44 protein-coding genes are annotated in these 47,321 nt (G+C 64.4%); 20 read left to right on the plus strand and 24 right to left on the minus strand.

Features of this window, described 5'->3' with window-relative positions:
* The 4 genes from PMI42_RS34975 to rfaD all read right to left on the minus strand — a co-directional run.
* On the minus strand, positions 1–1,366 hold a 1,366-nt coding region (locus PMI42_RS34975; RefSeq protein ID WP_008144117.1), incomplete at its 3' end, for an SDR family NAD(P)-dependent oxidoreductase.
* Between the two features lie 99 nt (positions 1,367–1,465).
* On the minus strand, positions 1,466–2,719 hold the full coding sequence (locus tag PMI42_RS34980) for an O-antigen ligase family protein (protein WP_050994436.1): 1,254 nt from the start codon (positions 2,717–2,719) through the stop codon (positions 1,466–1,468).
* A gap of 53 nt (positions 2,720–2,772) precedes the next feature.
* Entirely contained in the window at positions 2,773–4,257 is a 1,485-nt protein-coding gene (gene rfaE1, locus PMI42_RS34985) for a D-glycero-beta-D-manno-heptose-7-phosphate kinase (protein WP_008144120.1), read from the minus strand.
* Positions 4,258–4,269: 12 nt separating this feature from the next.
* Positions 4,270–5,250 (minus strand): ADP-glyceromanno-heptose 6-epimerase, encoded by a 981-nt coding sequence (gene rfaD, locus PMI42_RS34990; RefSeq protein WP_008144122.1) that lies wholly within the window; start codon positions 5,248–5,250, stop codon positions 4,270–4,272.
* Between the two features lie 170 nt (positions 5,251–5,420).
* Between rfaD and waaF the strand changes: the two genes are divergently transcribed.
* Positions 5,421–6,491 carry a lipopolysaccharide heptosyltransferase II gene (waaF, locus tag PMI42_RS34995; RefSeq protein WP_008144125.1) on the plus strand — a complete coding sequence of 357 codons (1,071 nt, stop codon included), beginning with the start codon at positions 5,421–5,423 and terminating at the stop codon, positions 6,489–6,491.
* 10 nt (positions 6,492–6,501) lie between these two features.
* On the opposite strand, the gene PMI42_RS38320 is transcribed toward waaF, so the two are convergent.
* The 3 genes from PMI42_RS38320 to PMI42_RS35005 all read right to left on the minus strand — a co-directional run bounded on the left by PMI42_RS38320 (position 6,502) and on the right by PMI42_RS35005 (position 8,214).
* Positions 6,502–6,696, minus strand: coding sequence for a type II toxin-antitoxin system HicA family toxin (locus PMI42_RS38320; RefSeq protein WP_008144127.1), 195 nt, complete (start codon positions 6,694–6,696; stop codon positions 6,502–6,504).
* Positions 6,693–6,974 carry a DUF1902 domain-containing protein gene (locus tag PMI42_RS35000; protein ID WP_008144129.1) on the minus strand — a complete coding sequence of 94 codons (282 nt, stop codon included), beginning with the start codon at positions 6,972–6,974 and terminating at the stop codon, positions 6,693–6,695. The genes PMI42_RS38320 and PMI42_RS35000 overlap by 4 nt, the downstream gene beginning before the upstream one ends.
* Before the next feature lie 202 nt (positions 6,975–7,176).
* On the minus strand, positions 7,177–8,214 hold the full coding sequence (locus PMI42_RS35005; RefSeq protein ID WP_008144132.1) for a glycosyltransferase family 4 protein: 1,038 nt from the start codon (positions 8,212–8,214) through the stop codon (positions 7,177–7,179).
* Between the two features lie 126 nt (positions 8,215–8,340).
* On the opposite strand from PMI42_RS35005, the gene galE reads away from it, so the two are divergent.
* The 3 genes from galE to PMI42_RS35020 all read left to right on the plus strand — a co-directional run bounded on the left by galE (position 8,341) and on the right by PMI42_RS35020 (position 12,017).
* Positions 8,341–9,354 (plus strand): UDP-glucose 4-epimerase GalE, encoded by a 1,014-nt coding sequence (galE, locus tag PMI42_RS35010; protein WP_008144134.1) that lies wholly within the window; start codon positions 8,341–8,343, stop codon positions 9,352–9,354.
* A 119-nt stretch (positions 9,355–9,473) separates the two neighbouring features.
* The gene (locus PMI42_RS35015; RefSeq protein ID WP_008144136.1) at positions 9,474–11,276 is read left to right on the plus strand and encodes an ABC transporter ATP-binding protein; all 1,803 of its coding nucleotides are present in this window, start codon (positions 9,474–9,476) and stop codon (positions 11,274–11,276) included.
* 39 nt (positions 11,277–11,315) lie between these two features.
* A complete protein-coding gene (locus PMI42_RS35020) occupies positions 11,316–12,017 on the plus strand; it encodes a fumarylacetoacetate hydrolase family protein (RefSeq protein ID WP_008144139.1) in 702 nt (233 codons plus the stop codon).
* Between the two features lie 66 nt (positions 12,018–12,083).
* Here PMI42_RS35020 and PMI42_RS35025 read toward each other — a convergent pair whose 3' ends face one another.
* Together PMI42_RS35025 and PMI42_RS35030 are read right to left on the minus strand one after the other, a co-directional pair.
* Positions 12,084–12,542: a YybH family protein gene (locus tag PMI42_RS35025; RefSeq protein ID WP_008144141.1), complete on the minus strand. Its 459-nt coding sequence runs from the start codon at positions 12,540–12,542 to the stop codon at positions 12,084–12,086.
* Positions 12,543–12,862: 320 nt separating this feature from the next.
* Positions 12,863–13,792, minus strand: a complete 930-nt coding sequence (locus PMI42_RS35030; RefSeq protein ID WP_008144143.1) for an aspartyl/asparaginyl beta-hydroxylase domain-containing protein — start codon at positions 13,790–13,792, stop codon at positions 12,863–12,865.
* A gap of 292 nt (positions 13,793–14,084) precedes the next feature.
* Here PMI42_RS35030 and PMI42_RS35035 point away from each other — a divergent pair, with 292 nt between their 5' ends.
* Positions 14,085–14,645 (plus strand): hypothetical protein, encoded by a 561-nt coding sequence (locus tag PMI42_RS35035; protein ID WP_008144146.1) that lies wholly within the window; start codon positions 14,085–14,087, stop codon positions 14,643–14,645.
* A gap of 16 nt (positions 14,646–14,661) precedes the next feature.
* Here the strand turns inward: PMI42_RS35035 and PMI42_RS40240 are convergent, their stop codons facing one another.
* Positions 14,662–14,817, minus strand: a complete 156-nt coding sequence (locus PMI42_RS40240) for a hypothetical protein (RefSeq protein WP_008144148.1) — start codon at positions 14,815–14,817, stop codon at positions 14,662–14,664.
* 144 nt (positions 14,818–14,961) lie between these two features.
* A complete protein-coding gene (locus PMI42_RS35040) occupies positions 14,962–15,885 on the minus strand; it encodes a LysR family transcriptional regulator (protein WP_008144150.1) in 924 nt (307 codons plus the stop codon).
* A gap of 223 nt (positions 15,886–16,108) precedes the next feature.
* Here PMI42_RS35040 and PMI42_RS35045 point away from each other — a divergent pair, with 223 nt between their 5' ends.
* Genes PMI42_RS35045 through PMI42_RS35055 form a run of 3 tightly spaced genes read left to right on the plus strand, consistent with a single transcriptional unit; the run spans position 16,109 to position 18,349 of the window.
* Positions 16,109–16,819: an SDR family NAD(P)-dependent oxidoreductase gene (locus PMI42_RS35045; RefSeq protein ID WP_008144153.1), complete on the plus strand. Its 711-nt coding sequence runs from the start codon at positions 16,109–16,111 to the stop codon at positions 16,817–16,819.
* Positions 16,820–16,835: 16 nt separating this feature from the next.
* Positions 16,836–17,072, plus strand: a complete 237-nt coding sequence (locus tag PMI42_RS35050) for a tautomerase family protein (protein ID WP_008144155.1) — start codon at positions 16,836–16,838, stop codon at positions 17,070–17,072.
* A gap of 32 nt (positions 17,073–17,104) precedes the next feature.
* A complete protein-coding gene (locus tag PMI42_RS35055) occupies positions 17,105–18,349 on the plus strand; it encodes an MFS transporter (protein ID WP_008144157.1) in 1,245 nt (414 codons plus the stop codon).
* Between the two features lie 18 nt (positions 18,350–18,367).
* Here the strand turns inward: PMI42_RS35055 and PMI42_RS35060 are convergent, their stop codons facing one another.
* Complete coding sequence (locus tag PMI42_RS35060) at positions 18,368–19,828, minus strand: flavin-containing monooxygenase (RefSeq protein WP_035967541.1); 1,461 nt, start codon at positions 19,826–19,828, stop codon at positions 18,368–18,370.
* 133 nt (positions 19,829–19,961) lie between these two features.
* Between PMI42_RS35060 and PMI42_RS35065 the strand changes: the two genes are divergently transcribed.
* Entirely contained in the window at positions 19,962–21,059 is a 1,098-nt protein-coding gene (locus tag PMI42_RS35065; protein ID WP_157195874.1) for a hypothetical protein, read from the plus strand.
* A 147-nt stretch (positions 21,060–21,206) separates the two neighbouring features.
* Here PMI42_RS35065 and ahcY read toward each other — a convergent pair whose 3' ends face one another.
* The 3 genes from ahcY to PMI42_RS35080 all read right to left on the minus strand — a co-directional run bounded on the left by ahcY (position 21,207) and on the right by PMI42_RS35080 (position 25,367).
* Positions 21,207–22,628 (minus strand): adenosylhomocysteinase, encoded by a 1,422-nt coding sequence (ahcY, locus tag PMI42_RS35070; RefSeq protein ID WP_008144164.1) that lies wholly within the window; start codon positions 22,626–22,628, stop codon positions 21,207–21,209.
* 123 nt (positions 22,629–22,751) lie between these two features.
* On the minus strand, positions 22,752–23,948 hold the full coding sequence (gene metK, locus PMI42_RS35075; RefSeq protein ID WP_008144166.1) for a methionine adenosyltransferase: 1,197 nt from the start codon (positions 23,946–23,948) through the stop codon (positions 22,752–22,754).
* Between the two features lie 63 nt (positions 23,949–24,011).
* Positions 24,012–25,367, minus strand: coding sequence for a hypothetical protein (locus tag PMI42_RS35080; RefSeq protein WP_008144169.1), 1,356 nt, complete (start codon positions 25,365–25,367; stop codon positions 24,012–24,014).
* Positions 25,368–25,541: 174 nt separating this feature from the next.
* On the opposite strand from PMI42_RS35080, the gene PMI42_RS35085 reads away from it, so the two are divergent.
* The 3 genes from PMI42_RS35085 (at position 25,542) to PMI42_RS35095 (ending at position 29,124) form a co-directional block, all read left to right on the plus strand.
* Positions 25,542–27,248 carry a caspase family protein gene (locus PMI42_RS35085; RefSeq protein WP_008144171.1) on the plus strand — a complete coding sequence of 569 codons (1,707 nt, stop codon included), beginning with the start codon at positions 25,542–25,544 and terminating at the stop codon, positions 27,246–27,248.
* Between the two features lie 224 nt (positions 27,249–27,472).
* On the plus strand, positions 27,473–28,402 hold the full coding sequence (locus tag PMI42_RS35090) for a DUF2167 domain-containing protein (protein ID WP_008144173.1): 930 nt from the start codon (positions 27,473–27,475) through the stop codon (positions 28,400–28,402).
* Positions 28,399–29,124 carry a site-2 protease family protein gene (locus PMI42_RS35095; protein ID WP_008144174.1) on the plus strand — a complete coding sequence of 242 codons (726 nt, stop codon included), beginning with the start codon at positions 28,399–28,401 and terminating at the stop codon, positions 29,122–29,124. Before PMI42_RS35090 ends, PMI42_RS35095 begins: the two co-directional genes overlap by 4 nt.
* A gap of 189 nt (positions 29,125–29,313) precedes the next feature.
* On the opposite strand, the gene PMI42_RS35100 is transcribed toward PMI42_RS35095, so the two are convergent.
* From PMI42_RS35100 to PMI42_RS35125, 6 genes are all read right to left on the minus strand, one after another.
* Positions 29,314–30,432 (minus strand): cobalamin-independent methionine synthase II family protein, encoded by a 1,119-nt coding sequence (locus tag PMI42_RS35100; protein ID WP_008144176.1) that lies wholly within the window; start codon positions 30,430–30,432, stop codon positions 29,314–29,316.
* Positions 30,433–30,452: 20 nt separating this feature from the next.
* Positions 30,453–31,169: an ABC transporter ATP-binding protein gene (locus tag PMI42_RS35105; protein ID WP_008144178.1), complete on the minus strand. Its 717-nt coding sequence runs from the start codon at positions 31,167–31,169 to the stop codon at positions 30,453–30,455.
* Positions 31,162–31,917 carry an ABC transporter ATP-binding protein gene (locus tag PMI42_RS35110; RefSeq protein ID WP_008144180.1) on the minus strand — a complete coding sequence of 252 codons (756 nt, stop codon included), beginning with the start codon at positions 31,915–31,917 and terminating at the stop codon, positions 31,162–31,164. Before PMI42_RS35110 ends, PMI42_RS35105 begins: the two co-directional genes overlap by 8 nt.
* Positions 31,914–32,942: a branched-chain amino acid ABC transporter permease gene (locus tag PMI42_RS35115; protein ID WP_008144182.1), complete on the minus strand. Its 1,029-nt coding sequence runs from the start codon at positions 32,940–32,942 to the stop codon at positions 31,914–31,916. Before PMI42_RS35115 ends, PMI42_RS35110 begins: the two co-directional genes overlap by 4 nt.
* A gap of 8 nt (positions 32,943–32,950) precedes the next feature.
* A complete protein-coding gene (locus PMI42_RS35120) occupies positions 32,951–33,820 on the minus strand; it encodes a branched-chain amino acid ABC transporter permease (RefSeq protein WP_008144184.1) in 870 nt (289 codons plus the stop codon).
* A 186-nt stretch (positions 33,821–34,006) separates the two neighbouring features.
* Positions 34,007–35,185, minus strand: a complete 1,179-nt coding sequence (locus PMI42_RS35125; protein ID WP_008144186.1) for an ABC transporter substrate-binding protein — start codon at positions 35,183–35,185, stop codon at positions 34,007–34,009.
* A gap of 520 nt (positions 35,186–35,705) precedes the next feature.
* Here PMI42_RS35125 and PMI42_RS35130 point away from each other — a divergent pair.
* Positions 35,706–35,990, plus strand: coding sequence for a hypothetical protein (locus PMI42_RS35130; RefSeq protein WP_008144188.1), 285 nt, complete (start codon positions 35,706–35,708; stop codon positions 35,988–35,990).
* Between the two features lie 40 nt (positions 35,991–36,030).
* Here the strand turns inward: PMI42_RS35130 and purU are convergent, their stop codons facing one another.
* Positions 36,031–36,894, minus strand: coding sequence for a formyltetrahydrofolate deformylase (gene purU, locus PMI42_RS35135; protein ID WP_008144190.1), 864 nt, complete (start codon positions 36,892–36,894; stop codon positions 36,031–36,033).
* A 141-nt stretch (positions 36,895–37,035) separates the two neighbouring features.
* Between purU and PMI42_RS35140 the strand changes: the two genes are divergently transcribed.
* Both PMI42_RS35140 and PMI42_RS35145 read left to right on the plus strand, forming a co-directional pair.
* Complete coding sequence (locus PMI42_RS35140) at positions 37,036–37,875, plus strand: uroporphyrinogen-III synthase (RefSeq protein ID WP_008144192.1); 840 nt, start codon at positions 37,036–37,038, stop codon at positions 37,873–37,875.
* A 502-nt stretch (positions 37,876–38,377) separates the two neighbouring features.
* Positions 38,378–39,640, plus strand: a complete 1,263-nt coding sequence (locus PMI42_RS35145) for an MFS transporter (protein WP_035967515.1) — start codon at positions 38,378–38,380, stop codon at positions 39,638–39,640.
* On the opposite strand, the gene PMI42_RS35150 is transcribed toward PMI42_RS35145, so the two are convergent.
* The gene (locus PMI42_RS35150) at positions 39,637–40,311 is read right to left on the minus strand and encodes a Crp/Fnr family transcriptional regulator (RefSeq protein ID WP_008144196.1); all 675 of its coding nucleotides are present in this window, start codon (positions 40,309–40,311) and stop codon (positions 39,637–39,639) included. The genes PMI42_RS35145 and PMI42_RS35150 overlap by 4 nt on opposite strands.
* A 339-nt stretch (positions 40,312–40,650) precedes the next feature.
* On the opposite strand from PMI42_RS35150, the gene PMI42_RS35155 reads away from it, so the two are divergent.
* On the plus strand, positions 40,651–41,472 hold the full coding sequence (locus tag PMI42_RS35155) for an ABC transporter ATP-binding protein (protein ID WP_008144198.1): 822 nt from the start codon (positions 40,651–40,653) through the stop codon (positions 41,470–41,472).
* Positions 41,469–43,400 (plus strand): long-chain fatty acid--CoA ligase, encoded by a 1,932-nt coding sequence (locus PMI42_RS35160; protein ID WP_008144201.1) that lies wholly within the window; start codon positions 41,469–41,471, stop codon positions 43,398–43,400. The genes PMI42_RS35155 and PMI42_RS35160 overlap by 4 nt, the downstream gene beginning before the upstream one ends.
* A 65-nt stretch (positions 43,401–43,465) precedes the next feature.
* On the opposite strand, the gene PMI42_RS35165 is transcribed toward PMI42_RS35160, so the two are convergent.
* Entirely contained in the window at positions 43,466–43,831 is a 366-nt protein-coding gene (locus PMI42_RS35165) for an endonuclease domain-containing protein (RefSeq protein ID WP_008144202.1), read from the minus strand.
* Between the two features lie 80 nt (positions 43,832–43,911).
* Between PMI42_RS35165 and PMI42_RS35170 the strand changes: the two genes are divergently transcribed.
* Genes PMI42_RS35170 through PMI42_RS35180 form a run of 3 tightly spaced genes read left to right on the plus strand, consistent with a single transcriptional unit; the run spans position 43,912 to position 47,212 of the window.
* Positions 43,912–44,805: a branched-chain amino acid ABC transporter permease gene (locus tag PMI42_RS35170; protein WP_008144205.1), complete on the plus strand. Its 894-nt coding sequence runs from the start codon at positions 43,912–43,914 to the stop codon at positions 44,803–44,805.
* Between the two features lie 3 nt (positions 44,806–44,808).
* A complete protein-coding gene (locus PMI42_RS35175; RefSeq protein WP_008144206.1) occupies positions 44,809–45,882 on the plus strand; it encodes a branched-chain amino acid ABC transporter permease in 1,074 nt (357 codons plus the stop codon).
* Between the two features lie 46 nt (positions 45,883–45,928).
* Positions 45,929–47,212: an ABC transporter substrate-binding protein gene (locus PMI42_RS35180; RefSeq protein ID WP_008144208.1), complete on the plus strand. Its 1,284-nt coding sequence runs from the start codon at positions 45,929–45,931 to the stop codon at positions 47,210–47,212.
* Positions 47,213–47,321: the final 109 nt, after the last annotated feature.

A 47,321-nucleotide genomic window follows, 5' to 3' on the forward strand; every position in this document is an offset into this window, starting at 1 on the left:
GCTTGCCGCCACCGCTGGCGGCCGCCAGATCGTGGTCGAGCGCCTGGCAATACATCTCGGCAAAGCGCTTGGTGAGGCCCAGCATCGACACCGGCTCGATCGCCTTGTCGGTCGAGATCATCACCATGGCTCCCGCGCCGGCGGCGAGCGCGGCATCGGCGACGTTGATCGAGCCGAAGATGTTGGTCTTGACGCCCTCGCTCCAGTCGCGCTCGAGGATCGGGACGTGCTTGAGCGCCGCGGCGTGGAACACGATGTCAGGCTTGAACTCGGCCATCAGGCGCATGATGCGCTCGCGGTCGCGGATGTCGGCGATGCGCCCCTCGATCTCGGCCGCCGAGCCGTGTGCGGCCAGCGTCTCCGTGACCGCGTAGAGCGCCGGCTCGGAATTTTCAACGATCAGCAGGCGCGCTGCGCCGAAGGCGACGACGCGCTCGCAGATCTCCGAACCGATCGAACCGCCGCCGCCGGTGACGATGACGGCCTTGCCCCTGATCAGCGCCTCGAGCCGCGCATAGTCGATCTTCTCGCTCGGCCGCAGCAGGAGGTCCTCGACCGCGACGGCGGTAAGGCGCGGCGTGTCGCCGCTCTCCAGCGACGGCATGCGGTTGACGATGACGCCGAGCTTGCGCGCCCGCATCAGGATCGATTCCGGATGCGCGTCAGGCTCGAACGCCGACGGCGTCATCACGACGCGCGCGATCGCCTTGTTGCGCTTGGCGAAGTCGGCGACGACGTCCTCGATATCGTCGATGCCGCCGAGCACCGGCACGTTGCGGATCGACTGGCCGCGATCGGAATTCGACGGCGACAGCACGCCAACTGGCCAGATCCGCTTGATCGCCCCGCTCTCGATGCCGCGCAGCAGCACCTCGGCATCCGCGGCGCGGCCGATCAGCAGCGTCGGCGCGGCATCCTCGCCCCGCGCATGGCGCCGCACCCGCGTGTAGCGGAAATAGCGATAGGTCATGCGCAGCGCGCTGAGGAAGGCGATCTCGAGGAACCAGTAGAGGACGATTGTCACCTTGCCGAGGAAGAAGGCGCCGCGGACATTGGGGGCGACGAAGACGTAGTCGAGCACCAGCAGCGCCACCGTCAGCACCGTGGCGACGCGGATGATGTTCAGCGCGTCGGGCAGCGAGATGAAGCGCCATTTCGTCGTGGTCAGGTTGAAGACGAAGAACACCACCACGCTGAAGGCGAGGAAATAGGGCAGGATCTGGAACAGCAGCGGCAGGCGGTCGTAGAAGAACTCGCCGCCCTCGAAACGCAGATAGAACGCTGCGAACAGCGCCGCCGCGGTCGCCAGCAGGTCGTGGAGCGCGATCAGAAAATTGCGCAAGGTGAGATGCGAAAGACGCGTCATCCGCCGACCGATGAATATCCCGTTGGGTGCAACCTGACCGCGCTGATAACCCATATCAACAAGACTTGCCAGTACAAGGCTTGCCAGCCGCGCGGCCGTTCAGGAACCGGCTTTCCCCGCCTTCGCCTCGGCCTGTTGAGCCCGAAGCACCATGCCGCCGGCAACCCCGACGCCGATGACGTACATCCAGCCCTCGTGGTAGTCGAACAGATGGGAGTTGAACAACGAGGTGAAGACGTTCTGGACCACGACCAGCAGCCCGATCCAGTTGGCGAGCCCGTCGCCGCGGAACAGCAGCAGATGCAGGATCCAGACGGCGTAGAGCACGCCGACGCCGATCAGGCCCCATTGCACGGCGACGTTCAGCGTCTGGTTATGCGGGTTGCCGATCACTTCAGCTGACGCCTGGTAATGGCCGCTCGGGGTGGCGACCTGCTCGAACAGCCCGCGGGTCGAGCCCGTGCCGTGGCCCTTGATCGGCGCCTCCGCGAAGAAGCCGAGCGATTTCCGCCAGAATTCGAGCCGCAGGCCCAGCGAGGTCGGCTCGCCCTTCTCCACATAGCGGGTGTAGTCGCTGGCAAAGGTATCGGCGGTCCTGCGCAATTGCGGCGAGGCCTGCCAAGCGAAGACGGCGCCGACCAGCAGCGCGGCGGAGATGATCGCGATGCTGCGCCAGCGCAGGTGCAGGAGCGCGAACACGCCGAACATGATCGGAACGGTGACGAGCGCGGTGCGCGACACCACCACGAAGGCCATGTTGGCGAAGAAGCCCAGCGCCAGCGCGATCAACAGCGCCGCGAACCCGTAGCGCTTCTGGCGCAGCAGCAGCACGACGGGATAGGCCAGCGCGACCGCGCACAGGGTGAATTCCTGGCTCTGGTTGATGTAGTTCTTGACGAAGATGCCGCGTTCGAGATGGTCGGGCTTCAGCGTCAGGTCGGGATAGAAGACGACCAGCCACGACATCACCGACAACAGCGCGCAGGACACCAGGAAGGCGATGAAGATCCAGTGTCCGCGCGGCGAACGCTCGAAATGATAGAGCAGCACGGGCAGCACGAGCAGCTTGATGGTCGGATTGACCGCATAGAGGCGCGCGCCCCAGGCCGCATCCGACCACAGCGTGCCGACCAGCGCGAGCAGGACCAGCGCGATCGGCGCCGCGGCGATCGGGCGCTTCAGCGATTGCAGGAAGGCGCGAACGTCGAGGAACGGCACCATGCAGACCAGGAACGCGGCATTGAAGATCGCCGCCAGCGAGGTCGACCAGGGCAGCGAGGCCACGGTGAGGATCGCGAACAGGTCGACCGCCTCGCCCCATGCGGCGGGGCTGCGAAAGCGCCGCCACAGCATCTGCCCGGTCGTCTCCCGGGCCAGCGCCGTCGTTTGGCCCGTCACTTGGTCCGTCACTTGGCCCCACCCCGCGCGCGATGGACCAGCGCGGTCGTGCTGAAACCCTGGAGGATGTCGACCAGCACGACCACCCCGCCCGCAGCCTCGACGACCTCGTGGCCGACAACCTGCTCGCGGGTGTAGTCGCCGCCCTTCACCAGCGCGCTGGGCTTGATGCGGGTGATCAAATCGATCGGCGTGTCCTCTTCGAAGATGACGACGAGATCGACGGCCTCTAGCGCCGCCAGCACTTCCGCGCGCGCGCGTTCGTCCTGCACCGGGCGCTCCTCGCCCTTCAGCCGCCGCACCGAGGCATCGCTGTTGAGGCCGACGATGAGGCGATCGCAGGCGCCGCGCGCCGCGGTCAGCACCTTGACGTGGCCGGGATGCAGGATGTCGAAGCAGCCATTGGTGAAGCCGACCCGCAGATCCTGCCTGCGCCATTCGGCGAGCTGCGCGTCGAGCGCGTCAGGCTCGAGCACGATCTTCTCCTCGGCCGCAAGATAGGCGTGCGGCAGGATCTTTCGCCTGAGCTCGGCGGCGCTCACGCTGGCCGTCCCCCGCTTGCTGACCGCGACGGCGGCCGCCGCATTGGCCACGCGCAGCGCCGTATCCCAGCCCGCGCCTGTCGCGAGCGAGACCGCGAGTGCCGCAGCGACGGTATCGCCGGCGCCGGAGACGTCGCGCACCTTCACGGGGACCGCCGGGACATGAACTGCATCGCCATGGCGCGGCACCAGCGTCATGCCGTGCTCGCCCTGCGTGACCAGGATCGCCTCGCAATCGGCCAGCCGCATCACGTCCTCCGAGGCATCGACGATGCTCTGCGACGTGTCGGCGCGGCTTCGGGTGGCTTCGGCAAATTCCTTGCGGTTGGGCGTGAGCAGCGTCGCACCGCGATAGATCGCCCAGTTCAGGCTCTTGGGATCGACGATGACGGGCTTGCCGAGCTTTCGCGCAGCATCGATCGTGTGCCGGATCACGCGCGCCGTCAGCACGCCCTTGGCATAGTCTGACAGCAGCACGATGTCGGCGCGCGCGATCTGCGGCAGGATGGCGTCGATCAGCGCGGTCTCGACGGCGTCGGAGGCAGGCGCCGCCTGCTCCCAGTCTGCGCGCAGCATGTGCGTGGAAAAATGCTCGGAGACGAAGCGGACCTTGCGCGTGGTCGGCCGCGACGGGTCGCACACCAGCACGCTTTCGATTGCACCATATTCGGCCAGCGCCGCGGCGAGCCGCTTGCCCGCATCGTCCTCGCCGACCAGGCCGACGAAGACGCAGCGCGCGCCGAGGGAAGCGACATTGCGCGCGACGTTGCCGGCGCCGCCAATATGGATCTCGCTGCGCTGGGCCGCGATGACGGGCGTCGGCGCTTCCGGCGAGATCCGCGACACCTCGCCATAGACGAACTCGTCCAGCATGATGTCGCCGATGCAGAGCACCGTACGATGTGAGATCGTTTGCGCGAGGGCGTCGAAATCGAGAATGGGCGTCGTCATGATCAAAGGGCCTCAGCGGAAGCGGTCGGGCCGGTCGAGATAATCCCCGACATAGGCCTTCACCGAATCCTCGAGCGTCGTGAAGCCGCCGTTATAGCCGGCACGGAGGAGACGATCGACCTCGCTCTGGGTGAAGTACTGGTAGCTGCCCCGGATGCTCTCGGGCATGTCGACATATTCGATGTTGGGCCTGGCGCCGAGCGCGGCATAGGCCGCCAGCATCAGGTCCTTGAAGCTGCGCGCCTTGCCGGTGCCGACATTGAACAGGCCGGATACCGACGGCGTCGCCAGCAGCCACATGATGACGCGCACGACGTCGTCGACATAGATGAAATCGCGGCGCTGGTCGCCATCGGCGATGCCGTCGCGGTGCGACTTGAACAATTGCACGACACGGCCCGCCCTGACGTCGTCGAAGCGGCGCGCCAGCACGCTCATCATCGTGCCCTTGTGATACTCGTTGGGGCCGAACACGTTGAAGAACTTCAACCCGGCCCATTGCGGCGGAAGCGGATCGCCGTTCGCGGCGCGCTCGGCGACCGCGAGATCGAACAGGTGCTTGCTCCAGCCGTAGAGGTTCATCGGCCGCAGTTTTTTCAGCGCAGGCAGCGAGGCGTCGTCGCCAAAGCCTGCCTCGCCGTCGCCATAGGTCGCCGCCGAGGAGGCGTAGACCAGCGGCACCGCGTTCGCCGTGCACCAGTCCAAGAGGCGCATCGAGAAGCGGAAATTGGTCTCGATCACGAGATCGCCGTCGGTCGCGGTGGTCTCGGAAATCGCCCCGAGATGGATCACGGCATCGAGCCTGCGGCCCTTCAGCCAGTCGGGCAGTTCGGACGGCGGCACGATATCCACAAGCTGGCGCTTGGCGAGGTTCCGCCATTTGCCGTCGCTCCCCAGCAGGTCGCACACCACCACGTCGCTGCGGCCGGAATCATTGAGCGCAGCCACGACATTCGACCCGATAAAACCGGCTCCGCCGGTCACCAGCAACATTCCACCTACCCTGCCCGATCTCTGCGGCCCGATACCTGCCGTAGCGCATCATCTGCCAAAGTGTAAGCATTTTGGGCAGGCGCTTTGGACTCGGCCTCAGCCGGCTTTACCTGCCGGCCCGGAGCGGCTAACCGAACCGCCACATCAGCACGCTTCGGTCCCATTAACGAATGAACATGGATTCGCAATTTAGCGGAGAGACAGATCGGAGCGACACCCGCCCGATCCTGATCATTCCCTATATGTGGATCGGCGATTTCGTCCGGAATCACACCGTGGTCCGGGTCCTCAAAGAGCGCTGGCCGAATCGGCCGGTCGATCTCCTCACCACATCCCTGTGCGCCCCGCTGGTCGACTACATGCCGGGCGTCCGCGCCGGGATCGTCTGGGATCTGCCGCGCGGCCGGCTGGCCGTGGGCCGCCAGTTCGCCCTGGCAAAGCTCCTGCGCGAGCGGAACTACGGCACCGCTCTGGTGCTGCCGCGGACCTGGAAGGCCGCCATCGCGCCCGCGCTGGCCGGCATCCCCGAGAGGGTCGGCTTCGTCGGCGAGTTCCGGTTCGGCCTGCTCAACCGCTGGCGCTGGGGCGAGAAGAAGCTGCCCCGCTTCATCGACAAGAACGCAGCACTGGCCCAGCCTGACGGCGCCCCCCTGCCCCTGGAATGGCCGGTGCCGCAATTGCGGGTCCCGGCCGAGGACATCGTCCGCTGGCGCCAGGCCAACGGCCTCAGCGCCGGCGCCGTGGTGGCGCTGGCCCCCGGCTCGGTCGGGGTGTCGAAGCGCTGGACCTATTATCCCGAGGCCGCCCGCCTGCTGGTCGAGCGCGGGCTGGAGGTCTGGGTGGTCGGCGGCCCCGGGGAAAAGGGATTGGCCCAGGAGATCGTCGCCGCCGGCGGCTCCGGAGTGCGCGACCTCACCGGCACGGACCTGCGCAACGGCGTGTTGGCCATGGCCGCAGCCGGCGTCGCCATCTCCAACGATTCCGGCCTGATGCACATCGCGGCCGCGCTCGGCACGCCCACCATGGGCATTTTCGGCCCGACCAGCCCCTACCTCTGGGCCCCCCTCAACGGCCTCGCCGCGACCGTGGTCCAGGACAAGAGCGTGCTGTCGTGTCAGCCGTGCCAGAGCACGATCTGCAGGATGAACGACCACCGGTGCATGCGGGATATTGCAGCGAGCGAGGTGGTGGGGATTGCGGAGAGGGTGTTGGGGGAAGCGGGGGCGAGGGCCGGGAGCTAGCCGTCGCCCGTCAGAAATGCTTTGGTAGTCCAGCCTGTTTCAGAACCGCATTCGCGGTGTGCCGCGATTTGATGTTGTTATCGACAGTGAAGCGGATACCCGAAATCGGGCTCTGCCAGATCTCGTGATCGCCACGACCTTGCCGGACAAAAAAGCATCCCGCCTTCTCCAGAATTCGTTTCAATTCCGGAGTGAAGCTGTTCATGCAGCTTCTTCTGCTGAGCCGATCCTGATTCGCTTGGAGAAGCTCGCGATCACCTCGACAGGGACGTCGTACCCTTCGGCAGCAGCGTCGTCTTCCAACAGATCGCGAATGAGGCCGGGCAGTTTGGCATCGAGTTCGTCGAGGCTGGCAGCCTCCGCGACAAGGCCCGGGAGGTCCGAGCTCTCGGCAGTCCACACCGATGCTTCGATATCCCAAGTCGCCCTAACGACGATGAGATGGCCCGTTTTCGGCGTTCCTCCTGCGGCGATTTCCGTCATCCGAACAGTCCTCATTGGCCATCGCAACCGCACAGCAAGTCGAGCGTGGCGATGATGGAAGTTTAGACCTGTTTTGCCCGACGTGTCAAACACACTTCGTAAAATCCGCAGATCATTACCCTCTGCTGCCAAGCCTTTGATTTCACTATCGCCGGCTTCTGTGCATGGGGTTGTTTTCGCGGTTTTTGTTTGCGGCCGCACTTCAGAGCAGCGGCCGATAGACCTCGCCAATCCGTGCCGCTTCGGCATCGAGGCTGAACTTTGCCAGCACGCGTGTCCGCCCCCGCTCGCCCATCGCAGTTGCAGCAGCCACGTCGCGCATCAGCGGCTCGACCGCCGCGGCGAGCGCATCGGCATCGCCCGTCGGGATCAGCACGCCCGTCACGCCATCCTCGACCACCAGCTCTGCCGCGCCAGCACGCGCCGCAACGAGCGCACTGCCGGCCGCCATCGCCTCGATCAGCGTCAAGCCAAAACCTTCGTTGCGTGAGGTGAAGGCGTAGATCGTCAGCCGCTGATACCAGCGCTGCACCGCTTCGATCGGCAGTTCGCCGGTGATGACGATGCGCGATTGCAGGCCGGCGGCCTCGATCCGTTTCCTCAGGTCGTTCGCAAACGGCGTCTGCTCCGGCGTGACCTGACCGACGATGACGGCCGTGAAATCCGGATAGCGCGGCAGCAGCCGGCACATCGCATCGACGAACACGTCGGTGCCCTTCTGCGCACGCACGCGGCCGAAGCAGCCGATGGCGTAGCGGCCCGGCAACCCACTTTCGGCGAACGCCGCCGCACGATCGATGGGCGGCGCATAGACATCGGTGTCGACGCCGTGCGGGATCACCGTCGCCTTCACCTTCAGGAACGAGGCCGAGATGTCCGAGGTCGCGATGATCGCGTCCATGCGCCGGATCAGCCAGCGCGTGATCCAGCTGTGGCGCCGCTGTGCCGCCGAGGTAAAGACCAGCTTGAACGGCCAGCCGAGCGCGCGCAGCACGACGCCTGCGATCATCTCGTTGTTGCGCCGGGCGTGCCAGATCAAGGGCCGCTTGCGGCGCCACAATTTCAGCAAATCGCCCACGCTCAGCCGCGAAATCCCCTCCGGCGCGTCCGAGCCGAACCAGGCCGCGCGATACAATTTCGCCAGCCGCGGCGCAACCATCCGGTTGGTCGCGGTGACCCCGGAATAGCGCCTGTGCAGATTTGGCACGATCACGTCGAGATCGCCGGGGGTCTTCGCCACGTCACGCTCCGTTTCGGAAAGCTCCTATACGCAACATTAAGCATAGTGACCAGTTCAGCGCCGCCGATACCCCCTCTTCACCACGCAAACGTTAGCATCCCGCGTTGATCGAAGACGGGTGAGATCATGACTGTGCTAGTCACCGGCGGCGCCGGCTATATCGGAAGTCACACGGTCCTGGCGCTGGCGGAAGCCGGCGAGGACGTCGTCGTGATCGACGATCTCTCGACCGGTTTCTCGGCTTACCTGCCGGAAGGCGTTCCGCTGTTCATTGGCGATGCCGGCGACGAGAACCTGCTCGAAGGCGTGATCGCCCAGCACAACATCGAGAGCATCATCCATTTCGCGGGCTCGGTGGTCGTGCCGGAGTCGATGCGCGATCCGCTCGGCTATTACCGCAACAATTTCATGACCGCGCGCAATCTGCTCAACGTCGCGGTGAAGCGCGGCATTGGCCGCTTCATCTTCTCCTCGACCGCCGCCGTCTACGGCAATCCGGACCTGGTGCCGGTGCCCGAGCACGCGCCGACGCGGCCGCTGTCGCCCTACGGCTCGTCGAAGCTGATGACCGAGATCATGCTGCACGACGTCGCCGCCGCCTATGGCATGCAGTACGTGACCCTGCGCTATTTCAACGTCGCGGGTGCCGATCCGCAGGCCCGCATCGGCCTTGCCACCGTCGGCGCCACGCATCTGCTCAAGATCGCGGTCGAGGCTGCGACCGGCCAGCGCGCCAAGATCGACGTGTTCGGCACCGACTATCCGACCCAGGACGGCAGCTGCATCCGCGACTTCATCCACGTCACGGACCTCTCGCAGGCCCACCGCTCGGCGCTGGCTTACCTGCGCAATGGCGGCGCCTCGACCACGCTGAACTGCGGCTATGGCCGCGGCTATTCGGTGCTGGAGACCATCGACGCCGTGCGCCGGGTCTCGGGGCGCAGCTTCGCCGTGCAATATGCCCCGCGCCGGCCTGGCGACATCATGACCATGGTCGCCGACACCAGCCGCATCCGCGGCCTGCTCGACTGGAAGCCGCAGTATGAGGACCTCAAGACCATCGCAGCCCATGCGCTGGCCTGGGAGGAGAAGCTGTACCGCGAGCGCCATGGCGAACTGCGCCACGCCGCCTCGGCCTAGATTCCGTTCCAGCGCAAGCCCTTAATTGGGCTTGAAAAACCCCGCCTGAGCGGGCACAGAGGCCATTCGATCCCTGACGCGCGGGCAGGCTTTCCGCCTGAGCCGTCAATGGACACCGGATGGCCCAGTTTCCAAAGAAAATCACCGACGATCCCTATGCGGCCATGGCCCTCATTCGCCGCCTGGTCACGGAACAAGGCGTCGTCTACTGGCGGCGCTACCTCGTTGCCTTCTCGCTGATGGCGCTTGCCGCCGGCTCGACCGCATGCGCGACCTATGTGCTCGGCCAGGTCATCAACCAGGCCTATGTCGACAAGAACATCCCGGGCATCGCGATGTTCTCCGGGATCACCGTGATCCTTCTGTTCATCAAGGGCGTGGCGACCTACGGCCACATGGTGATCCTGACCAAGATCAGTAACGCCATCCTCGCCACCAACCAGCGCCAGCTGTTCGCCAAGCTGATGCGCGAGAGCATCGGCTTCTTCTCGGAGCGCCACTCGTCCGAATTCCTGGCACGGCTGACGGCCGGCGCCAAATCCATCACCGACGTCCTCAACATGCTGGTCAACGCCATCGGGCGGGACTTGCTGATGCTGCTCGCCATGATCGGCGTGATGGTGTGGCAGGACCCCGTGATGTCGTTCATCGGCCTCGTCGTGGTGCCGCCGGCGATGCTGGTGCTGCGCAAGCTGGTCAAGCGTATCAAGGGCCTCGCCTACAACCAGTTCACCGGCACCGCCGACATCATGGAGACGATGCAGGAATCGCTGCAGGGCATCCGCACCGTCAAGGCCTTCACGCTCGAAGACACCATGCAGAAGCGCATCGACGAGAACATCGGGATCGTCGAGCGCAATGCCAACAAGATGGCTCGCGTCGCCAACCGCTCCAATCCGCTGATGGAGATGCTGGGCGGCTTCGCGGTCGCCGGCTGCCTGATGTACGGCGGCTACAGCGTGGTCGCGCTCAACGCCACGCCGGGCGCGTTCTTCTCCTTCATGACCGCCTTCCTGATGGCGACCGAGCCGGCCAAGCGGCTGGCGCGGCTCAACATCGATCTCAACAGCCAGCTCGTCGGCGCCCGCATGCTGCTCGAGATCGTCGACAGCCCGGCCAGCGAGCATTCCGATGACGACAAGCCGGCGCTGAAGCTCACCGACGCCCGCATCGAGCTGCGCGACGTCAGCTTCTCCTATCGCTCCAGCGAGACCGTGCTCAACCGCATGAGTTTTGTCGCCGAGCCCGGCAAGGTCACCGCGCTGGTCGGCCCCTCCGGCGGCGGCAAGTCGACCGTGCTGGGGCTGCTGCTGCGGTTCTACGAGGTCACGCAGGGCGACATCGTGATCGACGGCCAGTCGATCGGCGCGGTCTCGCGCAAATCGCTGCGGGCGCAGACCGCCTATGTCGGCCAGGACGTCTATCTGTTCCGCGACACCATCCGCAACAACATCGCCTTCGGCAAGCCGGGCGCGAGCGAGGATGAGATCATCGACGCCGCGAAGGCGGCCTGCGCGCATGATTTCATCATGGGCTTCCCGCTCGGCTACGACACCCCGGTCGGCGAGCACGGCACCCAGCTGTCCGGCGGCCAGCGCCAACGCATCGCGGTGGCGCGCGCACTGATCAAGAACGCGCCGGTCATCCTGCTGGATGAGGCCACCGCCGCACTGGATTCGGAGTCCGAGCGGCAGGTGCAGGAGGCGATCGAGCATCTCTGCCAGAACCGCACCACCATCGTGATCGCCCATCGCCTGCACACCATCATGCACGCAGACAGCATCCTGGTGGTCGAGGGCGGCGAGATCGTCGAGCAGGGCCGCCATGACGAGCTCCTGCGCCGCTCCGGCCGCTACGCCTCGTTCTTCCGCCTGCAACATCACGACGCCGGCGCTCTGGCGCCGATCGGCGCAACCGCATAGAATTCCCTATCACCCCACCAAGAGCAGCGAGACCGCTCCATGAACGCCGCCTCCTACGTCATTCCGCTTCCGCCCCAGGCTTCGCTTCCCGTCGTCGGGGAGAGCGGCCGTTACCCGGTGCGCCGCATCTGGTGCGTCGGCCGCAACTATCTCGAGCACATCCGCGAGATGGGCAACGACGAGCGCGCGCCGCCGTTCTTCTTCGCCAAGCACGCCGACATGCTGGTGCCCGATGGCGCCACCATCCCCTATCCGCCGCTGACCAAGGATTTCCATCACGAGGTCGAGCTGATCGTCGCGCTCAAGAGCGGCGGCCTCAACATTCCCGCCGACAAGGCGCTCGACCATGTCTACGGCTACGCCGTCGGCATCGACCTCACCCGCCGCGACCTCCAGATCGCCTCGCGCAAGAAGGAGCGCCCCTGGGAAATCGGCAAGTCGTTCGACGGCTCGGCGCCGGCATCTGCCGTGCAGCCGGCCTCGAAGATCGGTCACCCCTCCAAGGGCAAGATCTGGCTGACGGTGAACGGCAAGGAAGCCCAGACCGGCGACCTCGAGCAGATGATCTGGAACGTGCCGGAGACGATCTGGCAGCTTTCGCAGCAGGTGAAGCTCGCCGCCGGCGACATCATCATGACGGGCACGCCGGCCGGCGTGTCGCAGCTCCAGCCGGGTGACAAGCTCGAATGCGGCGTTGACGGCGTCGGCACGCTGAAGGTGAGCATCGGGCAGCCGGAATAGGCCGCGCGATATCCCGAAATCAAAAGGCCCCGGATGCGTCCGGGGCCTTTTCTATTCAGACGTCATCTACCAGGCCTTCACCGGTCGATTGGCGTGGCTTGTCTGCGGCACACCGCGATTGAGCGACATGTGGGAATGCACGCACAGCCAGCCGTCGGCGGTTTTCGAGAACACCATTGTCGCCCGGCCCGGACGCGGAAACGCACTGCCATCGGGATGATAGCCCGTGCTCGTCCACGGCGCGATCACGGTTGCCATGGTGCCATCGGGTGACGCCAGAATGGCGGTCTGATCGAGCACGAAACGGAAGTCGGTCGTCTTTGGCCAGACGTTATTCCATTGCGTGGTGACCCACTGATCGAGGCCGGGGATGACATCATTATGCGTTCCGAAGGCGAGCACCTCGGGGTGAAACAGCGGCCGCGCCGAAGCGTAGTCGACCTCGCGGACATAGCCCGCGAAGGTTTCCAGCCATTGGCGGAAAAATTGTACTATCTCGGTGTTCGCGGTCGGCAAGGAGGCCATCGCCTGCTCCATGTTCGGCAACTCAATCGCAGCAATCGTTGTTGCCATGGACCGAACCATCCAGCAAGATTCGCATGGCGCGGCCGAGGCCACCACAGACAATGCATTGACTTCGAGAGGCGTCTCTGATGACGAGCACGACCACCGAGATAGAAGCGCTGCTGATGCAGCGCTAGCTCACCGATCTGCAGCATGCTCCGGGGTTTTTCGTGGGGCGGATTAGCGAAGCGTAATCCGCCAACGCTTCGCGCTGCAGCCCACGGCGTCAACTGCCGATCTGTCGACTGGTGGATTACGCTTCGCTAATCCACCCTACGCACCTACCGTAGCGCCGACAGCACGATGAGGCCGAGGATCAGCGCCGTCAGCGAGTATTTCAGCGTGTAGTAGACGTTGCGATTCCACGCCTTGACCTTGCGGCTGGCGAGATGGATCTCGTAGAGCTTGCCGAACACCTTGTTGAGCACGCCAACGCTCTCGCCATCGACGTTCTGGGTCGCCGACGCCTTGACGATATGATGGCTGACCCAGCGGTTGATCGCGGTCATGAAGCCATACTTCATCGGACGTTCGACGTCGCAGAACAGGATGATGCGGTTGACGTCGGTCGCATTCTCCGCGCTGTGAATGAAAGTCTCGTCGAACATGAAGGCCTCGCCGTCGCGCCAGACGCATTCGACACCGTCGACCAGGATGCGGCACTTGTTCGAGTTCGGCGTGACAAGGCCGAGGTGGTAACGCAGCGAACCGGCGAAGGGATCGCGGTGCGCGCCGAGCTTGCCGCCGGGCGGCAGCATCGCGAACATGGCGCCATGCACGCTCGGGATCGACTTGAGCAGCTCCACCGTCTTCGGGCACAGCGTGTTCGCCGACGGCAGGAAGTCGTCGTACCATTTCAGGTAAAACCGCTTCCAGCCGCTCTTGAAGAACGAGTAGAAGCCCCAGTCGTTGTTCTTGGCAGCTGCGCGAATGAAGCCCTCGTCGAACAGGCGCACGGCCTCGTCGCGAATGGTCTCCCAGTTTTCGCTGAGCGGCTTCAGCTCGGGAAACTGCTCGACCGGGATCACCGGCCTGTTCGGCACGGCGGAGCCTGCGTACATCAGCACATTGTAGGGGGCGAGGTAGGTCGAGTGATCGCCAAGCTGGCGCGCGAAGCGCAGCCGCTGCTTGCCGCGGAAGTGAACGTAGATCGTCGAAGCCGCAAGCACATACAAAATGACGAGTTGCGGTGCAAAAAGCTGTTTCAGCATTTCCCCAAATCCCGAGTAACCCAGCCGGGGACGTCATCTACTCTGAGCCGGCCCAAGCGGCAAGATATTGGCATCCTGAGGCTGTTCCTCCGCAGGTCGTGATCGACGCGACACAGGGGCGCGCGCGCAATTAGAAATCGCGCGCCGCCTCCACGTCAATCCCCGCGTTGCGGCCGGTTCCCGGCATGGTATTCTGATCCCCGTGGGTGGGAAGTCGGGGTGCGTCTTGGGGATATGGCGATCGTTGGCGGGCAGTGCGCTCGCACTGTTTTTGCTTGGAACGTCCGCAGCTGTGAATGGTCAAGCCGCTTCGCCGCGACCGCAGCAGGGCAAGGCGCCGGATCCGGAGCTCCGCGGCCAGTGGCTGCGAGCCGGGCCGGGATTTGCCTGCAAGGTCGAAACGGGTAAACGCGGCACCCCGCCCGATCCCGACGTGCTCAGCTTTGCCTGCCTGCGCATGGGCGCGCTCGGCGTCGGCATCTCGGAGGGGTCACTCAAGGCCGTGCTCGGCGAGCCGCACCGCAAGCTGCCGCCGGCCCACGACGCCACGAATTATGTGTACTTCCTCGGCAAGGCCGATCAGTTTCCCTATCTCGCCGCAACCGTGAAAGCGAACCGCGTGATCGCGCTTCAGATCAGCGGACCGACGCCGGTCGCCGGCTATAGCTTCAACCAGATCAATCTCGGTGACGGCACAGAAAGACTTCTGGCGCAGCTCGGCAGCCCCTTCAATGTCGGCCCGAGCGGACTCGAGAAGACCGAGCTCTGGACCTATGGGCCATGGCCGTTCTCATTCGAGGTGCGCGAGAACCGCGTCACCTCGATCCGGATCAATGATCCGACCGTCAAGTAGATCTGATTGTGCCGGGTTACGCCCGCGACAGCGCTTGCAGGCCCTTGAAGGTCAGGCGCTTGGGATCGGTGACGCCGGCGAGATAGAGCCGGCGGATAAAGGCAACGACGGCGCTGCGGTCGCAATCGGTCAACGCGACGACGGCGTCGACCGCGATCTTCTGGGCTTCCATTGGGCTCACCTCGGCCTTGCGAGTAACCCCGGCCGAGACAGGCTAGGACTCACCGGTTAATCCGGCGTTAACCGTTCTGGCAGCATGGCCGATTCAGCCCGGCGGCCGTATACGCAAAACAACGCATTGCGGGCGCGCCACGGCTCAGCTCGCGGTGACGCTCTTCCTCAGCAGTGCAAACTGCTTCTTCAGCCGGGGCACGGCAAAATCGGTGAACGCCCGAACCTTGGGCACCGAAAGCCGCCCTTGCGGGCAGACCAAATGCGCGGGCATTTCCGGATCCTGCTCGCCCGCCAGCACGATCTCGAGCTCGCCGCGCGCGACCTGCTCGGCCACCTGGTACGAATACATCCGCGCGACACCGCGCCCGGCGACCGCGGAGGCCACGGCCGCATAGGTGCTGTTGACGACGAGGCGCGGTGTGAACTGGACGGTCCGGAAAGCCGATGAGCCCGCCGGCGCGGCAAAGGTCCATGAATTGGGAAGGTGCGCCATCGCCACGATCTGGTGCTTGGCGAGATCGCCGGGTTCAGTGATACGCGGATGCTGCTTCAGATAGCGCGGGGCCGCGACCACGACCCGGCTGATCTCGCCGACCCGCATCGCCACCATCGCCGAATCCGCCAGATGACCAATGCGAAGCGCGATATCGACGCCCTCCTCGATCAGGTTGACGGCACGGTCGAACAGCAGGAGCTTTGCCGACACCGTCGGATAGGCGTCCAGAAACCCGTCGAGGATCGGCCGCAGCACCATCTCGCCCGACACCACCGGGGCGGTGATCGTGAGCAGGCCGCGCGGCGCCGTGCGCGGTCCGGCCGCGATGTCGTCGGCCTCCTCCAGCTCGGTGAGCACACGACGGCAGACCGCGACATAGCGCTCGCCCTCCTCGCTCAGCTTGATCGAGCGCGTGGTCCGGTGCAGCAGCTCGGCGCCAACGTGCTCCTCCAGAAAGGCGATGGCGCGGCTGACTGCCGCCGGCGAACGGCCGAGCTTGCGACCCGCGGCAGCAAGGCTTCCCTCGTCCACCGCAAGGACGAACACATTCATCGCATCCAGACGATCCATGCTGTCCCGCCGCCCCTTCAAATTCCCGTAACAGGCTAGGCGTTCCCCATCGCCGCGACAACTGCCGTCAAGGGCCGCAAAGGGCCGATCCGGCATTCATTCGCGCCGCGTAACAGAGTCTGCCGGACAACGTGTATTCGCAGCCGGGCCGCTGCGGCCTACCTCAGCGTGCAAGCCAGCCGCTGCTGGCGCAGGTTCTGAAAGCCAACAACAGGAGTCCGTCATGGGCATCGAACAGAAGGTCGCCATCATCACCGGTGCGTCGCAAGGCATCGGCGCCGCCCTGGTACGGGGTTTTCGCGACCGCAATTATCGCGTTGTCGCAACGGCGCGCTCCATCAAGCCATCAGGCGAGGACGACGTGCTTGCCGTTCCCGGCGACATCGCCGACCGGGCCACTGCCGAGCGCGTCGTGTCGCAGGCCGTCGCGCGTTTCGGCCGCGTCGACACGCTGGTCAACAATGCCGGCATCTTCGTCGCCAAGCCGTTCACGCAATACACGGCCGAAGACTACGCGGCGGTGATGGGCACCAACGTCGCAGGCTTCTTCCACATCACGCAGCTCGCCATCGCCGAGATGGAGAAGGAGGGTTCCGGCCACGTCGTCCAGATCACGACGACGCTGGTGGATCAGGCCAATTCGAACGTGCCCTCGGTGCTGGCCTCACTGAGCAAGGGCGGGTTGAGCGCCGCAACCAAGTCGCTGGCGATCGAATATGCCAAGCGCGGCATCCGCGTGAACGCGGTATCGCCCGGCATCATCAAGTCGCCGATGCACCCGGTCGAAACGCATGCCCAGCTCGGCGCGCTGCATCCGGTCGGCCACATGGGCGAGATGTCCGACATCGTCAATGCCGTGCTCTATCTCGAGGGGGCCTCCTTCGTCACCGGCGAGATCCTGCATGTCGACGGCGGCCAGAGCGCCGGCCACTGAGCCGAGGAGCAAGATGATGCCCATTGTCACCATTCAAGTGACCCGCGAGGGGACGACGCCGGGAGCGGCGTCGCTCACCGCGGAGGAGAAGGCGGCGCTGATCAAGGGATCGAGCCAGCTCCTGCTCGACGTGCTCGGCAAGCCGCTCGAATCCACCTTCGTCGTGATCGAGGAAGTCGACACGAGCAATTGGGGCTGGGGCGGCCTGCCCGCGCAGGAATTCCGGCGCCGCCGCGCAAGCCCGACAGGATGATCCGCCCGCCATCGTGCGCGCAGGAGGATGACATGACCAAAGCAAATATGAAGCAACACATGGAGACCCGGCTGCGCCAGCAGCCGGGATTGGACAGACAGCAAACGTCTTCGCAGCAGGCTTGGCGATATGCGGTGGCGGGCTTGTCCGCTTCGCTGGTCGGGCTTGGTCTCGCCCGCTTTTCCTATACCCCGCTGATCCCGGCGCTGATTGCCGCAAAATGGTTCAGCGCATCCGACGTCGTCTACCTCGGCGCGGCTAATCTTTCCGGTTATCTCGCCGGCGCGCTCGTGGCACGAGCGGTGGCCACCCGGATCGGCGCGGTCCGCGCGCTCCGGACGATGATGCTGCTCGCCACCCTTTCCTTCTTCGCAAGCTCAGCCCCAGTCTCGTTCACCTGGTTCTTCGCCTGGCGCTTCCTCTCGGGGTTTACCGGCGGCATCATCATGGTGCTGGCAGCGTCCGTGATTTTGCCGCACACTTCGGCCGCAAGGCGCGGCATCGTCGGCGGTGTGATCTTCGCCGGCGTCGGCCTCGGCGTCGCGGCATCGGGCACGCTGGTGCCCCTGTTGCTTCAGCAGGGCCTGCAGCAGAGCTGGTATGGCCTCGGCGTGCTCTCGGCCGCGCTCACGCTCGCGAGCTGGTGGAACTGGCCGGCTGACGGCAAGACTGTTGCGCCGCCTTCACATCAGGCAAAGCACCATCACGCCTCGCCGGCTGTCCGCGCCTTGCTGGTCCAGTACGGCCTCAACGCGGTGGCACTGGTGCCGCACATGGTCTTCATCGTCGACTTCGTCGCGCGCGGCCTCGGCCAGGGCATCGCCGCGGGATCGCGCTACTGGGTGCTATACGGCCTTGGCGCGATCGTCGGTCCGCTCGTCACCGGCCATCTCGGTGACCGCTCGGGCTTTGGTCCGGCCCTGCGCGCGGCATTTCTGATCGAGGCGGCCGCCGTGCTGCTGCCGACCGTCAGCACCACCCCGCTTTCGCTGATCGTGTCGAGTGTCGTGGTCGGCGGCTTCACGCCCGGCATCGTGCCACTGGTGCTCGGACGCATCCACGAGCTCGTCCCGGACGCGATCGAGCAACAGCGCGCGACATGGAGCCACGCCACGACCAGCTTTGCGCTGTTCCAGGCGGCCGCCGCTTACGGCTTCTCCTGGATCTACGCGCAGACCGGTGGCGACTATCTGGTCCTGTTCGCGCTCGGCGGCGGCGCCGTAATACTGGCGCTCGCGATCGACCTTGGCCTCGCGCTCACCACGCGCAAGGCATAGAGGTAAACGCCGACGTGATCAGGAATAGCGCATCACGCCGTCGTCGATCTTGCCGAAGCGCAAGGAGACGATGTCGAGCGCGTAGTTCTGGTACAGCCGCCACGGCTGCTTCGAACCCTGCTTCGGCATCTTTGCGACCGAACGCTGCACGTAGCCCGAGGTGAAATCGAGCGAGGGCTGCGCGGTGATCTCGGGATCGTCATTGTGCGGCATGGCTTGCCGGAAATTATGCCGGTCCATGTAATTGATGAGCCGGCAGACATATTCACAGGTCAGATCGCATTTCAGCGTCCAGGACGCGTTGGTGTAGCCGAAGGCCGACGCCATGTTCGGCACGTCGGCATACATCATGCCCTTGTAAGTCAGGGTCTTCGCGAAATCGACGGCGCGGCCGTCGACGCTGATCTCGAGGCCGCCGACGACCTGGAGCACAAGCCCCGTCGCGGTGACGATGATGTCGGCCGCAAGCTCGCTGCCGTCCTTCAGGCGGATGCCGTCACGCGTAAAGGTGTCGATCTCGTTGGTGACCACAGCGGCGCGCTGCTCTCGGATCGCCTTGAAGAGATCGCCATCGGGCACGAGGCAGAGCCGTTGGTCCCAGGGATTGTAGCGCGGCGTGAAATGGGTGGCGACGTCGTAATCGGGCCCGAGTGCCATCTGCACGCCCTTAAGAACCAGCTCCTTAACCTTTGCGGGCCGGCGCCGGCTGAGCTGGAAGAAGAACATTCCCCACATCACGTTGCGCCAGCGGATGACATGATAGGCCAGCCGCGTCGGCAGATTGCGGCGCAATTTGTTGGCGACGGGATCCTGAGCCGGGCGCGACACCACATAGGTCGGCGAGCGCTGCAGCATCGTGACCTGCGCCGCCTTCTTGGCGAGTTCAGGCACCAGCGTCACCGCGGTCGCGCCGGAGCCGATCACGACGACGCGCTTGCCCGCATAGTCGATATCCTCGGTCCATTTCTGCGGATGCACGATCCGGCCGGCGAAGTCGGCCACGCCCGCAAACTCCGGCGTGTAGCCCGCCTCGTATTTGTAATAGCCCGGGCACATGAACAGGAAGTTGCAGGTGAAACGCACGAGCTCGGTCGCGCCCTCGCCCGTGATGCGTTCGGCCTCCACGGTCCAGCGCGCCTCCGGCGTCGACCACGCCGCGCGCTTGACGCGATGGCGGAAGCGGATGTGCTTCTCGATGCCGTTCTCGGCCGCCGTCTCGCGCACGTAGTTCAGGATCTGCGGCCCATCCGCGATCGCCTTCGGATCGGTCCACGGCTTGAAGGAATAGCCGAGCGTGAACATGTCGCTGTCGGAGCGGATGCCGGGATAGCGAAACAGGTCCCAGGTCCCGCCGATGCAGTCGCGCCCTTCCAGGATGACGTAGCTCTTGGTCGGACACTTGGCCTGCAAATGATAGCCCGCACCGATGCCGGACAGGCCGGCACCGACGATGAGAACGTCGAAATGGTTGGGCATCATCATGTCCTTTCCGGAAGCTCTTTCGACCCGGAGCTGCAACTCGACTGACGCGGCATTGAGCAGATAGCCGCTCAAAGTCCCGGCAATCCGGGGATCTAAGCACCGTCCGACCAGCTTGTCAGTTGGAACAAACTTGGCTATTCAATTAGACATAGTACCTGAAATATTTTCAACTGTTCGTCACGCGTCGGCTTTTGGTTGGGGGATTGCAGTGGATGGGCAAGGACACGTAGGGCCGGACGGCGGGCAAGGCCATGGCAAGCACGGCGACGCGGATGGCGGCGAGCAAGACCACGTCCATGCGCACGAAGAGACGCCATCGATATCGAAGTGGCTCAGTCTGGTCTGCGCGCTCGTTGCCGGGGGCCTGATACTCCATACCATCGAACACTCTTCTCTCCAGGACGTCCGGGACTCTGCCTGGAAGATATGGGCAAGAGGAACGCTCTCGAGCTCTGATGACGCCGCCAAAGCATGGCGCGAGCAGATGCAGATGAATGCCAATACATTTGCCTTCGCTCCCCAAGGCGCCAAATACATCGACCCTCTTCGTGAGCTCTCCAAGAGCGGCGACAAGGACATCGCATGTCCCGCGCTCGTGAGGCTGGGCTATGCATACTTCTCGATCGGCGAATTCACAAAGGCTGGCGCGGAATTGGATGCTGCGGAAGCCAGGTGCTCCGAGAGGAAATCGGCGGAAGACAACCACGGGAAGAAATCGGCCGAAGAGGACCACGAGAAGAAATTGATGGAAGAGCTCCATCAGAAGAAGCTGATGGAAGAGATCCATCATTTGCACGGCAGAGCGCACAACGAGATGGCGCGCCGTAGAGAGCTGCCAGAGACCGTCCGCCGTGCCTACGAAGAATTGGCCTGGAACAGCTTCAACATGTCCCTGACACAGCTCGACAAGGACAAGCGCGAGTTCACCGCAGTCACGGTCCTGCAGATGTGCACCCTGTCCGAGCATCGGCCGGACGGCAACTTGACGGAACTGCAGCGGCATCTGGAGGATGCCATAATCGACCGGCGTGCATTGGAGTACAAGTTGATCGACAATCTAACGCATCAGGAAAGGTCCATTCGGAGAACCGTTGAAGTTCGGGCAAAAAGCAGGCTCGAAGCTGCAAATCAGGGATCACAAGGGACTTCCAGCAAGGACACCAAAGACACCAACGAGTCATCGAGCAACCTGACAGATATTCTCAAACCTGCAGATACTCGCCACTAAGTCCAATACTCCGAGGCGAGCTTGTCGCCCTTCAGCGGAAGCCGAACAAATCCGGCCGCCGACCCGGCAGCGCCCAAGTCAGCCACCCAAAAGCAATCGCCCGGCACAGGGCCGGGCGAGACGGGACGACGGAAGAGAATTCCGTGATCAGTAGCGGTAGTGGTCGCTCTTGTAGGGACCTTCCTGCTTGACGCCGATGTAGTCAGCCTGGTCCTTGCGCAGCTCGGTGAGCTTGACGCCGATCTTGGCGAGGTGCAGGCGCGCGACCTTCTCGTCGAGGGTCTTCGGCAGCACGTAGACTTCCTTCTTGTACTTGCCGTCCTTGTTGTTGGCGAACAGCTCGATCTGCGCCAGCGTCTGGTTGGTGAAGGACGCCGACATCACGAAGGACGGATGGCCCATCGCGTTGCCGAGGTTCACGAGGCGGCCTTCCGACAGCATGATGATGCGGTGCTTGTCGGGGAATTCGATCTCGTCGACCTGCGGCTTGATGTTGGTCCACTTCAGGTTACGCAGGCCCGCGATCTGGATCTCGTTGTCGAAATGGCCGATGTTGCAGACGATGGCGCGATCCTTCATCGCGCGCATGTGCTCGATGGTGATGATATCCTTGTTGCCGGTCGCGGTGACGAAGATGTCGGCGCGGGGCGCCGCGTCTTCCATCGTCACGACCTCGTAGCCTTCCATCGCGGCCTGGAGCGCGCAGATCGGATCGACTTCCGACACCATCACGCGGCAGCCGGCCTGGCGCAGCGAGGCGGCCGAGCCCTTGCCGACGTCGCCGAAGCCCGCGACCATCGCGACCTTGCCCGACATCATCACGTCGGTCCCGCGGCGGATGCCGTCGACCAGCGATTCACGGCAGCCATAGAGATTGTCGAACTTCGACTTGGTGACGCTGTCGTTGACGTTGATCGCCGGCCACAGCAGCGTGCCGGCCTTCTGCATGTCGTAGAGACGATGCACGCCCGTGGTGGTCTCTTCGGAAACGCCCTTGATGCTCTTGGCGATCTCGGCGAAGTAGCCCTTCGGCTTCTCCTTGAGCTGCTTCTTCAGCAGCGCGAAGAAAACTTCCTCTTCCTCGGAGCCGGGCTTGTCGAGGAAGGCGGCGTCGCCGTTCTCGGCGCGCAGACCGAGATGGACGTACATGGTGGCGTCGCCGCCGTCATCGAGGATCATGTTCGGATGACCGCCGCCGTGCCAGTCGAACAGCTTTGCGGTGTAGTCCCAGTACTCGGCCAGCGTCTCGCCCTTGACCGCGAACACCGGAATGCCGGCGGCCGCGATCGCGGCGGCAGCGTGGTCCTGCGTCGAATAGATGTTGCAGGAGACCCAGCGAATATCGGCGCCGAGCGCGGCCAGCGTCTCGATCAGCACGCCGGTCTGGATCGTCATGTGCAGCGAGCCGGCGATGCGCGCGCCCTTGAGCGGCTGCTTCGGGCCGTACTCTTCGCGGGTGGCCATCAGGCCGGGCATCTCGGTCTCGGCGAGCGAGAGTTCCTTGCGGCCGAAATCGGCGAGCGAAATGTCCTTGACGATGTAATCGGTGAAGCCGGGCTTCGCGTTCATAGGAGGTTCCTGTTTGTTTGACTCGTCATTCCGGGGCGCTCGTGAAACGAGCGAACCCGGAATCCGGAAGTTCGAGATTCCGGGTTCGCTGCTGTCGCAGCGCCCCGGAATGACGCAAGTGAACTAGAGCGCGCGCTTGAGCGGCTCGACGAGATCGGTCTTCTCCCAGGAGAAGCCGCCCTCGTTGTCCGGCGTGCGGCCGAAATGGCCGTAGGCCGAGGTGCGCGCGTAGATCGGACGGTTGAGGTCGAGATGGGAACGGATGCCGCGCGGGGTGAGGTCCATCGCCTTGGCGGCGGCCTTCTCGAGCTGATCCTCCGACACCTTACCGGTGCCGTGGGTGTCGATGTAGATCGACAGCGGACGCGCCACGCCGATGGCGTAGGCAAGCTGAAGCGTGCAACGGTCGGCGAGACCGGCGGCGACGATGTTCTTGGCGACGTAGCGCGCCGCGTAGGCGGCCGAACGGTCGACCTTGGTCGGATCCTTGCCGGAGAACGCGCCGCCGCCATGCGGGGCCGCGCCACCATAGGTGTCGACGATGATCTTGCGGCCGGTGAGACCGGTGTCGCCGTCAGGACCGCCGATGAAGAACTTGCCGGTCGGATTGATGTGCCAGATGGTCTTCGGCGTGATCCAGTCCTTCGGCAGCGCCTCGCGCACATAGGGCTCGACGATGTCGCGGATCTGCTTGGACGAGATGTCCTCGACCAGATGCTGGTGCGAGACCACGATCTCGCGCACACCGACCGGCTTGCCGTTCTCGTACTGCACGGTGACCTGGCTCTTGGAGTCGGGGCCGAGCACCTTCTCCTTGCCGGAGTGACGGGCTTCGGAGATCAGGCGGAGGATCTTGTGGGCGTAGAAGATCGGCGCCGGCATCAGATCGGGCGTCTCGTTGGTGGCGTAACCGAACATGATGCCCTGGTCGCCCGCGCCCTCTTCCTTGACTTCGCCCGGCTGCAGCGCATCGACGCCCTGGGCGATGTCGGCCGACTGCGGATGCAGCAGGATCTCGATGTCCGCCTTCTGCCAGTGGAATCCGTCCTGCTCGTAACCGATGTCCTTGATCGCGGCGCGCACGACGCTCTCGATCTGCTCGTTGGTGACGGAGGCGGGACCACGGGTCTCACCCGCGATCACCACCTTGTTGGTGGTCGCGAGCGTCTCGCAGGCGGCGCGGATTTGCCACGGGTCGATGCCGGCTTTCGGCCCCTCGCGGTAGAACAGATCGACGATTTCATCGGAGATCCGGTCGCACACCTTGTCCGGATGGCCCTCGGACACGGACTCGCTGGTGAAGAGATAGGACGCGCGCATCAAGTAACCCCTTGTTCCGCCACCCGACGGCGGTTCGTTTGCGATGTTTAGCTTTGGATGATGTCAATCACGCCGGCGCGAGATGACGTAGGATTCGTCAAGAAACCAGAGCCCGTTGTACTTTCTCAGCACGTCCCTGGCGGCATCCAGAGTGCGGCCGTTTTGAGTCATTTCTGCCAATCGGTCGTCCTCAATCTGAGCGACATACACCGCCGCATTCCAGGCTGCAAAGGCCGTCGAGGTTCCGATGGAGCCGGTTACCTCGTTGGGCAGCGCTTCCATATCATACCTGAAGATCGAGCGGTTATCAGCGTATGCATTAAAATTTAAGTCGCGGCCCAACGACCCGAGCTCGTACTTCACGGCGCGCAATAGCTCATGACGGCTGACCGAGAAAGGATTTTCTCCAGGCCAGATCGCCTGGATCATTTCCATGCCCGGATCCTGCCCGTGGGAGTGGATTCCGATCAGGCGGCCGCCCGATCGCAGGGCCCGCGCCAGGGGCGCGATGATCCGTTTGGCCCGGAAATTGACCGAGGACAGGGCGCGGTAGGGCTGGGAGGCGATGACGAGGTCGAAATTAGCCTCGGTCTGGCCCGGCCGCGGAATGGTCGAGTCCAGCAGGAACCTGTGGTCCTCGCGATAGAGCACCAGCACGACAGGCCGCTCGTACAGCGGCATGGCCGTCCGCGGGCTGATCGCCGCGCGCCAGTTCTGCTCCAGGAATGGCTTCAGCTCCGCAATCTGCTGCTCGAACTCGCCCGATGACGCCCCCCGCAGCGGAACCTCGTGCCAGACCGTGGCGGCGGCCGCCGCGGGCGAGGCCGGCGTGAGCCAGGGCGCCTCCGAATAGAACATGTTGGTGAAGACGAACACCGACGCGGGGTGCTCGAAAATGCGGTCCGGCACCTTCTCCAGCGTCAGGCGCAAATCCTCGAGGCTGAGCTCCTTGCCGGCGACATAGAACGGCATGTGCGGATAGCGCTGGTGCGTGGCCCGCAGCACCCGCGCCAGCACCGTCCCGTCGCCAACGCCCGCGTCGAAAATGCGCAGGGCCGGCGGGCGCGGATGGATGGCGGCAAGCTCCAGCGCAACCCTGTCCGCGATCACCCGCTTCTCGCTGCAGGTGTGGACGAACAGCAGGTATTTCTGGCGGTTCTCGAAGAAGCGGAAATTGCCGCGCGGATCGCGCTTCTCGGGGGGCACCTGAAGCCCTCGCGGCGGTGGCAGGCCACCGGTGGTCGATGCGGCGATATACGCCTGGATCCGCTCGAGCGTGTCGATGGTGATGCGCTTGCCCTCGCGCAGCCGGTGCACCAGCTTCCCATCGTTCACCGCGCGCCGGCCAAACGTCGATTCCGCCATGCCCGCCTTGCGGCAGAACTCCGTGATCTGGCTCAGGATTTCGTCGTTCTTCATCAGTGGGACAGCAGTGGGCAGGAGGAATGCGAGCTGCCTGTTAACAAATTCTGCCCACTGAGGGAATAGGAGACCGCATCCTCTCCCCTGCCGCGTTCGCGACGACGGGCGGGATGAACCCCACGGCTTCGCCGGGCAACAAACAAGCGCTTCTCCTCCTGTCGGACGACCGCCATGCGCTGCCTGCTCGTCGCGTTTTGCCTGCTCACCGCCGCGCTTTGGTCGGCGCCCGCCGCCGCGCAGGCGCGCAATCAGCTCGGGCCGCTCTGCACCACCGAGACCACGCCGGCGGACCAGATGGTCGAGGCCTGCACCCGGATCATCGCGCTGAAGGTGTTCAGGGGCGAGCAGCTCGCGACCGTCTATTTCTGGCGCGCGGTGGGCTGGAACAAGAAGGGCGACTACGCCAAGGTCATTGCGGACACCACCGAGGCGATCCGGCTTCAGCCGAGCCAGGCGGCCTATAACCTCAGGGGCTCGGCCTATTACGACAAGGGCGATTACGACATCGCGACCGCCGATTTCGACGATGCGCTGAAACTCGGCCCGCCCAGCGGCATCATCTTCCACAATCGCGGCAATGCCTGGCGCGGCAAGGGCGACTACGCCAAGGCGATCACCGACTACGATGCCGCCATCAAGGCCGATCCGAGATCGGCGTTATCGTTCCAGAACCGCGGCATTTCGAAGGAAGCACTCGGCGATCTCGACGGCGCCCTCGCCGACATCAACCAGGCCATCCGGCTTGATCCGACGCTGCCGCAGCCGCTGATCAACCGCACCTCGATCTGGCGCGCCAGGGGCGATCTCGATCGCGCCATCGCCGATGGCAGCGAAGCGATCCGGCTCGCCAGGGAAAAGCCTCCGACCAACATCATGACGCCGCCGAACAGCGTGCTGATCTCGGGCTATACCCATCGCGCTTTGGCTTATGAAGCCAAAGGCGACTACGCCCACGCCCGGGAGGACTACAAGGCGACACTGGCAATCGTGGCGTCCGATGCTGGCAGCAAGGCCAGCCAGGCAACCGCAAAGGTGCGACTGTCGCTGGTGACGGATGCCGCCGCGCCGATCCCGCGCGATGCACCCGCACCGACAACAACTCCTGCCCTGCAGCAGACAGGCGCGACTCCACCCCCCTCGCCTGCCCCGGCCGTTCGCGGCACGCGCATGGCGCTGATCATCGGCAACGGCGCCTATGCACATGTGAAAGCGCTGCCCAATCCGCCGAACGACGCACGCGCCGTCGCCAGGAGCCTGCGCGACATCGGCTTCACCGTGTCGGAGGGCGTCGATCTCGACCGCGCCGCGATGCAGAAGATGACGCGCGATTTTTTGCGTGACGCAGCCCGGGCACAAGTGGCCGTGGTGTATTATGCCGGTCACGGCGTACAGGTCGACGGCCGCAACTATCTCATTCCCGTCGACGTCGAGCTCAAGCCTGGCGCGGGCATGACGGAGGCGATGATCGACATGGACACGATCATGGCCGGCCTCGACGACCAGGTCCGCACCAACATCCTGATCTTCGATGCCTGCCGCAACAATCCGATGGCGCAGCAGGTCGCGTCCGCGGATGTGAACCGCGGCATCGATGGTGCCTCGGGGCTTGCGGCACCGACGAGCTTAGGTGCCGGCGCAACATTAGGCGCGGGCACGCTGATCGCCTTCGCCACCGCGCCGGGCCAGGTCGCACTCGACGGCGAAGGCGCCAACTCGCCGTTCTCCGCCGCACTGTCGCGCCATATCGGCACGCCGGGGCTGGAGGTGCAGCAGATGCTCACGCGCGTGCGGGCCGAGGTGGTGTCGACCACGAAGAGCAAGCAGGTGCCGTGGTCCAACTCGTCGCTGCTGGGCGAGGTTTATCTGGCGGAGAAGTGAGGACTGGGCGCCATCACCGGTCGGGAGCTCGCGCCGCCAGTCCCCCCGTTTCCGCAGGGAATGACAGCGGAGGACGGAGCATCCGCCAACGCCCAACGCGCCAAAATTGCAACAACCCGAGAGATAGTCGACCGCAACCTGCGGCTGCTCTATTCCGTCGCATATCGTTATCCTAAAGTGCCGGCAACGCCGATCATCGGCGGACTGATTGCTGGGGAAATCTGGTGAAAAAATTCATTGCCGCCGTCGGCATCATCCTGTCCGCTATACTCGGATCGCAGTCTGGATTCTCTCAAAATGCGCCGTCGAGCGAGGCGACACGGAAGGCGGAGCTGGCCGCCGCATGGCAGGCGGCCGGCAATGCGGGCACAGCCGGCCCTGCCGACATTCCCCTGATCGATCAGGCCACGCTGAAAATCCCGACCGGCGACTTCTTCGTGCCAAAGGCGGAAGGAGCACGGGTCATGCGCGCGCTCGGCAACGTCGTCCACGACACGAATTTCGTTGGCCTCGTGCTCGGCACCCGGCAGAACGACAACTGGCTGGTGGTGATCAACTACATCAAGGAAGGCTACATCAAGGATGATGCGGCCAAGGACTGGAACGCCGACGACCTTCTGAAGAACCTGAAGGAAGGTGTCGACGAGTCCAACAAGGACCGTGTCGCCCGCGGATTTCCCGAGATGGAAGTGATCGGCTGGATCGAGCCGCCGAAATACGACGCCGTGGCGCATCGGCTGGTCTGGTCGGTCCTCGGCAAGGACAAGGGCGCAGCGGACGACTCACGCAAGGACGTCAACTACAACACCTACGCCTTGGGCCGCGACGGCTATTTCAGCCTGAACCTGCTGTCGGACTCGAGCCGGATCGCAACAGACAAGGGGGCGGCCCACGAGCTGCTCGCCAACCTCTCCTATCAATCCGGCAAGCGTTACGAGGATTTCAGCGCCTCGACCGACCGCATCGCCGAATACGGACTGCTCGCACTGATCGGCGGCGTCGCCGCCAAGAAGCTCGGCCTGTTTGCCCTTGCGCTCGCCTTCGTGCTGAAATTCGCGAAAGTCATCATCTTCGGCCTCGCGGTGGCCGGGGCCGGCGTCATGAAATTCTTCCGCCGCAAGCCGCGCGACGATTCCGCCGGCGGCGCCGCATGAAGACTCTCTTCCTGCTGCTGTTCTCCGGCCTGAAATGGGGAAAGCTCGCCACCAGCGGTGGCACCATGCTGCTGTCCCTGGCGGTCTACGCCACGATCTGGGGCTGGCGCTATGCGGCAGGCATCATCGCACTGCTGTTCGCGCACGAAATGGGTCACTACCTCGCCGCGCGCCAGCGCGGCCTCGACGTCGGCGCGCCCACCTTCATTCCGTTCGTCGGAGCCTGGATCGCACTCAAGGACAAGCCTGTGGACGTCGAGACGGAGGCCTATGTGGCGATCGCGGGCCCGGTGGTCGGAACGATCACCGCGCTCGCAGTCTATCTGTGGGCCAGATCGGAGGACAGCGCCCTCCTGCTTGCGATCTCCTATGCGGGTCTGTTTCTCAATCTCTTCAACCTGCTGCCGATCTCGCCGCTCGATGGCGGCCGGGTGACGGCCGTCCTGAGCCCGCGAATCTGGTTCGTCGGCGTGCCCATCCTGATTGCGGTCATGCTGTATCGGCCGAGCCCGATGCTGCTCATCGTGGCGATCCTGGCGGCCCCGCAGCTGATCAGCGCGTGGCGCTACGATCCGCACGCGCCCGAGAACGTCGCCTATTACGGCGTCCCGCTACAGACCAAGCTCGAATATGGCGGCGCCTATCTTGCGCTCGCAGCCCTGCTTGCGGTCATGACCTACGATGTCCACGAGATGCTGGGGCCGATGACGCGGACGGGGTAGCGAGGACTCGTCGCGATTGATGTTCGCCACACACTCGCTGTCATCGCCGGCCTTGACCGGGGCGATCCAATACGCCGTGACGAATGTGTTTCAATCGATCGGCCGCAGCGTACTGGATTCCCCGCTTTCGCGGGGAATGACAGTTCGAGTGTGGAGAGGCCTCCCGTCACTCACGGCTACGTGGCAAACCTAGTTGCCCCACACTTCCTTCGCAATCTCCACCGCGAGGCTGAGCTTGGCCCACTGCTCTTCCTCGGAGAGGATGTTGCCCTCTTCGGTCGAGGCAAAGCCGCACTGCGGCGACAGCGCGAGCTGCTCCAGCGGCGCAAACTTGGAAGCTTCCTCGAGACGGCGCTTGATGTCGTCCTTCTTCTCGAGCTCGCCGAACTTCGAGGTGATGACGCCAACCACGACGACCTTGTTGCCCTTGGGCAGGAAACGCAGCGGCTCGAAGCCGCCGGCGCGGTCGCTGTCGTATTCGAGGAAATAACCGTCGTAATTGGTGCCGGCGAGCATGGTCTCGGCCACCGGCTCGTAGCCGCCCGAAGAAATCCAGGTCGAGCGGAAATTGCCGCGGCAGACATGCGTCGTCACCACCATGTCGGCGGGCTTCTCGGCCAGCGCGTAGTTGATGACGCGCGCGTAGATCTGCTGGAGACCATCCGGATTGTCGCCGCGCTCGCGCGCCTTCTGAAGCTCGTCCGGCGAGCAGAGATAGGCCCAGACGGTGTCGTCGAACTGGAGATAGCGGCAGCCGGCGTCGTAGAACGCTTTCACGGCCTTGCGGTAGGTCTTGCCGAGGTCTTCATAGAAGGCGTCGAGATCGGGATAGACGTCCTTGGAGATCGCCTTGCGGCCGCCGCGGAAGTGCAGCACGGCCGGCGACGGGATCGTCATCTTGGCGGTGACGTGGGCCTGGTCGGCGGACTTCTTCAGGAAGCGGAAGTGGTCCAGCATCGGGTGGTCGTCGGGGAAGTCGAGCTTGTCGATCACCCGCACCGCATCGTGACGGGTCTGCACGCCCGCGAACTGGATGCCGGAATCGGGGTGGAACAACTCGCAGCCGGTGAGCTTGGCCAGGAAGTCGAAATGCCACCAGGAGCGGCGGAATTCGCCGTCCGTTGCGAGCTTCAACCCGACCGAGGCCTGCTTGTGCACGACCTTCTCGATCTCCATGTCCTCGATCTTGCGCAGATCGTCGGCCGAGATCTCGCCCTTTTCGAGCTTCGCCCGGGCTTCCTTGATCTTGGCGGGGCGCAGGAGGCTGCCGACCTCGTCGGCGCGGAAGGGGGCTCTGGTTCGCTGCATTTCGTGTTTCTCCCGAAATTCTAGTGGGCCGCCGCCCCTGCGACACCGAGGTGGCGCTCTAGGACCGACGGGTCGGCCTTCAGCGCGGCGCTCGGGGCGTCGTGGACGATCGTTCCGCGCTCCAATATCACAACGCGGTCGGCGAGCCCCAGAATCTTTTGCGCGTTCTGCTCGACGATGATGGAGCAGATACCGCCCGCCCGGGTGATGCTCCCGATCGCCTTGAGCAGCTCCTCGACAATGATGGGGGCAAGGCCCTCGGTCGGCTCGTCCAGCAGCAGGACTTTCGGGTTGAGGGTCAGCGCGCGGCCGATCGCCAGCATCTGCTGCTCGCCGCCGGAGAGCTGGTTGCCAAAATTGCCCCGCCGCTCCTTCAGCCGCGGAAACATCTCGTAGACCTTCTCGACCGTCCAGGGGCCCGGCTGGGCCACCGCGGTCATGTTCTCCTCGACCGTCAGCGAGCGGAAGATGTTGCGCTCCTGCGGCACCCAGCCGATGCCGGCGCGCGCCCGCTGGTCGGGCCGCAAGGTGGTGACATCCGTGCCGGCGAGCGCGACGGTGCCGGAGAAGCGGCGGGTGACGCCGACAATGGAGTTGATCAGCGTGGTCTTGCCGGTGCCGTTGCGCCCGAGCAGCGCCAGAACCTGCCCCTCGGCAAGGTTCAGCGTCATCTTCGGCAGCACCACGGCCTCGCCGTAGCCGGCGCGCAGGGCCTCGATCGCGAGCAGGTCAAACATTGACCGCCTCCTCGCCGAGATAGACCGCCTTCACCTGCGGATCGCGCGCGACCTGCTCGGGCGGGCCTTCCGTGAGCAGCGCGCCGGATACCAGCACGGAGATACGGTCGGCGAAGGAGAAGACGAGGTCCATATCGTGCTCGATCAGCAGCACGGTGACGTCGCGCGGCAGGCTGCCGACGACCGCAAGAATGTCGTGGCGCTCGCTCTCGGGCACGCCGGCGGCGGGCTCGTCCAGCAGCAGCACCCGTGGCTTCGCCGCGATCGCGACCGCAATCTCGAGCAGGCGCTGCTTGCCATAAGGCAGCGTCACGGTTTCTTCGTTCATGACGTCGAGCAGATGGAAGCGCGTCAAGAGATCGGCGATCTCGTCGTTGACGTCGCTGCGCGTGCCCATCCGCCGCCACCAGTCGCCGCCATGACCGAGGCGCTCGGAAACGGCAAGGCCGATGGTTTCGAGCGGCGTCAGGTCGGGATAGAGCTGATTGATCTGGAAGGTGCGCGACAGGCCGCGCAGCACGCGCTTGTGCACGGGCAGATCGGTAATGTCCTGGCCTTCGAGCAGGATGCGGCCCGAGTTCGGCTTGAGCACGCCGGTGAGCTGGTTGATGACCGTGGTCTTGCCGGCACCGTTCGGGCCGATCAGCGCGTGGCGGGCGCCCTGCTCGATCTTCAAGGACAAATCGCGCGTGACGCGCAGGCCGCCGAACTGCTTTTCGAGGTTCCGGGTTTCGAGTGCGATGGTCATGAATCGCTCTCCGGCACCGCGACGACCGCTTTGCGCCCCGCGACCTGCTTGATGATCAGGTTGGGCACATACAGCACCCAGCGGTGCAGACGCTGGCGCCCGACCAGCACGATCACGACCAGCACGAGGCCAATCCAGAACTGCCAGTATTGCGGGGTGATGGTGGAGAAAAACTCCTGGAGCATGCGGAAGATCACCGCGCCGATCAGGCCGCCATAGAGATAGCCGGTGCCGCCGATCACGAGCACCAGCATCAGATCGGCCGAGCGCTCGAAGGCGAACACGTCGAGCGAGGCGATCGCGGTGGTCTGCGTGAACAGCGCGCCCGCAATGCCGGCATAGAACGCGGCAAGCGTGTAGATCGCGATCAGTCGGCGGTTGACGGGAATACCGATCGCGGCGGCGCGCAGCGGGTTGTTCTTGATCGCGCGCAGCGACAGGCCGAACGGCGAGTGCACGACGCGGCGGGCGAACAGGAACAGCAGGAACAGCACGGCCAGCGAATAGAAGAATCCGGCCTTGCCGAACATGTCGAACGGGATCTCGCCGAAGATCGGCTGCATCTCGATGCCTTGCAGGCCGTCGGTGCCGCCGGTGATGTTGGAGAAGCGCTCGGCGAGCGCCTCCAGCAGCAGCGCGATGCCGAGCGTCACCATCAGGCGCGTGAGGTCAACGCCGCGGATGACCAGGAAGCTGGTGGCAAAGCCGAGCACCATCGCAGCAAGGCCCGCCACGATGAGGGCCAGCACGGGCTCCTTGACGATCCCATGCAAAGCCAGAAGTCCGGCGGCATAGGCGCCGACGCCGAAGAAAGCGGCGTGGCCGAGCGAGACGATGCCGGCATAGCCGAGGATGAGGTCGAGCGACATCGTGAACAGCGCGAGCCGCAAGATGTCCGTCATGATCAGGTAGCGCGTGGGAAATGCGAAGCCGCAGGCCAGCACGACGAGCCAGAAAGCCACTTCGCCATAATGCCAGCGCGCCTGGCGCTGGGCGTGATAACCGACGTCGGAAGAAGCGCTCATCGGCAAACTCAACGCGCGGCCGTGCGGCCGAACAGGCCGTTCGGGCGCCAGATCAGGATCACGATCATCATGGTGTAGATCACGAAGGGGCCCATCTTCGGCACGTAATATTTGCCGGCGACGTCGCCGATACCGAGCAGGAGCGAGGCGAGGAACGGGCCGGTGATGGACGACGAGCCGCCGACGGTGACCACGATCAGGAAGTAGATCATGAATTTCAGCGGGAAATACGGATCGAGGCCGAGGATCTCGGCGCTCAGCGCACCGCCGAGACCGGCGAGGCCGCAACCAAAGGCAAAGGTGAAGGCGAACACCTGCGGCACATTGATGCCGAGGCCGCTCGCGGCACGGGGATCATCGACCGCGGCGCGCAAGCGGCTGCCAAAACGCGTCCTGGCCAGCACCATCTGGAGACCGATAGTGAGCAGCCCGCAGATCACGATGATCATCAGCCGGTAGCGGCCGATGCCGACGCCGAACACATCGAACTGCCCCTGAAGCGCGGCCGGCAGGTTGATGAAGACTCGCGAGGAGCCCTGGATGTAGTCCACGGCAGCGACCGACATGAAGGTCAGACCGATCGTGAACAGCACCTGGTCGAGATGGCTGCGCGTATAGAGGTGACGGTAGAGCGTGCGCTCGAGCAGGATGCCGATCGCGGCCGACGAGACGAAGGCGAGCGGCAGGGCGGCGAAGAACGGCCAGCCCATCCGGTTGACCAGGACCATGCAGACATAGCCGCCGGCCATGGCGAAGGCGCCATGGGCGAGGTTGACGAAGTTCATCAGGCCGAGCGTGACCGCGAGCCCGCAAGCGAGCACGAACAGCAGCATGCCGTAGGCAACGCCATCGAACAGGTTGGTGAGGATTGAGGTCATCGAGAGCCGGAAGTTATCTCAGGTGTAGCCAGGGCCGTGCTGCGCTCCCTCTCCCGCTTGCGGGAGAGGGTCTTTCCGCTGAGAGACTCCCGACGAGGAGAGAACCCTCACCCGGCGCTCTGCGCCGACCTCTCCCGCAGGCGGGAGAGGTGAGAGGAGCGCCCCGGGATGCCCCGCTTTCGCGGGTCACTTCTTGGTCTTGCCGAGATCCTTGACGGCTTCGAAGGTTGCGAACTCGACGTTGTAGAGCTCGCCGTCGACCTTCTCGACCTTGCGGATGTAGATGTTCTGCACGATGTCGCGGGTCTCGGGGTCGATCGAGATCGGGCCACGCGGGCTTTCCCACTTCTGGCCCTTCATCGCCTCGATTAGCTTGTCGCCGTTGGTGTCGCCATTCGTCTTCTTCAGGGCCTCGTAGATGAGGTGGATGCCGTCATAGCCGCTCACGGCCATGAAGCCGGGACGGTTGCCGAAGGCCTTCTTGTAGGCCGCGACGAAGTCCTTGTTCATCGCCGACGGGTGCGCCGCGGAATAGAGATGCGCGGTGACCGTGCCGAGCACGGCGTCGCCCATGTTGTTGAGGAGGTCGTCGTCGGTGACGTCGCCCGGTCCGATCACCTTGATGCCGGCCTTGTCGAGGCCGCGCTCGGCATATTGCTTCATGAAGTTGCCGCCCTGGCCGGCCGGCACGAACACGAAGATCGCGTCGGGCTTGGCATCCTTCATGCGCTGGAGGAACGGCGCGAAGTCGGGGTTGGCGAGCGGCGTCTTGACCTCTTCGACCACCTCGCCGCCACCGGCGGTGAAATTCTGCTTGAAGAAGTTCAGCGCGTCATTGCCGGGCGCGTAGTCGGAGGTGAGCGTCGCTACCTTCTTGATGCCGTTCTTCACCGCCCAGTCGGCGATGATGGTGGAGGACTGCGCCAGCGTGAAGCTGGTGCGCACGATATAGGGCGAACGCTCGGTGATGATCGAGGTGCCGGCTGCCATCACGACTTCCGGAATCTTGGCCTGCGTGGCGAGCGGCGCCGCCGCGAGCGCGGCCGGCGTCACGCCGAAGCCTGCGATGAAATTGACCTTGTCGTTGACGATCAATTCCTGCGCGGCGGTCTTGGTCTTGTCCGGAATCGCCGCGTCATCCTTGAGGATGATCTCGACCTTCTTGCCGGCGACTGCGTCGCCCTTCTGCTGCATGTAGAGCTTGATCGCATTCTCGATCTGCTTGCCGGTGGAAGCCTGGCCGCCCGTCATCGGCAGGATCAGGCCGATCTTGACGGTGTCCTCAGCCTTGGCCGGCGCGATCGCCGCAAGGCCCGCGATGGCCGTCACCGCAGCGATCGCCAGCAATTGTTTGCGTTCGAACATCAGATGTCCCTCCCCTTCATTCCTGACCTCTTGTGCGCCGAACCGAGTACCCGGTTCTTGGCCTCATCTTAGCTCACGCGCGAGTGATGTCGCGCGCCACATGGCGTCTTTCGCGCCCTTATTGTCAATCGGACGTTCGGCGACCATTCGGCGCAAGCCGAGCGTTCCAATTGCCAACGTCGGGATGCGATGTCGCGGTTACATCGGGGTAACCCGAGCCCGATCTTCATCGCACCTATTTGTACGATTGTACAAACAAAATGGACCTGTCAACGAAAAAGCCCCTGCGCCGACCAAGCCAATTTGTCGCGAGCCCTTGCCGCAGTCTAGGAACGCGGCGGTCGGGGTGGATGGAGGATTTCGTCTTTCTTTTGCAGGATTCGGACATCGGGCCCGCCTCGGCGTGCCCGCAAGTGGGTAATAAATTACCTACCTCGAATAAGTCTATATTACCTTGTTGAAGGCTACTCTCGGCCCGCCAGCCAGATCCGGCGTCCAACAGACCGAATTCGCACCCAACATGCTCAAGCCTTTCCGCTCCGTTCTCCCCCTCGTTGCGCTCGCTGCGGGGCTGTCCGGCTGCGGCAGCGTCAACGAGAAGCTTTCGGCCGGAATGGGCGACTACATCCCGCAATGGGCTGGCGGCCTGCCGGCGGACGCACCGCCGCGGCCCGGCACGCCGCAATACGACGCCTACCTGAAGGAGCGCGAGCGCAAGCGGCTGCTGCCGGCGGCGGATCGCGAGAAGGAAGAGCAGGCGCAGAAGGGCGCGACGGGATCGACATCGGGCGGCGCTACGCGCTGAGACAGCGCGCTCCCTCGCCCCGGGGCGAGGTGGAACAGCATCAATCCATAAACACCACGGTCTTGCGGCCGTTGAGGATGACACGGTCGTCGAGATGGTAGCGGATCGCGCGCGCCAGCACGCGGCGCTCGATGTCGCGCCCCTTGCGGACGAGATCTTCCGGCGTGTCGCGATGGCTGATGCGCTCGACGTCCTGGTCGATGATCGGGCCCTCGTCGAGGTCGCGCGTGACGTAATGCGCGGTGGCGCCGATCAGCTTGACGCCGCGCTCATGTGCCTGGTGATAGGGTTTTGCGCCCTTGAAGCCCGGCAGGAACGAGTGGTGGATGTTGATGCAGCGCCCCGACAGCTTTGCCGAGAGATCGTCGGACAGGATCTGCATGTAGCGGGCGAGCACGACGAGATCGGTCCCGCTCCTGGCGACGAGATCGAGGATCTGCGCCTCCTGCTCGCGCTTGGTCTCCTTGGTGACAGGCAGATAGTGGAACGGGATGCTGCCGAAATCGAGCCCGCCATAGACCTCGCGCGGATGGTTGGAGACGATCGCGGCCAGCGTCATCGGCAGCTCGCCGGTGCGCCAGCGGTAGAGGATGTCGACCAGGCAATGGTCGGACTTCGAGACCAGCAGCATCACCTTGCGATGCGCGGCGCGGTCACGCATCTGCCATTCCATGCCGAAGCGCTCGGCGATCGCGGCAAAACCGGTCTGGAGCGCCGTGAGTTCCACGGCGAGATCGGCCGCGGTGAACACCACCCGCATGAAGAACTTCTTGGTCTCGACGTCGTCGAACTGCTGGGCGTCGAGAATGTTCTGTCCGTTATGGGCCAGGAAGGTCGACACCGCCGAGACGATGCCGGGACGATCCGGACAGGACAGGGTTAGGACATATTGATGATCGGGCATGGGCCTTGATGAAGGTTTGGGCAAAGGATGCGGAACGACCTGCGAATTGCGTCCTGCTCTATCACCGACCCCGCCCTTGCGCCAATCCCGACCCCGGAGTCAGGATGAACGGACGATTGAAATTCTGACCGGAGCATGCCCATGGCCGACCGCTTGAACGGCACCCGCATCCTGATCCTGGAAACGCGCGAGGAGGCGCAGTTTTCGAAGCTCTTGGCCGAGCAAGGCGCCGAGGTCGTGCAGTGCCCGATGTTCACCATCGAGGATGCCCCGGACCCCGCCCCGGTCGAGGCCTGGATTCGCCGCGCCATCGACAAGCCCCTCGACGATCTCGTGCTGATGACAGGTGAAGGCCTGCGGCGGATCATGAAGCTCGCGCGCGCCCGCGGGCTCGACCAGGCTCTCGTGGCAGCGCTCGCCAAGTCGCGAAGATTCACCCGTGGACCTAAACCCGGCAAGGCGCTGCGCGAGATCTCGCTCGAGGCGCAGCAGACCACGGAGAAGCCGACCACCGAGGGTGTGATCGAGATGCTGGGCAAGCTCGACCTCAGGGGACGTCGCCTCGGACTTCAGCTCTATCCCGACAAGGACCACGGCGCGCTGACCGGCGCGCTGGCCGCGCAAGGCGCCGAGGTCGATACCGTGCTGCCTTACGTCTACGATTCCAAGGCAGCCGATGCCAGCATCGTCGCCGCCATCGACGACATGGCGGAAGGACGAATCGATTCCATCGCGCTGACCAATCTCGGCCAGGTCCGCCGCCTGATCGAAGCTGCGAAGGCCCATGGCAGCGAGACAAAGCTGCGCGCCGGGCTCGAACGAACCCTGATCGCCTCGGTGGGACCTGCGGTCTCGGGCGAGCTCGCCGCACACGGATTGCGCACCGACGTCTCGCCGGCCGATGAAGCCTATTTCATGCGACCGCTGATCTCGGCGATGGCCACAGCGCTCGCGGAGCGAAAGCCGGCCACAGCGCGCTGATGCGACCTGTCTTCTATCGAAGAGGAGGCGGCGGGAAAGGTTGAGGCGGCGGTGGGCGACGCCATCGGCGACGACGAGGTGGCGGCGGTGGTGGTGGCCGAAAACCGGGAGGCGGTGGAGGTGGCGGCGGTCCGGGCGGAGGCGGAGGAAACGGCTGGGCCTCGACCCGAGCCTCACTCACAACGAGAGCTGCCGCCGCTCCAATGAGCGCGAAAATACCGCGACGCGAGATCTGTTCCACCATACCTCCCGAACTCCCTTCCGCTCTCGGCGCGACGCACCTTGCACGATCTGCATGTAAGCACGCCCATTGTAACGAGACATTTCCGCTCGATTGTCTTTTGTAAATGCGCGCGGACGCAACGAGGGATAAGCTAGGAGCCTGACGCGGGGGCGGCCTGCGGCGGTTCCGATTGACACGAACATCGCCAACGCTACGTTGCCGAACAGAAACAAGAAACAACAGGGGCAAGGGAATCGCCGTGACACCCGTCATCGCGTCGTGAGCGCAGCCGCACGGCGATCCGTGCTCGCGCCATTCCGCATCCGCAATTATCGCTTTCAATGGCCCTCCGATCTGCTCACCTCCTGGGCGTTCGAGATTGAGACGCTGGTGCTCGGCTGGTACATCCTGGTCGAAACTGGCTCGGTGCTGCTGCTGACCATTCTCGCGTCGCTGCAATATGTGGGAACGCTGATTGCGCCGGTGCTCGGAATGGTGGGCGACCGCATGGGTCATCGCGACCTCCTCGTCGTGCTGCGCCTCACCTATACGGTACTAGCCTCGACCATCATGGTGCTGGCGCTGACCGGCCGTCTGGCACCCCTCAACGTCATGATCATCGTAACGATCATGGGGCTGATCCGCTCCTCGGACCTCGGCCTACGCAGCGCGCTGCTCGCCGACATCATGCCGGCCGAGCAGCTGGTCGGCGCGATCGGCCTGTCACGCACGACCCAGGACAGCGCACGCATTGCCGGAGCGCTGACGGGAGCCGGATTGTTCGCCGTGCTCGGCATTGGCTTCGTCTATGCGGCGGTCGCCTGCCTTTATCTCTTGGCTGCGATTCTCATGTCCTGCCTAGCCCGGCCGCAAAGGTCTGTCGTCACGAGCGACCTACCCGCGAACAGCCGTGCCATTTCCAAACTGCTCGACGAGCTGAAGGAAGGGATCGTCTACGCCTGGAATGGCCCGGGAATGGGCGCCGCGCTATGCGTCGCCTTCCTCGCCAATCTCACTGCATTTCCCTTCACCGGCGGATTGCTGCCCTACATCGCGCGCGAGATCTTTCATACCGACCAGACCGGCCTCGGCTATCTCTCGGCGAGTTTTGCCGTCGGCTCGCTGATCGGCTCGATCACGCTCAGCGTCGTCGGCGGACTGCGGATTGCCAGGCTTATGATCGGCGCGACGCTGGCCTGGTTCACCATGCTGCTGGTGTTCGTCGAGATCAGGACCATGCCGGTGGCCATGGCCTGCCTCGTGCTCGCCGGCATTGCCCAGAGCATGTCGATGATCTCGGCGGCCGTGATCCTGATGCGCACCGCGAGCGCACATCTGCGCGGCCGCGTCATGGGCGTCCGCATGATGGTGATCTACGGCCTGCCGCTCGGATTGCTAGCCGCTGGCAGCCTGATCGACATCATCGGCTATTCCGCAACGGGGTCGCTCTATGCCGCCGCAGGCTTCATCGCGATGCTGGCGATCGCCGTGCGCTGGCGCGCCGACCTCTGGCCGCTCCACGCACCCGCGAATGCGCGCTAGTCCCCGTAGCCGCGCAGCCGCTCGATATCGAGGATGGTGACGCCGCCATATTCGAGCCGCAGCAGGCCCTCCTTCTCCAGCCGGTTCAGCGCGCGGTTGGCGTTCTGGCGGGACATGCCGGAGAGCGCGCCGATCTCCTCCTGGGTGATCTCCAGATGCGCGGTCGATTCCGGATAGAGGATCGGGTTGAACAGCGAGGCGATGCCGCGGGCGAGGCGCGCGGTGGCGTCGAGCGTGCGGTTGACCTCGAGCATGCCGATGAACTGGCCGAGCCGCTCGTTGAGCTGGCGGACCAGGAAGCGGTTGAATCCGACGCTGTTCTCGAACAGCCACATGAAGGCGCTGCGCTCCATCAGCGCGACGCGGCTGTTGCGCAGCGCGACGACGTCGTAGCGGCGCGGCTCGTTCTTGAGCACGCTGCCCTCGCCGAACCAGGCCCCCGCCGTCAGCCCGGCCAGGCTCGTCTCCTTGCCATCGCGCGAGACGCCGCCCATCCGGGCGAGGCCAAAGACCATGCCGGCCCAATAGTCGAACGTGTCGCCGCGCATGAACACGGTCTCGCCGGTGCCGTAGGACCGTTCCGTGATTCCGGCGCGGGCGACCTCGATTTCCGCATGCGTGAGCTCGCGCGACCAGGCGGCGACGCGCTTCAGTTGATCCTCTGAAATCATGATCCCGAAGCCAGCCGCACCGTTCTGATCACTCCGCTCTTCTGCTGCACTGCAACATCACTATGTCGACCGCTATCCGACGAAAGATGGAGGCCGCGGCCATCCCAAAAACTTTGTCGCAGAATTGTCAGGCCGGAGACATTTCTCAATAGCGCTTTCCCTTATTGAGGGCCACCTCGGGCGATGCGGCTTTTGATCCCAAACGGTATCGAGGGCGGCGCGGCGTCGGCGGAGACCATCTGCTGCATGGCCTCACCGGCACGGCCGTACTAGGATCGCACCGAGAGGAACCGACGAAGAGCGCCGCTGAATGCGCCATCACCGGGAGGGATTTGTTTGGTGGCTACCAGTCTCGAAGTGCGCGGCGTGTCCTTGCGATTCGGCGGCGTTCGCGCGCTGACCGATGTCAGCTTCGCCATCAATGACGGCGAGCTGTTCTCGATCATCGGCCCCAACGGCGCCGGCAAGACCTCGATCGTGAATTGCATTTCCGGCCGCTACAAGCCGACCGAAGGCCAGCTGTCCTATCGCGAGCGCGATATCACCGGTCTGACCCCGAACGCGCGCGCCTCGCTCGGCATCGGCCGCACCTTCCAGAATCTGGCGCTGTTTCACCACATGAGCGTGCTCGACAACATCATGGTCGGCCGCCACCACCTCCTGAAGAACAATTTCCTCACGGGCTCGCTGTACTGGCTCACCGGCGCCCGCAAGGAAGAGCTCGCGCATCGCCGCAAGGTCGAGGAGATCATCGACTTCCTCGACCTCCAGTCGGTGCGTAAAGCTCCCGCGGGCACGCTCTCCTACGGCCTGCGCAAGCGTGTGGAACTCGCTCGCGCCATGGCACTGGAGCCGCGCCTCATCCTCCTCGACGAGCCGATGGCCGGCATGAATTTCGAGGAGAAGGAGGACATGGCCCGCTACATCGTCGATCTCAACGAGGAGTTCGGGATGACGGTGGTGATGATCGAGCATGACATGGGCGTGGTGATGGACATCTCCCACCGCGTCATGGTGCTGGATTTCGGCCGCAAGATCGCCGAAGGCGATCCGGCCGCGGTCCTCGCCGATCCCCACGTCAGGCGCGCCTATCTCGGTGAAGAGGACGAGGTGCTGGTCGATCCCGACGACGCTCCTCCGGCACAGGAGAGCGCGGCATGATGGATTACGCAGGCCGCGTCGCGCAGGCCGATACCTATCCGAAGATGCTGCGCCTCAACGCGAAGGAGCATGGCAACGAGATCGCGCTGCGCGAAAAGGATCTCGGGCTCTGGCGCGTCTTCACCTGGAACGACTACCAGACGCGGGTCCGCGATTTCGCGCTCGGCCTGATCGAGCTGGGCCTCGGACGAAACGACGTCATCGGCATCATCGGCGACAATCGGCCGGACTGGGTTTCCGCCGAAGTGGCAACGCATGCGATCGGTGGACTGAGCCTCGGGCTCTACCGCGACGTGCTCGACGAAGAGGCCGCCTATCTCCTCACCTATGGCGAGGCCCAGCTCGTCTTTGCCGAGGACGAGGAGCAGGTCGACAAGCTGCTCACGCTTGCCGAGCGCGTGCCGCGGCTGAAGCACATCATCTATTCCGACCCGCGCGGCATGCGGAAATATGACGACCCGCGCCTGATGTCGGCGGAGAAGTTTGCCGAGCTCGGACGCGCCCGCGCCGCGCGCGAGCCGGAGCTGTACGATCGCCTCGTCGACGCGACCAAGGGCGAGGATGTCGCGATCCTCTGCACCACGTCGGGCACCACCTCGCACCCGAAGCTCGCAATGCTCGCCGCCGGCCGTGTGCTCGGCCATTGCGCGACCTATCTCGCGTTCGATCCAAAAGGTCCCGACGACGAATATGTTTCGGTGCTGCCGTTGCCCTGGATCATGGAGCAGGTCTACGTGCTCGGCAAAGGCCTGCTCTGCCGGATGAAGATCAACTTCGTCGAAGAGCCTGATACGATGATGAACGATCTGCGCGAGATCGCGCCGACCTTCGTGCTCTTTGCGCCGCGCGTCTGGGAATCGATCGCCGCCGACGTCCGCGCCAAGGTGATGGACGCAACGCCCTTCAAGCAGCGCCTGTTCGATATCGGCATGAAGACGGGTCTCGCCGCGCTCGCAGAGGGCAAGCGCTCCGGCTTTGCTGACGCCGTCCTGTTCCGGGCATTACGCGACCGGCTCGGCTTCACCCGCCTGCGCTCGGCCGCGACCGGCGGTGCGGCGCTCGGGCCCGAGACATTCAAGTTCTTCCAGGCCATGGGCGTGCCGCTGCGCACGCTCTACGGCCAGACCGAGCTGCTGGGTGCCTACACGCTGCATCCCGAGGGCAAGGTCGACCCTGACACGACGGGCGTGCCGATGGCCGACAGCGTCGAGATCCGCATCGACAATGCCGACGTGCACGGCGTCGGCGAGATCGTGGTGCGGCATCCCAACATGTTCCTCGGCTATTACAAGAACCCCGAGGCCAGCGTTGCCGACATCAAGGACGGCTGGATGCTGTCGGGCGATGCCGGCTACTTCAACGACAACAAGCAGCTCGTCGTCATCGACCGCATCAAGGATCTCGCGGAAACCTCGCGCGGCGAGCGCTTCTCGCCCCAGTTCATCGAGAACAAGCTGAAGTTCTCGCCCTACATCGCCGAAGCCGTGGTGCTCGGCGCGGGGCGCGATGCGCTCGCGGCGATGATCTGCATCCGCTATTCCATCATCTCGAAATGGGCTGAGAAGAACCGCCTCTCCTTCACGACCTACAGCGACCTCGCCTCGCGGCCCGAGGTCTACGCCCTGCTCAAGAAGGAAGTCGAGACCGTCAACGCCACATTGCCACCGGCGCAGCGCATCTCGCGCTTCCTGCTGCTCTACAAGGAGCTGGACGCCGACGACGGCGAGCTCACCCGTACGCGAAAAGTGCGCCGCAGCGTCATCAACGAAAAATATGACGGCATCATCAACGCGATCTACCGCGGCGATGCCGCCATCCCCGTCGACACCGTGATCCGCTTCCAGGACGGCACCACACAGAGAGTGCGAACGACGTTGCGCGTTGTGGACCTTGGCGGACATGGGCACATCGCGGAGGCTGCGGAGTGAGGCAGTCAATCACTCAGCGCACCGCCCTTCGCCTCTCCCCGCTTGCGGGGAGAGGCCGGAGCGCGTCAGCGATCCGGGTGAGGGGGAGCCTCCGCAAGGGCGGTGACAATGGTCTCGAGGACGCCAGCCAGATTGCGCAACACGTCGTTGTTCCAGAAGCGCAGGATCCGATAGTTGCGGTCAATCAGCCATTTATCCCGCACAGCGTCGTGCGCGCTGTCGGCGTGTTGGCCGCCGTCCACTTCAACGATCAGACGGGCTTCGCGGCAGATGAAGTCAACGGTATACGGCCCGATCGGCTCCTGACGGACGAATTTGTAACCGTTCAGTCTGCGGGCGCGCAGTCGATACCAGAGTTTTCCTTCCGCGTCCGTCAGCGCGGCTCGCAGGCTTCTTGCGCGCCCGGTCTTGGACTCTTCGGCACCTCTCATGCGGAAGCTCCCCCTCACCCGCCGCGCCTTGCGCGTCGGCCTCTCCCCGCAAGCGGGGAGAGGCGAAAGGCCCATCATACATGAACACCGCCTTCCTCATCCAGCTCCTGGTCAACGGCCTCGTGGTCGGCACGCTCTATGGCGTGGTCGCGATGTCGTTCGTGCTGATCTACAAGGCGACGCAGGTCGTCAATTTTGCGCAAGGCGAGCTGCTGCTGGTCGGCGCCTGGGTGTGCTGGGCGCTGCTCGCCAAATACCAGGTGCCGTTCTGGATCGGCATGCCGATGACCCTGGTGTTCATGTTCGTGTTCGGCATCGCGATCCAAGTGCTGATCCTGCGACCGATGATCGGCGAACCCATCATCTCCGTGATCATGGTGACGATCGGGCTCTCGACCGTGCTGCAGGCGACGCTGAAATGGATGTTCGGCGTCAACCCGCAGCCGTTCCCGCGCGTATTCGAGAGCCAGTCGATCAGCCTGTTCGGGCTCCAGATCCAGACCGTTTATGTCATGAGCCTCGTCGTCTCGGTCGCGATGATGATCGGCATGGCCTGGTTCTTCCGCGCCTCGAAATACGGCCTAGCCATGCGCGCCACCGCGTTCAACCAGCAGGTCGCGCAGTCGCTCGGCATTTCAGTCAAGAGCGTGTTCGCGATGGCCTGGGCGATCTCGGCCACCGTGTCGGCGGTCGCAGGCGTCGTGGTTGCCGTCGTCAACGGCGTGTCCTCGGGACTTGCGGCCTACGGCATCAAGGTGTTCCCGGCGGCGATCCTCGGCGGGCTCGATTCCGTCGGCGGCGCCGTGCTCGGCGGCATCATCATCGGGCTGCTGGAGAACATCGCGCAATATGTCGACAGCGAATATCTGCACTGGGGCAATCTCTACGAGATCGCGCCGTTCTACGTCCTCATCATCGTGCTGATGATCAAGCCCTACGGCCTGTTCGGCACCCACGACATCGAGCGGATCTGATCCATGGCCGGCCCTGCCCTCATCCCCGCTGGTGATTTCCGCACCTCCTATGCGGCGGACACCACGATCTTCCCGACCACGACGAGCCGCAATTTTGCGATCGCCGGCGTGCTGGCGCTGTGCCTCGTGCCGCAAGTCCTTGGCGGTTACTGGCTCAGCATCCTGATCCAGATCGGCATCTTCTCGATCGCCGCGCTCGGCCTCAACATCCTGGTCGGCTTCACCGGCCAGATCTCGATCGGGCACGCCGCCTTCTTCCTGCTCGGCGCCTTCACCTCCGCCTATATCTCCAACAAAGCGGCGATCCCGGTGTTCTTCGCGATCCCGCTCGCAGGCGTCATCACCGCGCTGGTCGGGCTGATCTTCGGCATTCCGGCGGCGCGACTGAAGGGCCTCTATCTCGTCATCGCGACGCTGGCGGCCCAATACATCCTGCTCGACTTCTTCTCCCGCGCCGAGTGGTTCACCGGCGGCTCGGTGCCGGCAAGCGCAAACCCATTCTCGATCTTCGGCTACACGCTGCGCGGCGACAAGCAATATTTCTACGTCGTGCTGGCCTATGTGCTCTTGAGCTACATCCTCGTCACCAATCTGATGCGCACGCGCGACGGCCGCGCGCTGGTGGCGATCCGCGACCATTATCTCTCCGCCGAGATCATGGGCATCAATCTCACGAAATACCGCACGCTGTCGTTCGGGCTCGCCGCCTTCTTCGCCGGCATCGCGGGCGCGCTCTATGCCCACTACCAGCTCGTGGTGTCGCAGGAAGGGTTCGGCATCGAGCGATCGATCCTGTTCCTCGCCATGATCATCATCGGCGGCACCGGCTCGATCATGGGCACGCTGATGGGCACCGCTTTCGTGGTGCTGCTGCCCGAGGCGATGGAATTCGCCAGCCACTATCTCAAGGGCGGCGCGATCGACAAGGCGCTGTCGCTCAACACCAACATCACCTTCCTGCGCGAGATCGCGATCGGGGTGATCATCATCGCATTCCTGATGTTCGAGCCCGACGGGCTCGCGCATCGCTGGCGGCAGATCAAGGCCTACTGGAAACTCTACCCGTTCTCGCATTGAGCGCGGGCCACTCACTAACCAACAAATAAACAGGAGGAGGCAACCAATGAAGACAAAATCCCTTTTGAGCACTGCATCGCTTGCACTTGTGATCGCCGCATTCTCGGCGGGTGCGCAGGCACAGATCGCGATCGGGCATCTCGCCGATTATTCCGGCGGCACCTCCGACGTCGGCACGCCCTACGGCCAGGCCGTCGCCGACACCTTTGCCTGGGTCAACAAGAACGGCGGTGTTGGCGGCAAGCAGCTCAGCGTCGACACCAACGACTACGGCTACCAGGTGCCGCGCGCGATCGCGCTGTACAAGAAGTGGTCGGCGCCGGACAGCAAGGTCGCGGCAATCATGGGCTGGGGCACCGCGGATACCGAAGCGCTGACCGGCTTCCTCGCGCAGGACAAGATCCCCGATCTCTCCGGCTCCTACGCCGCCGCCCTCACCGATCCCGAAGGCGTCAGCGGCAAGGCCAAGCCCGCGCCCTACAACTTCTTCTACGGCCCGAGCTATTCGGACTCGCTGCGTGCGATGCTGATCTGGGCGGCCGAGGACTGGAAGGCCAAGGGCAAGCAAGGCAAGCCGAAGTTCGTCCACATGGGCGCCAACCACCCCTACCCGAACGCGCCGAAGGCCGCCGGCGAAGCCATGGCGACCGAGCTCGGCTTCGAGGTGCTGCCGCCGCTGGTGTTCGCGCTCGCACCGGGCGACTACAGCGCGCAGTGCCTGAGCCTGAAATCCTCGGGTGCCAACTACGCCTATCTCGGCAACACCGCCGCCTCCAACATCTCGGTGATGAAGGCCTGCAAGACCGCCGGCGCCGAGGTGCAGTTCCTCGGCAATGTCTGGGGCATGGACGAGAACGCCGCCAAGACGGCCGGAGACGCCGCCGATGGCGTGATCTTCCCGCTACGCACCGCGGTGAGCTGGGGCGGCGATGCGCCCGGCATGAAGACGGTGATGGAAATCTCGAAGATGTCCGACCCCACCGGCAAGGTTTATCGCCCGGTGCACTACATCGCGGCGGTCTGCTCGGCGCTTTACATGAAGGAGGCGATCGATTGGGCCGCCAAGAACGGCGGCGCCACCGGCGAGAACGTCGCCAAGGGCTTCTACCAGAAGAAGGACTGGGTCCCCGCCGGTATGGAGGGCGTCTGCAATGCCTCGACCTGGACCGACAAGGACCATCGCGGCACGCTGAAGGTCGACCTCTATCGCACCAAGATTTCAGGTGCGACCGACGGCGACCTCAACGATCTCATGGCCAAGGGCACGATCAAGCTCGAGAAGGTCAAGACCGTCGAGCTGCCGCGCAAGCCGGAACTGCTGGGCTGGTGAGCCCGGCTATTCCCTCCCACACAACCGTCATCCCCCGCGAAAGCGGGGGATCCAGTACGCCGCGGCCTCTCGAAGAATCTCAGGCGTCTCTGGAATACTGGGTCCCCCC

Source organism: Bradyrhizobium sp. YR681, from assembly GCF_000282615.1.
Lineage (GTDB): Bacteria > Pseudomonadota > Alphaproteobacteria > Rhizobiales > Xanthobacteraceae > Bradyrhizobium.

Coding starts and splice junctions, on each gene's coding strand:
- rfaD (WP_008144122.1), bottom strand. CDS start 5,250: ATGTTGCTGGTGACCGGCGGAGCCGGTTTTATCGGGTCGAATGTCGTG.
- PMI42_RS35130 (WP_008144188.1), top strand. CDS start 35,706: ATGCTCAAGCCTTTCCGCTCCGTTCTCCCCCTCGTTGCGCTCGCTGCG.
- PMI42_RS35085 (WP_008144171.1), top strand. CDS start 25,542: ATGCGCTGCCTGCTCGTCGCGTTTTGCCTGCTCACCGCCGCGCTTTGG.
- PMI42_RS38320 (WP_008144127.1), bottom strand. CDS start 6,696: ATGAACAGCTTCACTCCGGAATTGAAACGAATTCTGGAGAAGGCGGGA.
- PMI42_RS35110 (WP_008144180.1), bottom strand. CDS start 31,917: ATGACCATCGCACTCGAAACCCGGAACCTCGAAAAGCAGTTCGGCGGC.
- waaF (WP_008144125.1), top strand. CDS start 5,421: ATGAACATGGATTCGCAATTTAGCGGAGAGACAGATCGGAGCGACACC.
- PMI42_RS35050 (WP_008144155.1), top strand. CDS start 16,836: ATGCCCATTGTCACCATTCAAGTGACCCGCGAGGGGACGACGCCGGGA.
- PMI42_RS35080 (WP_008144169.1), bottom strand. CDS start 25,367: ATGAAGAACGACGAAATCCTGAGCCAGATCACGGAGTTCTGCCGCAAG.
- PMI42_RS35170 (WP_008144205.1), top strand. CDS start 43,912: ATGAACACCGCCTTCCTCATCCAGCTCCTGGTCAACGGCCTCGTGGTC.
- PMI42_RS35020 (WP_008144139.1), top strand. CDS start 11,316: ATGAACGCCGCCTCCTACGTCATTCCGCTTCCGCCCCAGGCTTCGCTT.
- PMI42_RS35150 (WP_008144196.1), bottom strand. CDS start 40,311: ATGATTTCAGAGGATCAACTGAAGCGCGTCGCCGCCTGGTCGCGCGAG.
- rfaE1 (WP_008144120.1), bottom strand. CDS start 4,257: ATGACGACGCCCATTCTCGATTTCGACGCCCTCGCGCAAACGATCTCA.
- PMI42_RS35115 (WP_008144182.1), bottom strand. CDS start 32,942: ATGAGCGCTTCTTCCGACGTCGGTTATCACGCCCAGCGCCAGGCGCGC.
- PMI42_RS35165 (WP_008144202.1), bottom strand. CDS start 43,831: ATGAGAGGTGCCGAAGAGTCCAAGACCGGGCGCGCAAGAAGCCTGCGA.
- PMI42_RS35060 (WP_035967541.1), bottom strand. CDS start 19,828: ATGATGCCCAACCATTTCGACGTTCTCATCGTCGGTGCCGGCCTGTCC.
- PMI42_RS35095 (WP_008144174.1), top strand. CDS start 28,399: ATGAAGACTCTCTTCCTGCTGCTGTTCTCCGGCCTGAAATGGGGAAAG.
- metK (WP_008144166.1), bottom strand. CDS start 23,948: ATGCGCGCGTCCTATCTCTTCACCAGCGAGTCCGTGTCCGAGGGCCAT.
- PMI42_RS35160 (WP_008144201.1), top strand. CDS start 41,469: ATGATGGATTACGCAGGCCGCGTCGCGCAGGCCGATACCTATCCGAAG.
- ahcY (WP_008144164.1), bottom strand. CDS start 22,628: ATGAACGCGAAGCCCGGCTTCACCGATTACATCGTCAAGGACATTTCG.
- PMI42_RS35055 (WP_008144157.1), top strand. CDS start 17,105: ATGACCAAAGCAAATATGAAGCAACACATGGAGACCCGGCTGCGCCAG.
- PMI42_RS35105 (WP_008144178.1), bottom strand. CDS start 31,169: ATGTTTGACCTGCTCGCGATCGAGGCCCTGCGCGCCGGCTACGGCGAG.
- PMI42_RS35025 (WP_008144141.1), bottom strand. CDS start 12,542: ATGGCCTCCTTGCCGACCGCGAACACCGAGATAGTACAATTTTTCCGC.
- PMI42_RS35045 (WP_008144153.1), top strand. CDS start 16,109: ATGGGCATCGAACAGAAGGTCGCCATCATCACCGGTGCGTCGCAAGGC.
- purU (WP_008144190.1), bottom strand. CDS start 36,894: ATGCCCGATCATCAATATGTCCTAACCCTGTCCTGTCCGGATCGTCCC.
- PMI42_RS35000 (WP_008144129.1), bottom strand. CDS start 6,974: ATGACGGAAATCGCCGCAGGAGGAACGCCGAAAACGGGCCATCTCATC.
- PMI42_RS40240 (WP_008144148.1), bottom strand. CDS start 14,817: ATGGAAGCCCAGAAGATCGCGGTCGACGCCGTCGTCGCGTTGACCGAT.
- PMI42_RS35175 (WP_008144206.1), top strand. CDS start 44,809: ATGGCCGGCCCTGCCCTCATCCCCGCTGGTGATTTCCGCACCTCCTAT.
- PMI42_RS35100 (WP_008144176.1), bottom strand. CDS start 30,432: ATGCAGCGAACCAGAGCCCCCTTCCGCGCCGACGAGGTCGGCAGCCTC.
- PMI42_RS35180 (WP_008144208.1), top strand. CDS start 45,929: ATGAAGACAAAATCCCTTTTGAGCACTGCATCGCTTGCACTTGTGATC.
- PMI42_RS35140 (WP_008144192.1), top strand. CDS start 37,036: ATGGCCGACCGCTTGAACGGCACCCGCATCCTGATCCTGGAAACGCGC.
- PMI42_RS35015 (WP_008144136.1), top strand. CDS start 9,474: ATGGCCCAGTTTCCAAAGAAAATCACCGACGATCCCTATGCGGCCATG.
- PMI42_RS35120 (WP_008144184.1), bottom strand. CDS start 33,820: ATGACCTCAATCCTCACCAACCTGTTCGATGGCGTTGCCTACGGCATG.
- PMI42_RS35040 (WP_008144150.1), bottom strand. CDS start 15,885: ATGGATCGTCTGGATGCGATGAATGTGTTCGTCCTTGCGGTGGACGAG.
- PMI42_RS35030 (WP_008144143.1), bottom strand. CDS start 13,792: ATGCTGAAACAGCTTTTTGCACCGCAACTCGTCATTTTGTATGTGCTT.
- galE (WP_008144134.1), top strand. CDS start 8,341: ATGACTGTGCTAGTCACCGGCGGCGCCGGCTATATCGGAAGTCACACG.
- PMI42_RS34980 (WP_050994436.1), bottom strand. CDS start 2,719: ATGCTGTGGCGGCGCTTTCGCAGCCCCGCCGCATGGGGCGAGGCGGTC.
- PMI42_RS35125 (WP_008144186.1), bottom strand. CDS start 35,185: ATGTTCGAACGCAAACAATTGCTGGCGATCGCTGCGGTGACGGCCATC.